The organism is Jannaschia seohaensis, from assembly GCF_900116765.1.
Taxonomy (GTDB): domain Bacteria; phylum Pseudomonadota; class Alphaproteobacteria; order Rhodobacterales; family Rhodobacteraceae; genus Jannaschia; species Jannaschia seohaensis.
On record NZ_UETC01000013.1, the window covers coordinates 1 to 57014 of the forward strand.

Below are 57014 nucleotides of genomic sequence, written 5' to 3' on the forward strand. Positions count from 1 at the left end.
GGTCTTCGCACAGAAGATGATCGAGATCGGAGCCCGACAGCCCTACCCTCGACCCACAGGAAAGTCGCACTTCAGGTAGCGCTCACCGCGCAGCCTCACAGCGCCTTCCCCACAATTCCAAAGGTTTGTTCGGTCACGTTAAGGTAGATACGTCGACATCCGCGAGCGGTTCAGACGCTGGCCGCGTCCTGTAGCGCCGCCCAGAGCGTCCCAGTGAGGGATCGGTCGACATGGAGCCGGATGCGGTCTGCCTGTCCATGCCGATAAAGCGCGACCTCCAAGCCGAAGACGAGCCGCGCCACCGAGCGTGACGGCGTATCGAGCGACAGTTCCGCGCCACGTCCCACGATGTCGAACGCGGCCGGACCCTTGATCTGGAGCACGGCCAGGCCCGAACCCATATCGGTCACGGCGCACCCGGTCGCGGCGTCCCAGCCCTCGGCCATCACGGGGCCGTCGACCAGCAGCACCCGGTCGCGCCGCAGACGCAGAGCCACCGGACCCTCCGGCCCGATCTCGGGCCAGCCGATCTGCGGCGGCCCAGGATGCGACAGGACGCCGGGTCCGGAGACCAACGTCTGCCGCTCGGGTCTGATGCGCGACAGGATCGTGCCGCCGAAAGCGACGGGCTCGGGCACCTCCGTCTCCGGAGGCCAATGTGGACCGCGATCACGCATCGAGCCGCGCCCCCTCCGGATCGAACGCACAGGGCGGCGCCAAGCGCGCCTCCCGCCGGGTTCCATCATGGAAGACCGTCACCGTTTCGCCATGGCGGCGCTGCCCATCGGCGACGAGGCCCAACGCGACGGGCCGTCCGACGGTGGTTTGCCCGTAGCTCGACGTCACATAGCCCGCGGATTTATCCGCCGCGTCAATAACATGCGCCCCGACCGGCAGCGCGGGCGCTCCCTCCGGCACGATCAGGCCGACGAGTTGCTTGCGCCCGTCCGCTCGCGCCACCTTCGTGTCGAGCGACCGGTCGCCGACGAAAGCCGCGCGCTTGGCGGTCATGGGACGCGCCACCCCGAGGTCGTGGGGCATGGTCGCGCCATCGGTGTCGCGGCCGATCATCACGTAGCCCTTTTCCGCACGCAGCACCGAGAGCGCTTCGATCCCGATGGGCCGCCCGCCCTGCCCCGCGACGGCCAAGGCCAGCGCCTCCCAAAGCGGCGCCGCGCGGTCCGAGGGCACGGAAAGCTCCCACCCGGCCTCACCGGTGAAGCTGACCCGCGCCGCCCGCAGCGGTGCCTCCGCATGCACCGTCTCGGCCCAGCCCATATGCGGCAGCTCCAGGATCTCGGCCGACAGCGCGAGTTTGTCGAGCGCCGCGCGCGCCTTCGGGCCGGAGACGGAAAGCGTCGCCCATTGCGCCGTGGCGTCGTGGATGAAGATGCGGTCCGGGTCGTGCCCGTCTTGGCGCCAAGCCTCCAGATGCGCCTCGACCGCCGCGACATGGCCCGAGGAGCAGGAGACGACGAAGCGGTCCGGTCCGATGCGCGTGACGACGCCGTCATCCATCACGATCCCGGCTTCGGTCAGCATCAGCACATAGCGGATGCGCCCGGGCGCGAGGGTCGACACCGTGTTGTAGCAGACGAAATCGAGAAAGGCGGCGGCGTCCGGTCCCATCACCTCAATCTTTCCCAGCGGAGAGCCGTCGAACAGCGCCGCCGCCTCGCGGGCGGCGGCGATCTCTTGGGGCAGCGCGGCGTCCAGATCCGCGCTATACCAAGCCGGTCGCAGCCATCCGCCATATTCACCCCAGCGGGCATCGGCGGCGCGATGCTGCGGCTCCAGGACCAGACGGCGCACGGGATGGCGCAGGGCTTCACCGAGCGGGCCGCGCCAGGCGGCGAGCGGGACCGGCACGGCAGGGGGCCGGAAGGTTGTCGTACCGACCTCGGGGATCGGCCGGTCGCGCAGCGCGGCCATCAGCGCAAGCCCGGCCATGTTGGCGGTCCGACCCTGGTCGAGCGCCATGCCCAGCGTCGTGTAGCGTTTGAGATGCTCGACAGAGCGGTAGCCTTCGCGGAAGGCCAGTTCGACATCCTTGGTGGTCACGTCATGTTGCAGGTCCACCCAGCGGCGGCCGGGCGCGCCGGGCGTGGGCCAGGGGGCGCGCATGGGCACGGGCGCGTGGCTGGGGCGCGCCTGTCCCAGTCCGGCGGCGCGGGCGTCGTCCAGGGCCTGGTCGGTGGTATAGATCCCGGCGCAGGCGCCGACAGCGGCGATCCCCTCCGGCGCGCGTCCCGGGACGAAGGCTTGCCGCGTCTCGCACCAGTCGAGCCCGCCCCCTGCATGGCGCCAGAGCTGCACGGCAGGCGTCGGGCCGCCGGAGACGAGCACCGCAACCGCGTCGCGCCATCCGCCCTCCGCGACGACGCCCCGGACCGGCCCCCGCCCCGGCACAGCGGGGTCTTCAGCGTCGATCCCCAGCACCGAGGCCCCTGCCCCGGTCAGCCGCGCGATGGCGGCCTCGGCCCAGGGATGCTCCGCTGCGACGGCCAGCGCGCGGCCGGCCAGCGCGCCGAAGCGCTCCGCGTAATCGGCGGCGCCCAGAAGCGACATGATGCCGGGCCTGTCGTTGCCCGCGAAGCTCAGCGGGCGGTCGATGGCCCCAGTGGCAAGAACGATCCGCCCCGGCCGTACCCGCCGCAGCCGGGGGGCGTCCCGAAGGCGCCGCTCTCGGCCACGGCCACAATGGGGCCGTCATGGATGGCGAAGGCGGTGGCGCGGCTAAGAACCCTGGCGCCCGCGGCGCGGATCGCGGTCATCTGGTCGTCGATCCAAGTCTTCGCCGGCCGTCCGTCGATCTGCGCCTCGATCCGGCCCAGCCCTCCCGGCCGGGCCCGGTCGTCGACCAGCAGCACCGCCTGCCCGGCCTCCGCCGCGGCGCGCGCCGCCATAAGACCCGCCGGCCCCGCTCCGACGACCAGCAGATCACAGGTCTCGAAGCTCTGATCGGAGCGATAGCCCTCCGGCACGGCCCCGTGCAGCGCCCCCAGCCCGGCCATCCGCCGAATCGACGGCTCGAACAAATGCCAGTCGGGCCGCATGAAGGTCTTGTAGTAGAACCCCGCGGGCAGCCAGCGCTGCATCAGGTCCAGCCCGCCCTTCAGATCGAACCGGGCCGAGGGCCAGGCATTCACCGACCGCACCTCCATCCCCGCCTCCAGCGGCGTGGTCGTGGCCAGACAGTTCGGAATCGCCACCCCGTTCAGCCGGACCGAGACGATGGCGTTCGGCTCCTCGGTCCAGGCGCCCCAGAGGCCACGGGGCCGGTGGTACTTGAAGGAACGGCCGACGACCCGCTCGCCGGCAGCAAGTAGCGCCGAGGCGATGGTGTCGCCCGCCAGCCCCGTCAGCCGCCGCCCGTCGAAGCGGAACGGCAAGACGCTGGCCGCGTCGACCTCCCGCCCGGCGACCCTCATGGCGCACCCCTCAGGGCCGTGCTGCCCTGGACCTCCATGGTCGCGCTGTCGCGCTCCATCACGAACATCTCCCGGCAGGGCCTGTGGACCCAGATCTCGCACACGGCGCCTTTGGCGTTGCGCACCATGTGCAGGTAGGCGGCCCAGTCCGCATCGGAGCAATCGCGCACAGGCCGGGTCTTGCCGGCTTCGGCGGCGAAGTGGAACTCCGTCTCGGGGCGCGGGCCGCAGAAGGGACAGTCGAAACGTTGCATCAGTGCGCGATCCACGCGGCGGCGCCTTCGTCGATCAGACGGCCGGTGACGAAGCGGTCCAGGTCGAAGGGGCGGCTGATCTCGTGATGGGCGCCGGTGGCCATCAGATGCGCCAGCAGCCAGCCGCCCGCCGGGATCGCCTTGAACCCGCCCGTGCCCCAGCCGCAGTTGAGATAGAGTCCGGGCAGGCCCGACGGCCCGATGATCGGAGAGCTGTCCGGCGTAACGTCCACGATCCCGCCCCAGTGCCGCAGCAGCTTCACCTTGGCGAAACTGGGGAACATGTCGCAAAGCCCCGCGATCACCTGCTCCTGCACGGGCATGGTGCCGCGCTGTGCGTAGGAGGGAATGCGGTCCAGCCCGCCGCCAAAGACCAGCCCGCCCTTGTCGGACTGGCTGACATAGGTGCCATGGGCCGGGGCCAGCACGACGCAGTCGAGGCAGGGCTTGAGCGGCTCGGTCACGAAAGCCTGGAGAGCATAGGAGGTGATCGGCAAGGCGTAGCCGCCCAGGCCCGCCAGCACCGAGGAATGCCCCGCGACGGCAGCCCCCACGACGCCCGCGCGGATCGTCCCGCGCGAGGTCTCGACACCGGTGCAGCGCCCACCCTCGATCAAAAAGCCCGTCACTTCGGTCTGTTGCAGGAGATCGACGCCCAGCCGATCCGTCGCCCGCGCATAGCCCCAGGCCACCGCGTCATGCCGCCCGGTCCCTGCCCTGCCCTGCCAGACACCGCCCTCGATCGGATACCGGCCGTCCAGGTTCAGGAGGGGGATCCGCTTCCGCACCTGACGGCGGGAGAGCAGTTCGGAGTCGACGCCGTTGAGACGCATCGCGTTCAACTGCCGCGCGGCCAACTCCATCTCGGCCTCGGAATGGGCGGCGACCAGCATGCCGCGCTGCGAGAACATGACGTTGTAGTTCAGCTCGACGCTCAGCCCCTCGTAGAGCCGGACGGCGAGGTCGTAGAGCGCGGCGCTTTCGGGGTGGAAATAGTTGGAGCGGATCACGGTCGTGTTGCGCCCGGTATTGCCGCCGCCCAGCCAGCCCTTCTCGATCACCGCGACGCGCGTGATCCCATGCAGCTTGGCCAGGTAGTAGGCCGTGGCCAGCCCATGCCCGCCGCCGCCGATGACGATGGCGTCGTATTCGGCCTTCGGGGCAGGCTCCCGCCAGGCGGGGCGCCAGTGCCGGTGGCCGGTCAGGCCGCCCCAGAAGAGCGAGAGGGTCGAGTAGCTCATGGCATATCCGCAACGAAAGCGCGCAGGGCGGCCACGGGCTCCGGGTCCGGCACGCGGCCGGTGAAGCCCAAAAGGTAGTCGTCCAGCCGTCCGACCCGCTCCGCCATCGGCTCCCGCACTTCCAGCGCGTGGTAGCCGAGCTGCATGTAATAGAGGATGCGCGCCCGGGCATCGGCCTCGCCCGGGGCATAGCCGTGGCGCGCGAACATCCCGGTTACGGCAGCCAGGCGCGCGCGGTCGGCCGCGTCGATCCGCTGCCGTACCGCGCCATCCCGCCGCGACCATTCGCGCACGGCGAAGTCGAGGCCGCGGTCGAACAGGTCGGGGTCCAGGAAGCAGCGGAAGAAGTTGCAGACCGCCTCGGTAATGCCGCTCGCGGGGGCCGCGCATTGGACCTCCAGCATACGGGTATTGCGCGCTTCCCACTCGTCGAGCAACTCGTCCAGCAAGTGCCGGCGGTCACGGAAATACCAATAGAAAGAGGAGCGCGAGACCTCCAGCCGCTGGCCGATGGTGAGCACCTTCACCTCGGCCACCCCGTCGCTGACCAGCAGGTCGCGGGCGACGGTCAGCCAATCCTCGCGGGTGGCGCGGATATGCGTGTCGGCCGGGGGGGCGGGGTCGTGGGTCTGTGGCATGGTCAGCTTTCCGGCGCGGCCCCGCCCTCGGCGGCGCGGCGGGCGGCGAAGGCGCGCACGGCTTCCAGCCGGTCGGGCGCCAGGACGGGGGTCGGAGGCGCGTCGAGCACCGCTTCCCAGACGCGGGTCGCGCGGGTGCTGGCGTCACGCGCGCCGCGTTCCGTCCAGGTGCCGAAATTGGCGTAGTCGTGGACGATGGGGGTGTAGAACTCGGTGGAATAGCGCGCCATGGTCTGCGGCGTGTCGAAGAAATGGCCTTGGGGCGCGACCTGCATCAGGGCCTCGGCAAAGCCGATCTCGGCGACGCCCGCTTTCGCGCCGGCGCAGAGCTCGGCGACCATGTTGAGGATTTCGACATCGGTCACGATCTTCTCGTAGCTGACCGACAGCCCGCCCTCCAGCCATCCGGCCGCGTGGATGACGACCGTTGCGCCGGCCAGCAGACAGCCCCAAAGGCCCAGCTGGTTCTCGTTTGCCGCCTGCACGTCGTTGAGATTGCTGGCCGATCCCGCTGCCGAGCGCCAGGGCAGGCCGATCATCCGCGCCATCTGCCCCGCGGCCAGCGAGGCCTGGAAATGCGCGGGCGTGCCAAAGGCCGGGGCGCCGGATTTCATGTCCACATTCGAGGTGAACGTGCCGTAGCAGACCGGCGCGCCGGGGCGCGCGAGCTGTGTCAGGGCGATCGCGGCAAGGCATTCCGCATGGCTGAGCGTGATCGCGCCCGCCACCGTGATCGGCGCCATCGCGCCCATCAGCGTGAAGGGCGTGACGATCGAAAGCTGCCCGGCCCGCGCGAAGTCGATCAGCCCCTGCGCCATGGGAATGTCGAGCGTCCGGGGCGAATTGGTGTTGATGACCGTGTAGCTGTGAACGTCCGCGCGGAAGGCGTCCTCGGACAGGCCGCGCGCGAGGCGCAGCATTTCGAAATTGTCCTCGGTCTGCGGTGTGCCGCGGGCGAAGAGGAAGGGCAGCTTGTCGGTATGCGCTAGCTGCGTGGCGGTTGTGAAGAGATGGCGGGTGGCGGTCGGCTCGTCCTGCGGCTCGACCGAGGGGCTCATCATGTGGAGCACGTCATAGTGATGGGTGAGCCGGGTGTATTCAAGATAGTCGCGCCCGGAGCCGGGCCGGCGGCCGCGCCGCAGATCGGTGGCGTGCGGCGCGCCTGCTCCGGGCTGGAAGGCCAGCGCGCCCAGCTCCAGCACGAGGTCACGGCCGGGCGCGCCCGCATGGCAGTGGATGGATTTCGGCGCGGCGGCCAGCGCCGCCTCGACGATTTCACGACCCAGGAAGACCATGTCGCCATCGACCCGCGCGCCGCCCTCCCGATAGAGATCGCGCGCGGCGGGCAGCAGCACCCGCAGTCCCAGCTCTTCCAGCGTGCGCAGGGCGGTCTCGTGGATGCTGCGTGCTTCGTCTTCGGAGAAGACGGACATGACCGGAAACGGGTTGCGCAGGCGGCGGTAGTCGGCCTGCCGGACGGGGACCGCAGGGGCACCCCTTCGGCGGCGACGCGGCGGGTCGGCGGCCGTCATCGGCACTCCACGTCGCTTGACGCGCGCCCGCCCTGGGCTTGACCCGGGCCCTCCCCTCGCCAGCAGGCGCACCAGGCGGGCGATGCCGTCCCGAGCGACCGGAGAGGCCCCGGGTCAAGCCCGGGGCGCGATGTCCCCATGATCCATGCCATCAGGCGCCCCGCATCGCCCGCCCCTCGGGGTCGTAGGGCGAGGGCGGGATCACGATGGCCTCGCGCGCCTGCCCGACGATATGGGTCTGGAGCGCCGTGCCGATATCGGAATGGTCGGCCTGGACCATGCCCATGGCCAGCGACTTGCCGATCGTGTGCCCGAACCCGCCGGAGGTGACGAAGCCGACCTTCTCTCCGTCGCGCCAGATCGGCTCGAAGCCGCTCGCATCGGCCCCGTCGGCATCGATCTCCATCGTCACGATCCGCCGCGACGGGTTCACCCCCTCCGCCGCGCCCTTCCCGACGAACGCCTTGGTCCAGTCGATCCAGCGATCCATGCCGGTTTCGGCGGGGGTGTAGCCCTGGGTGAACTCCGCCGACCAGATGCCGAAAGACTTCTCCAACCTGAGCGACAGCAGCGCCTGAAACCCGATCTCGCGCAGGCCCAGCCCCTGCCCCGCCTCCAGCAGCGTGCGGCGCAGCGCGACATGCTCCATCGCCGGGACGCTGATCTCGTAGCCCCGTTCGCCCGAGACCGAGAGCCGCCCGACATGGGCGCGGGTGAGCCCGACATCCATCTCGGCGCAGCCCATGAAGGGCAGGTCCAGATCCCGCTCCAACACGCGCTGCACGATCTCCTTGGCGTTTGGCCCCTGCACCGAGAACCCGACCATCTCGTCGGAGATGTCGGCGACATGGACGCCGTCCTGCATTTGGTCGTGGAACCAGCGCATATGCCAGGCGCGCAGGTAGTAGGAGCCGGTGATCCAGAACCGCTCGGGCTCGCCCGGCCAGCAGAAGACCGTCAGATCGCCCTTGAGCTTGCCCTGGGGGCTGAGCATCGGGGCGAGGCGGGCCCGGCCCGGCGCGGGGAGTTTCGACGCCATGATCCGATCCAGCCAGGCGCCGGCGTTCGGACCCGTCACCTCGAAGCGGGAGAAGGCCGAGATGTCGAGCAGACCGGCCGCCTCGCGGGTCGCGCGGCATTCCTCGGCGACGATGTCGAAGGCGTTGGACCGCTTGAGCGTCGGCTTTTCCTCGAACTCCGGGCTGGGCGCGAAATAGAGCGGCACTTCCAGCCCGTAGCTCACGCCCCACCGCGCCCCAGCCGCCGTCATCGCGTCATGGGCGGGCGCCATCTTGAGCGGCCGCCCGGCGGGAAGTTGCTCGTTCGGATAGGTCATGACGAAGCGGCGGGTGTAGAACTGGCCGGTCGTCTCGCGGATGAAGCGCTTGTTCTCGGCGAAGCGGCCGAAGCGGGCCACGTCCATGCCGAACACGTCGGCCTCGGGTTCGCCCTCCACGATCCATTCCGCGAGAGACTTGCCCACGCCGCCCCCTTGCAGGAAGCCCGCCATCACCCCGCAGGCGCACCAATAGCCGGGCAGGCCCTGGATCGGGCCGACCAGGGGGTTGCCGTCGGGGGCGAAGGTGAACGCGCCGTTGACCCAGGTCTTGACCCCGACCTCCTGAAGCGCGGGATAGCGCTCGAAGCCCAGGATCAGCTCCTTCTCGATGCGGTCCGGGTCCTCCTGCTGCAACTCGAAGCCGTAGTCCCAGGGCGCGCCGTCCTCCATCCAGTGCTGGTGGTCGATCTCGTAGATACCCAGCAGGATCCCTTTCTGATCCTGGCGCATATAGGTGAAGCCCTCCAGGTCCACCGTCATCGGCACCTCGAAGTCGATCTCCTCCAGCTCTGGGATTGTGTCCGAGATCAGGTAGTGGTGGTTGAGCGGCGAGACGGGTAGCTCGATCCCCGCCATCCGCCCCACCTGCTTGGCCCAGAGCCCGGCCGCGTTCACCACATGCTCCGCCCGGATCGTGCCGTGATCCTTGGTCACCACGTCCCAGCCCTCGGCTACGCGGCGCAGCGCCTCGACCTTGACGCCCTCATGCACCTCGGCGCCGCGCTTCTTGGCCGCGCCCGCATATGCGTGGACGGTGCCGGTCGTGTCGACATAGCCCTCACGGTCGGCCCACATGCCGCCGAGGATGCCCTCGGTCGACATGATCGGGCAGAGGGCCCCGGCCTCCTCCGGCGTGACGAGGCGCACATCGTCGATGCCGATGGCCTGGAACGTGCGATAGGCCGATTGCAGCCAGTCCCAGCGGTCCGGTGTCCCGGCCAGCGTCAGCCCGCCGGTCATGTGCATGCCCACTGACTGGCCTGATTCCTTCTCGATCTCGGAGAGCAAGTCGATCGTGTACGCCTGAAGCTGGGCGATGTTCGGATCGGCATTGAGCGCGTGGAACCCGCCCGCGGCATGCCAGGAACTGCCCGCGGTCAGAACCTTCCGCTCCAGGAGGGCGACATCGGTCCAGCCCATCTTCGCGAGGTGGTAGAGGACGCTCGTCCCGACCACGCCGCCCCCGATCACGACCACCCGATAATGCGACTTCATCGCGGCCTCCCTCGCTGTGTGGAGGGAGATCAGCAGATGTGGACACTTCTGTCTAGAGACTTGCCGTGGCCGTTGAACCGGCGCGCCCGAGAGCGCGGCGCCGGATCGCCGGGACGCCGAAGGGCGAGCCCTCGAACCCTATCGGTCAGGGGATAAGGCGCACTGGCACCAGCGGACGCCCTCTTGCGGTGGCCCGACTGTCAGACGGACACATCGGCCAGCACGGCCTCGCGGCTGGCCCCTGCCCGCGCCTCGTCGCGGATCACGGTGCCTCGGCGCAGCGCGACGATCCGGTCGGCGAGATCCCAGGCGAAGTCGAACCGCTGCTCGACCAGCACGATGGCCATCTCGCCCGCGTCGCGCAGATCGCGGATGACCCGGCCGATCATGGCGATGATATTCGGCTGGATCCCCTCCGTCGGCTCGTCCAGCAGCAACACCTTCGGCCGCGTCACCAGAGCGCGCGCGATGGCCAGTTGCTGCTGCTGCCCGCCCGAGAGATCGCCCCCACGGCGGGTGCGCATCTCGTCGAGGACGGGGAACAATTCGAACACATGGTCCGGGAGCGTGCGCTCCGATTTCGGCAGGCAGGCGAGGCCTACTTCCAGGTTCTCCTGCACGGTGAGCTGGGGGAAAATCTCCCGCCCCTGCGGCACATAGGCGATCCCGGCCTGGGCGCGGGCCTGGGCACCCTGCCCCGGCTCGACCCCGCTCACGGTGATGCGGCCCGCTGCCGGATGGCGCCCGGCGATGGCCTTGAGCAGCGACGTCTTCCCCGTCCCGTTCAGCCCCATGACGCAGGTTACGGCGCCGGGCGCGGCGTCCAGGTCGATCCCGTGCAGGATGCGGCTGCCGCCATAGTCGAGCGTGATCGCGCGGACCTCAAGCATCTGCCGTCTCCCCCTCGGTCTCGGGCCGTCCGAGATAGACATCGATCACCCGGGGGTCGGCGCAGACATGATCGAGCGAGCCTTCGGCCAGGGCGCGCCCCTCATGCAGGACGGTCACGCGGCAGTTCAGACGGCGGACGAATTCCATGTCGTGCTCGATGACGACGACGGCATGCTCCTTCGCGGCTTCGACCAGCATCTCGGTCGTCCGTTCCCGCTCGGCGCTCGTCATGCCGGCGGCGGGTTCGTCCACCAGCAGCAGCCGCGGCTCCTGCGCGAGCAGCATGCCGATCTCCAGCCATTGCTTCTGCCCGTGGGACAGGACGCCCGCCCGGCGGGCCAGATGGGCGGTCAGGCCCACCCGCTCGGCCACCTCGCCGGCGCGGACCTCCATCGAAGGCCGGCGGGTCAGCACGGTCCAGGGCGAGCGCGGGGAGGCGAGCGCCATCGACAGGTTCTCGAACACGGTCTGGTCCTCGAACACGGTGGGCTTCTGGAACTTCCGCCCGATGCCCGCGCGCGCGATCTGCGCCTCACTCAGCTTGGTGAGGTCGCGCGACAGCTCGCCATAGCGAATGGAGCCGGTGTCGGGCCGGGTCTTACCCGTGACGAGGTCCATGAAGGTCGTCTTGCCGGCCCCGTTCGGTCCGATAATGGCGCGCAACTCCGGCTCGGCCACGGAAAAGGACAGATTGTCGATGGCCTTGAAGCCGTCGAAGGATTTGGAGACGCCGGAGACTTCGAGCAAGGCGCTCATGGCCGGTCCTCCTCGGCGCGCAGACTGCCTTGATCGGGGCCCAGATCATCGACACGGGTGGAGCGCCGGTGGGTCCAGAGATCGACCAGACCGCCGAGCCCCTTGGGCGCGAACAACGTCACCAGCACGAAGGTCAGGCCTAACAGGACCAGCCACCAGTCGGTCCATTTGATCTCGTAGAAGCCCAGATCGATATCCGGCGCCCCGCCGCCCGTGAACCAGCTGGAGAGCAGCGACACGAAGGCCGCGCCGATCACCGCGCCATAAAGCCGTCCGCGCCCGCCGATGGCGACCCAGACCGCGAGATAGATCGATGCGATCGGCGCGATCTCGGCGGGGTTCACGATGCCCGCCTGCGGGTAGTAGAGCGCGCCCGCGATCCCAGTCGCCATGGCCGTGCCGGTGAAGATGGCGAGCTTGTAATGCTCCACCTCGTAGCCCAGGAACCGCACCCGCGCCTCGTCGTCCCGGATGCCACGCAGCACCGAGCCGAAGCGGCCCGAGACGGTCCAGCTGGCGAGCAGATACGCGCCGCCCAGGGCCAGGGCCGAGGCCCAGAGGAACCACAGGCTGATCGTGGATTGCGGCACGTCGTCCAGGCCCGGCAGGTTTTGAAGGCCCGACAACCCGTTATTGCCCCTGAGGCCGCTGTCGTTCTGGAACAGCCAGAGGCTGAGCGCCAGCGTTCCCGCCTGGGTCAGGATCGAAAGATACACGCCCGCCACGCGCGACCGGAAGGCGAGCCAGCCGAAGACCAGCGCGATCAGCCCCGGAACCAGCACCGCTGCCGCCAGTTGGACAGGAAGCGACCCGGCGAAGGCCCAGAGCCAAGGGATCTCCGTCGATCCGACGACGCCGAAGATCTGGGCGCCGATGGCCTCTTCTATCTCCAACGGCGTGGGCGGGAGCGGGTTCTGCGCCAGAGTTTCCAGCACGATCAACTCGGTCCGGTCCCACATGAGCCACATGCCGATGGCATAGCCGCCGATCCCGAAGAAGGCGAAATGGCCCAGCGAGAGGATCCCGGTATAGCCCCAGACGAGATCCATCGCGAGCGCGGCGAGGCAGAGGCAGAGCGTCTTGCCCAAGAGCTTCACCGTGCTGGTCGAGACATACCCCATCTGCGCCAGGACCGTCGCGCAGATCGTCACCAGAGCCAGGATCGCGAGAAAGATCAGGACGTCCGGGCGCTGGATGAGAGGGCGGGAGCGAGGGGCCAGCCCCTCGCGCTCCCCGGAGTATTTCCGGCCAGAAGAAGGAGATACCGACACGTCGGTCATTGGACGAACCTCCCCTTCTGGGCGATGATGCCGCGCGGGCGGAATTGGATGAAGAGAATGATGAACAGGATCATGTAGGTCTGCGCCGCGAGCGTGTTGGAGGGGTTCAGCCACTCGATGCCCTTTTGCAGACCGCCGATCATCCCCGCGCCGATCAGCGTGCCGAGTACCGAGCCGACACCGCCCACGACCACGGTCATGAAGCTCTGGACGATATAGCCGGAGCCCATCTCGGAGGTCACTTGCGCGAACAGCCCGATGGCCACGCCCGCCACGCCCGCGATGCCCGAGCCCAGCGCGAAGGTCGCCATGCCGACCCGGTCCGGATCGATGCCGAGGCTCGCCGCCATGCCGGGGTTCTGGGTCACGGCGCGCACCTCCAGCCCGAGCCGGGTGCGGCGCAGGATGTAGACGAGCAGCCCGAGGAACATCAGCGCCAGGACAAAGATCGCGATGCGGATATAGCTGATCCCGATCACGTCATTGAGCGTCCAGGCCCCCGCCAGCCAGTCGGGGGAGGTCAGCGGTACCGCCTGGGTGCCGAAGATGTTCTTGAAGATCTGCTGGAGCGCGACCGAGATGCCAAAGGTCGCCAGGAGTGTCTCCAGCGGGCGGTGCAGGAGGTGGCGGATCACCAGCCGCTCCAGCGCCACCCCTGCCGCCGCGGCGACAACGAAGGCCAGCGGCAGGGCGATGATCAGGCTAACGGTATAGTCCGGCACGATCTGTTGGACGACATAGCCGGTATAGGCGCCGATCATGATGAACTCGCCATGGGCCATGTTGATGACCCCCATCACGCCGAAGGTGATGGCGAGGCCGATGGCCGCCAGGAAATAGATCGAGGCGAGGCTCAGCGCGTCGAGGCCGAGATCGGCGGCCTGGGCTCGGGCGACGCGCGCGTTCACCTCGTCGAGCGCGGTGGCGGCGGCAGCGGTGATCGCCGGGTCCGGCTCGTCATAGACTTCGTAGATCGGGTTTGCCGCGAGAAGTTCGGACACGGCGTCCGGTCCGGCCCTTTGCGGCGCCACTCCGGACCGGGCGAGGACGTCGTAAGCCTCCCAGCGTCGCGTCTCGCTGGCGAGCGACGCGACGGGAAGGCCGCTCACGGCGCCGTCTTCGATATTCGCGATCAACACGGCGTCGCGGTCGGCGCGGGAGACGTCGGCGACCTCGACCCCCTCCTCGGCCAGCAGGGCCAGGGCCTGGTCTTCCGCGATGTCGGTCCCGATCCTCAATTGGCGGGCAACATTGGTCTCCGCGCCGGGCGCGCCGATCACGATCTCGGTCGTGAGCACGTTGTTCAGCGCGGCCCGCGCCTCCAACGATACCCCGCCGGAAAGATACTCGATCGCCGCGAGGCGCGCGGCCTGGTCTTCGCCGTAGCGCAGCGTGATGAGCCGCTCCAGCGCCTCCTTGCGGGCGCGGATCTGGGCATTCTGTTCGGTCGGGATCGAAGCGCGCAAGGGGTCAAGGAGCTCCGGCGTGGCGTTGCGGGACAGCGCGTCGAGCGCGGCGCGGCGGCGCTCCGGGTCGGGGTCGTTGAGTTGGAATTGGACGAGCGCCGTCGCGATCAGGCGGCGGACGCCGGCATTGGGGCGCAGCTCGCTCGCCTCGCGGCGACCGACCTCTCCGGCCTCGCTGCCATCCTCGACGGAGCGCAGGACATAGACGTCGCCGTCGCGCTCGCCGTAGAAGAACAGCCCGTCTGCGTCGCGCTGCACGACCCGTCGGTCGGCCCAGGCTTCCAGGAAATCAGGCATTTGCGGCAAGCCGCTGGCGGCTAGGTCGTCGATGACGGGCTGGATCGTGCGGCGAGACGGGTTCGCCAGATCCTCGGCATGGGTCTGCAGGAGGGTCTGTATCGCTCCCTGTGCGGCAGCGGGCAGCGGCAGGAGCAGGAGGGCGATGAAGAGGAGGAAGCGCATGGTGGGTGTCCTGGCGCGGGCGGCGGGTTGAAACCCGCCCTACGGGTCCGGTGCAGGGCGGGTTGCCCCCCCTGCCAACCGGTGCCAGGCGGCCCCGCTGCGGGGCCGCCCTTCGATTAGGTCAGTAGTTGGACTGGATCTGCACGCAGGTCTCGGTCTCGGTGTTGTACATGCCGCAGCCCAGGCCCGGCCAGTCGGAGACCAGCTTGGCCGATTCCGGCAGGTGGTCGGTCCAGGCATCGCCCGGCACTTCTTCGGTCTGGCTGATGATGTCGAACTGACCGTCCTCGGTGATTTCGCCGATCAGGACCGGCTTGGTCAGGTGGTGGTTCGGCAGCATCACGGCGGTTCCGCCGGTCAGGTTCGGGAATTCCTGGCCGTACATCGCCTCGCGGACGGCGTCGACATCGGTCGTCCCGGCCTCGGTGACGGCGTTCACCCACATGTTGAAGCCGATGTAGTGGGCCTCCATCGGGTCGTTGGTGACGCGGTCCTCGCCCATGCGGGCCTTCCAGGTGGCGACGAATTCCTCGTTGGCTTCGGTATCGGCGGACTGGAAGTAGTTCCAGGCGGCGAGGTGGCCGACGAGGTCCGTGGTGTCGAGGCCCGACAGTTCCTCTTCGCCGACGGAGAATGCCACGACGGGGATGTCGTCGGCCGAGACCTCGGCGGCGGCGAGTTCCTTGTAGAAGCCGATATTTGCGTCGCCGTTGATCGTGGAGATGACGCCAACCTGGCGGCCGTCTTCGCTCATCTCGACGACATCGCCGACGATTGTGGCCCAGTCGGAGTGACCGAAGGGCGTGTAGTTGACGAAGATATCCTCTTCGGCGATGCCCTTATCCTTCAGATAGGCTTCGAGGATCTGGTTCGTTGTGCGCGGATAGACGTAGTCGGTGCCGAGCAGGGCGAAGCGCTCCACCCCGAGTTCTTCCAGGAAATAGTCGACCGCCGGGATCGCCTGCTGGTTGGGGGCGGCGCCGGTGTAGAAGACGTTCTTGGAGCTCTCCTCGCCCTCGTACTGGACCGGGTAGAACATCAGGCCGTTCAGCTCCTCCAGGACGGGCAGCGCGGATTTGCGGCTGACCGAGGTCCAGGAACCGAAGATCACGTCGACGCCCTCGTCGGAGATCAGCTCCCGCGCCTTTTCGGCGAAGAGCGGCCAGTCGGAGGCGGGGTCGACGACGACCGCCTCGATCTCGCAGCCCAGAAGGCCGCCCTTCTCGTTCTGCTGGTCGACCAGCATCTCGACGGTGTCCTTCAGCGTCGTCTCGGAGATGGCCATCGTGCCCGACAGGGAGTGCAGCACGCCGACCTTCACGGGGCAGGTGACATGGCCGTCGGCGAGCGCGGGGCTGGCCCCGAGGGTCAGCGCGATCGCAATCAGGGAGGTGCGGTTCATAGGTCTCTCGTCCCAACTTGGTTATGGCGCGGCCAACATGTCGAGCGGCGCGGAGAGGGCCAATCGGACGGGGCCCAACAAATAGCGCGAGACCGGGTTCGCCCGAAAAACAGGCACCAACCGGGGGGCGAGACGCAGGACTAAGCGGCGCGCAGGCGTCGGATGGCGCACTGGTCGCCCCCGCGAGACGCAACCCGCGGCCGTTTTGGGCGAGTCTCGGACGCCCCTGCCCTCGAAACGGCCTGCGATGTGACGGCCTTGGCCGCCGAGTCGGGGCACGGGCCGAGGCGAGTCAGAACATTTCGACGTCGTTGCCCTTGTCCGGCGGCGCCGGATCCTCCGGCGTGTGGATATCGGCCATCAGCCCCACGGCGAGCTTGCCGGAGACCGGGTGGAACCGCACTCGGCGCGCCCGCTCCCCCCCGATGGAGACGCCGACGATTTGGAAGCCTTCATTGCTCAGGTAGTTCATGCAGGCCTCTCCGATGGCCATGCCGTGGTTGCGGCCGCGCAACAGGACATGGGCCCCGCCGACGACGCGCGCGGCCATCTCGCTGCGTTTGGCGCCATGGCGCATCAGAGCGTTGACGAGTTTCTCGACCTCGGCCACGACGGCGGCGTCACCCATCGGGCCCGGCGCGACGCTGCGGAAGATGTGGTTCATGCCGCCGCACCCCGCGCTGGGCGACCAGAGGCAGACGGAGATGCACGAGCCCAGCGTGGCCGTCATCTCCACCGCCGGGTCCGCGCTGACCTCCATCTGCCCCTGCCCAATCTCCAGCAGCTTGGTGCCAGGCGCCCCACCATACGCTGCCCGCGCCTGTGCGGTCATTGTCGACTCCGTCCTGCCGATTGGCCCTGGTTGTGACAGGACGGACTGAAGAAACGATTAACCGGGCGCCGTCACGGGGTCGTGACTTCTGGCCGACGCGCAGGATCGTTAGACGCATGTGGCGGAGGTAACGGCATGACGGAACTCACGGATGGGGCGCACCCGTTGCGGCGCCGCTTTCTGCTGGCTCTGGGCGGCGGGTTGGTTTCCCTTGCGGCCGGGACGGCGATGGTCCTCAGGCGCGACCGCTTCGCGGGGGATCAGATCGCGCCACCGGAATTGTTGGAGGCCGTCAGGGCGGGCGACATGATCCTGATCGACATCCGCCGCCCCGATGAATGGGCAGGAACCGGCATCGCGGAAGGCGCGCATCCGCTGGACATGCGCCGGGACGATTTCATTCCCGCCCTGGAGGAGATCACCGGCGGCGCGCGGGACGTGCCGGTGGCGTTGATCTGTGCCCGGGGCGTACGCTCCAACCGGATGAGCGCGCGGCTGGCGGAGGCAGGCTTCACCCGTATCGTCGACGTGCCCGAGGGGATGCTGGGCTCCGCTGCTGGGCCCGGCTGGCTGGCGCGCGATCTGCCCGTGACGCGGCCGTGAGGGCGCTGACGCTCGCCGCGCTGCTGCTGGCCGCGCCCGCTGCCGCGCAGGAGGGATGCGGCGGTGCGGCCGCCTGCGAGATCCAGAGCGGCAGCTATCACATCGCCCTGCCCGAGGCGGACGCCCCCCTGCCCGCGATGGTCTTCCTCCATGGCTTCGGCGGCTCGGGCGCGGGAACGATGCGGCAGCGCGGGATGATCGAGACGGTGCTGTCGCGCGGCTACGCCTTCCTCGCACCGAATGGTCAGCCGCGCGCGGGCAGAGACGGGCTGCGCTGGGACTTCCGGGCTGCACCGGGAGTCGCGTCGCGCGACGAGGACGCGTTTCTCCGGGCCGTCGTTGCCGATGCCGCCCGCCATGGCGTCGATCCGGACCGCGTGATCTTGGCCGGTTTCTCCAACGGCGCGTTCCAGGTCACCTATCTGGCCTGCCGCGATCCAGAGGGGTTCGCCGCCTTCGCGCCGGTCGCGGGCGGGTTCTGGCGCCCGCATCCCGAGAGCTGCGCGGCTCCGGTCCGGCTGTTCCAGACCCATGGCTGGCGGGACTCGACCGTGCCGCTGGAGGGCCGTCCCCTGCGCGGCGGGGCGGCGGTGCAGGGCGATATCTTCGCGGGTCTCGCGCTTTGGCGTCGAGCCAATGGCTGCGCCTGGGACGACCCGGACCGCTATGCCGAGACCGGCCAGTTCCAGCGCCGCATCTGGGACTGCGCGCCGGGCTCCGCGCTGGAAATGGCGCTGTTCCCGGGCAGGCATGGCGTGCCTGAGGGATGGGCCGAGATGGTGCTCGACTGGTTCGAGGCGCTCCCGGCCGAGTGAGGCCCCTACTCTGCCGGGACGCCGCCGGTGAGCGCGTCGCGCAGCTCGGCCCGCCAGCGCAGGGCGCGCGTGGCGACCAGAGGCGCGCGGGTCTCCTGCGGGGTGGCCATCGTCCCGGGCGAGGGCCGGGCCGAGAGACGCGAGAGCGGCACAGCGAAGAGCAGGCTGGCCATCACCGGCAGAAGCCAGGGCGAGACGAAGCCCGTCGCCATCCCGGTCAGCAGCGCCAGGCCCAACCCCGTCTCCACCCCGTGGAAGCGTAGAAGTGTCGCCCAGGGGTGGCGCCCGCCCGTGCGCGATTGCGGCACCCAGTCGAGCGGCCGCCCGGCCAGCGCGGCCAGCACGGCAAGCGTCTGCTGAACCATCAGGATCGGGGCATAGGCGACAGACAGTGCGATCTCCAACAGCATCGACGCGGCGAAGCGCCCGGCGCCGCCCAGCCGGGACAGCGGCATCCCGGAGGCAAGCAGCGCGGCGGAGCCGATCAGCTTGGGCGCCAGCAGCAGCCCGTAGAGGACCAGCATCAGCCAGACATGGTTGATCGGCGACATCTCGGGCCAGTTGGGCAGGGTCGGGTTCTCGGGCGAGAAGTAGTTGATGACGGAGCGTTCCGCATCGACGCCGATCCCGACCCAGAGCAGCAGCAGCAGGAACCAGAGCGGCGAGAGCAGATAGCCGACCGCCCCATGGAACAGGTGAAAGCGGCTGAGCGCGTGGAAGCCGCGCGTGCCGAGCAGGCCGAGATGCTGGAGATTGCCCCGGCACCAGCGTCGGTCCCGTAGGACGTGGTCGATGAGCGAGGGCGGCGTCTCCTCGTAGGAGCCCTGGACCCGCGGCAGGAAGCGGACGGACCAGCCCGCGCGGCGCAGAAGCCCCGCCTCGACGAAATCGTGGCTGAGGATCAGCCGGTCCCCGCCTGGCGCGCTGAGCCGCGGCAGCCCCGCCGAGGACGCGAAGGCGGCGATGCGGATGATCGCGTTATGGCCCCAATAGTTTCCCTCCTGCCCCGTCCAGCGGGCGAGGCCCTCGGCGAGGGCTACGCCATAGATCGCGTTGGCGAATTGCTGGGACCGCGCGAACAGGGTGCGCGCGCCGATCAGTTGCGGGAAGGATTGGATCAGCCCCGCGCCCGGATCGCGTGACAGGGCGTCAGCCAGCGCGACGATCGCCCGGGCCGACATCAGACTGTCGGCGTCGAGCACCAGCATCGCCTCATGCGCCCCGCCCCAGGTCTCGACCCATTGGGCGAGGTTGCCGACCTTGCGGTCGGTGTTCTCCGCGCGGCGGCGATACCAGATCGCCTGCTCCGGCAGGCGGGCGCGGAGGACGTCATAGGCGGCCTCCTCCTGCGCGGCGCGGGTGGGATCGCGGGTGTCTGACAGGATGTAGAGCGAGAAGCGATGGGCCTGGCGGGCGCGGCCCAGCGTCTCCAGCATGGCGGCGGCGTTGCCGAAGACGTCCCAGGGCGCCTCTTCGTAGACCGGGATCAGGAGGGCCACGTCGAGCGGCCGGGGGCGGGCCGTCTCTTCCACGCTCGCGCGTGTCATCGACAGGGCCCCGCCCAGGATCGTGGCGAAGGTCAGCGCGATCCAGAAGAATCCCACCCCGATCAGGGCCGCCAGCACCGCTTCGGCCCAGGAGGTGCCGTCGGTGGCGAACCAGGCGAGACAGGCCCAGAGCAGCACGCCGGTCGCGAGCGCCGCCGGGGTGAAGACGGCGGCCCGCCATGTCAACGCGCGGTAATCCGGCCGCGCGCCCGGGGCCGCCGCGTCCAGAAAGCGGCGGGAGAGGTCCTGGCGCGGATGGGCGAGCGGCGCGGGGGGCGGCACGGTGCTCATGCGGCGGTCCAGCGGTAAAGCCAGACCTCGGTGACCGGCGCGCCCCCGAGCCAGAGCTGCGCCCTGAGTTCCGAGAGCGGCCGAGCGCCCGGGTCGAACTCGAAAGCCAGCCGCGCGCCCCCCGTCTCGGGGTTTCGCTGGAGCACGCCCGGCGACGTGTCGCTGCTGGCGGAGTCGATCGCGCGCGTGATCTCGTCGAGATCGCCCTCAAAGGCCGGGTGGGGCGCGAAGTCGATGGCGGCGAGCCACCGCTCCCCGGTGAAGTTCTTGCCCATATGGGTGTTGAGCACCCGGGCCACGTCGCGCCTGCGGAGCGCGGCCTCGCCCCAGGTCATGCGATAGGTGAACCGCGCCTCCCGCCCGGCAGGCAGCGGGTCGCGCGGGCGCCAATAGGCGACGATGTTGTCGTAGATCTCCCGGTCCGACGGTATCTCGACGAGGCGGACGACGCCGGGGCCCCACTCCTCGCCCGGCTCGATCCAGAGCGAGGGGCGGAGATGGTAATGCGCCTCAAGGTCCGCAAAGTCAGACAGCTTGTCGGCGCGCTGCATCAGGCCGAACCCGCGCGGGCTCTCGTCGACGAAGCTGGAGACCTGGAGCGTCGTGGGATTGGCCAAGGGCCGCCAGAGCATCTCTCCATTGCCGTTCCAGATCAGCAGGCCGTCGCTGTCATGGATCGCCGGGCGGAAGTCGTCGAACCTGGGGCGGTTGGTCTCGTCATAGAGGAACATCGAGGTCAGCGCGGCGATGCCCACATGATCGAGATCGACACGGGGGTAGAGCGTGGCCTCCACATCCATCTCGCAGACCGCGCCGGGCCGGATCACGAAGCGGAAGGCTCCTGCGACAGACGGCCCGTCGAGCAGCGCGTGCAGCGTGATCGTGTCGTCGCCGGGCTGTGGCTCCTCGACCCAGAGGCGGGTGAAGTCGGGGAATTCCTCTCCCTCCGGGTCGCCGGTGCGCAGCGCGATGCCGCGGGCCGACAGCCCATAGGCCTGCGCCGCGCCGATGGCCCGGAAATAGCTGGCGCCCTGGAAGACGCAGAACTCGCGGTGGTTCGTCTCGCCGGGGAAGCGGTGGCGCAGGCGCAGGCCGCTATAGCCCATCGTTTCGTCCAGCGGCAGCTCAGGCGCCTGGTCGGAGGTGGCGAACAAGGCGAAGTCGAAGGCCAGACGGTGCGCGGTGCCGTCCCGGACGACATCGACCTCGACGGCGCGGGGAAAATAGAGACCCGGATGGAAGAGATCCATCTCGAAGGCGAGGTCGTCCTCGGCCCAGACTGCCTTGGAGGTGTCGAACCAGATCTTGCGATACTGGTCATAGGTCAGATCCCGCCAGGCCTGGGGAACCGGGTCGCGCAGCCGGAAGGGCCGAGAGGCCAGATCCTGCGCCATCTCGCGGACCGTGCCCGCGCCGAAGGGCTCGGACGACAGAAATCGCGGCATCGCCGCACGGGCGGGCGCGGTGAGGAACGCGGCGCTGCCCAGCAAAACGGTGCGGCGCTTCATCGCTTGATCCGCCAGGGCTGCGACTTGAACCAGCCCGCGCCGTAGGCACAGCCGATCAAAAGGCCGAAGCCGGTCAGGTTGACCAGCGCCCAGGTCCAGCCGCTCTCGCCGATGACGTCGATCAGCCAGCCATTCACTCGGGCCAGGAACATCGAGAAGACGAAGACCGCGAGGCTCTGTTGCCCCACCTTCATGACGATCCGGACGAAGCCATCCCAGATGGCCGAGGCCAGCCCGCTCCCCGAGGCGATCAGGCGCTTGCCGCCCTCTCCCGCCGCGATCCAGCAGAGATAGCCGAGCGCCAGGAAATGAACGTAGTGGAGCGGGCCGAAATCGGACTTGTCGAACCAGGGCCGATGGGCTTGCCGCCAGTCGAAGACCGGGTTGCAGCGGCCGAAGCCCGTCTCGGCGCAGCCCGTGGCGGCGATGTAGAGATCGCGCACCGGGTCCAGCTGAAACAGACGGAAGCCGGCATTGGACAGAACCGCCGACACGAGCACGATCGCCAGCGCCAGCCCGATCAGCCAGGGCCGGACCGGCGGCGCGGGCAGCCAGCCGCGCATGAAGGCGAAGCCGGTGAAGAACAGAAGCTGCCAGCCGAACGGGTTGAAGAACCAGGTGCGGTCGGACCACGGCTCCGCCGGGAGGGCCAGGTGCAGATGCCCCATGCCGAGCCAGGTCAGAAAGGCGTCCTGCGCGAAGACCCACATGGCCACGACGATCCCGGCCAGCAGCCAGAGCGACACCCGCGCCACCGCGATGTAGAGCGGCATCAAGAGCAGAACGACCATATACATCGGCAGGATGTCGAAATAGTTCGGAACATAGGTCAGCGTGGCGAGCGGGAACAAAAGCGCCGCGCCGTCTTCCCCGAAGAAGCGCCACAGGTTGAGCGTGCCGATATAGATCTTGTCGTGCCAACCGGACGCGTCGAGCGCCGCCAGGAAGGCCGCGATCGCGAAGAACAGGCCGATATGCGCCCAGTAGATCTGCCAGACCCGGTAGCCGACCCGCGCCGTGCCCAACCCCCATCCGGCGGTATCGAAGCTGCGGCCGAAAGCGATGGCCGAGGCCATGCCCGAGCAGAACACGAAGATCTCGGTCGCATCCGAAAAGCCGAAGCGTGCTGGAATCCAGCGGGTCCAGTCGTTCCCGGGAGTGTGGGCCAACAGGATGATGAACATCGCCACGCCGCGAAAGAAGTCGAGACGCGGGTCGCGCGCAGCGACCACCGGAGCCGCGCGGGCGGCAGGGGCAGCGGCATAGGCCGAAGCGGGCGTCGTGGCGGTCATGGGCAAATCCAGATTACCAAACGTAAGTTAGCTGCGCTCCGAAGGGGAGCAAACGGCATTTTCTGCGTCCGCGATAAGTTGCCGCCGCACTGCCGCATAGCGATCTTCATGGCCGCCGCGCCGTCGGGTTCGGTCGGCGAGGATCTCGGCGGCTTCCGCGAGCCGTCCGGCCCGCAGGCCCGCATCGATGGTGATCCGCTCGAACACGTCCCGCTGCGCGTGGCTTCCTCCCGCTTGCTGCATCGCCGGGCGCGCGGCGAGAAGCTGGGAAAAGGCGGCCGAATAGTCGCCGTCGCCGAAGCTCTCCAAGCCCTGCGCGGCCGCGAGACCGGGATTGGCCATGCGGGTCGCGACCTCGTCCCGTGGCCCGGCGGCGTCTTGCGAGAGGCGCGCCAGCAGACGCGCGGCGGCATCGTCGCGGTGGTCCCCCGCCAGGGCGAGCATGTAGTGCAGATCGGCGAAGATCAGACAGCCGTCCTCGGTCCGCCGCTCTGACAGGTCGGCCAGCTCTTCCCAGCGGGCACCGACATCGATCCCCTCCAACTCCAACCGTGACAACAGCGAGGTCGCGTTGGAGATGTCGCGGTAATCGTCCGTCGGCTCGGCCCGGACATGGCTGTCATAGAGCGCCAGCGCCGCCTCGTGGCGCCCGGTTTCCAGCAGCATCAACGCCTTGTGCCACCAGACATGGAAGCGGAAATTGTTGCAATGGGACCAGGCGGCCTCGCGCCCCTCCAGGAAGGCAAGCCCGCCCTCGGCATCTCCGGTCATATCATGGACATGGGCAACGGCATGCAGGCCCCAGGCGTCATCGGGCGCGAGATCGAGCGCCACGCGCCCGGCGCGGCGGGCGGCCTCGTAATCACCCGTCTCCTCAAGCGCAAAGGCGTGACAACCCAGCAGATAGCCGCGCCCGGCATGGTCCGCGCCATGGGCCGGCCGGACCCGCTCGACCGAGCGGCGCATACCCTCCGCATCCCCGATCACAAAACGGAGCGCATGGCTAAGCTTCATCAGGAGGGTGTCGCCCGGCGCATGGGCGAGCACCTCTTCCAGCGCCGCGATCGCCTGGGTGGGCTTGCGGCGCAGCACAGCCTGGAGCGCCGTGGTCAGCGCCCGCTCCCGCCGGTTGCCCTCGGGCAGTGCAATAGCCCGGGACAGAGCCGTCTCGGCCTCGACCATGACCTCGCGGCGGCCTAGCAGCGCGTAGAAGAGGCCCTTGACCGCATGGGCCGCCGCATAGTCCGGCGCGATCTCCAGCAACTTCCCAAGATGGGTCGGGGTCGCGGCGCCATGGGATAGAAAAGCCAGACACATCGCATCCCATTCCGCCACCGCGGCGGGATCCGTCAGCGAGACCGGCTGGTCGAAGACGTCGGTGCGGCTCATCGCGGGCTCCTGCCTGAATCGGTTGTCCCGATCCGGCTTAGCGAGCGCGATGCCACCTCGCTACGGCGCCAGCCCCCGCGTCACGCCCATGTGAGCGGGCGTCAGCGCCGGTGATCGGAAAACAGCCGAAACCCCGAGAAATCGCCGGAGGCGCGCTCAGTCCGCGAAGGGATCGTCCTGTTCCAGCCGGTCCGTGTCGGCGCCGAAGCTGGGCGGTGGACGGCGATAAGTCACCGGCGTCCGCGACAGCTTGAGCGGATTGCCGAGGAGCGGCAGCGTCAGCTCGCCCGTCTTGCCCTGGGCGGTCATATCGAGCGTCATGCCGCGCGCCGCCACCTGATCGGTTTCGAAGACCTGCGGCAGCGTCTTGACCGGGCCGACCGGAACCTTGGCAGCCTCCATCCGCGCGATCACCTCATCGGTGGGAACGGCGCGGAGCGCGGGGATCAGGTGCGCCGCCAAGGCGTCGCGGTTCGCGAGGCGCGCCGGGTTGGTGGCAAAGCGCGAATCCTCCGCCAACTCCGCTAGCCCGAAGAGGGCGACGAAACGGGCGAACTGGCCGTCATTGCCGACCGCGACGATCACATGGCCATCGGCGGTCTCGTAGACGCCATAGGGCACGATGTTGGGGTGGTCGTTGCCGCGCCGGATCGGGGCCTTGCCGCTGAGCCGCGTGTTGACGCCCTCGTTGATGGTCCAGGCGATCTGGCTGTCGACCAGCGCGAGGTCGATATGCTGCCCCTCACCCGTCGCCTCCGCATGTCGCAGCGCGGCCAGGATGCCGACCGTCGCATACATCCCGCACATCACGTCGGCGATCCCCACGCCCACTTTCATCGGCAATCCGTCCGGATCGCCAGTCAGCGACATGATCCCGCCATAGCCCTGCGCCATCAGGTCATAGCCCGGCTTGTCGCGGTTCGGCCCGGTCTGACCGAAGCCGGAGATCGAGCAATAGACCAGCCGCGGATGCGCCGCGAGAAGCGTCGCGTGATCGAGCCCGTATTTCGCCAAGCCGCCCGGCTTGAAGTTCTCGATGACGATATCGGCGAGACCGGCGAGACGGCGGATCTGCTCCTGGCCCTCCGGCGAGGAGAGGTCGATGGCGACCGACAGCTTGTTGCGGTTCGCGGACATAAAATAGGCAGAAAGATCCGTTTCTTCCGCGCCGTCCTTCACGTAAGGCGGACCCCATTGCCTCGTGTCGTCTCCGCCGGAGCGCGGGTTTTCGACCTTCAACACGGTGGCGCCCAGATCGCCCAGCAACTGGGTCGCCGTCGGACCCGCGAGGATGCGGCTCAGGTCGAGGACCTTGACGCCCGCGAGCGGGCCAACGGGATCAGAAGCGTCCGTCATAAGCTTTCCTGTCAAACTCGGCGGCGATCACCGTGAACGTATCGGAGGAGAGCGCCGCTTCAACTTCGGCGCGCAACGTATTGGCATCATGGACGGTTACGCCGTTTCCACCGAAACCTCTGGCGATCGCGGCAAAGTCGACCCCATCGAAATCGACCCCCGCATTCGGGAGTTGCCTCTGCCGCTGCTTCAACTCGATCAGCGACAGGGAGCGGTCGACGAAGACCACGAACACGACAGGCAGGCCAAGCTTCGAGGCCGAGGCCAACTCCCCGGTGACCATCAGAAAGCCCGCATCGCCCATGAACGCGATTACCGGCGTCTCGGGCGCGGCGCGCTTCGCCCCGATGGCGAGCGGCAAGGCGCAGCCCATGGTGCAGAGACCCGTCGATTGCAGCAACTGATGCGGGCCGTCGCATTCCCATATCTGGCTCAGCAGGATGCGATGCGCGCCGCTATCGACCGTGGCGACGGTGCCGGGCGGGCAGGCCTCCCGGCAGGCGGCGACGATGGCGTCGGGCCCCCAATCCTTGACCGCGAATGCGGCACGCAACGCGGCTCGCGCTTCGGATACGTCCCAGACCGGCCGTGGCGCGACCCCGTCACGGATCGCGTCGAGCGTGGTCCCGACAGGCGCGATCACTTCGAGCGTCGCCCCATGCATGCCATGCAGGTTCGAGGCATGGCAGATGTCGATGACGTTCTGCTCCGACGGATCCCAGACCGTTCGCCATCCGGGACGCATCTCGATCGGATCGTAGCCCGCCAGCAGGATCAGGTCCGCCTCTCGGAAGAACGGCAGAAGATGCGTGTCGGCCAGAGGGGAAAGGCCCGCACCACCCAGGCTTAGGCGATGATCTTCAGGCAGAAGCCCCTTGCCCTTGTAGCTCGTGACCAGCGGCACGTCATGCGTTTCGCAGAAGGCCCGGATCGCGTCGGCGGCCCCGTCCCGGACCGCGTCGAGGCCGGCGAGCATGATCGGCCGTTCAGCCTTGGCAAGCCAGGCGCGGGCCGTGGCCAAGGCCTCGGCTCCGATGGCCCCGGCTGCCGCATGCGGGCGCATGATCTCGCTATCGGGCACGATCGCGTCGGCCACCGAAATGGGCACGTCGATATGGACGGGACCAGCCCGCCCCCCTGCCCCGCCGGTGGCGATCCGCACCGCCTTGTCGACCTGAACCGCCGCCGCGCCGGGCGTCAACGTGAACGTGGCCTTGGTGATCGGCGCAAAAACGCCCCGCTGGTCGAGCAGCTGGTGATTGTATGTCTCCGCGTCGTCGGGATCGATGCAGCCGGTCAGAACGATGACGGGCACGCGGTCCTGCTCGGCATTGGCGACGAAGTTCACCGCGTTCATAGCGCCGGGCCCGACAGTTGCCACCAGGATCGCGGGGGCGCCGTCCATGTGATGCCCGCCCTCAGCCATGAAGCCTGCGGCGGTCTCATGATGACCGAGAACGAATTCGATCCCCGCCGCCTCAAGCGCATGGACCAGGGTCAGCACCTCGCCGCCCGGCATCCCATAAGCACGGCGGCAGCCCGCGGCATAGAGCCTGCGGGCGAGAACATCGGCAGCACGCAACTTTGTCATTCCGCCGCCATATCAGCCCCTTTCGGGGCGTCAACGACCTGCCGCCGCTGCGGCAGCTTTCTTCCGAGAACATGCGCGGCGATCTGGTTGCGCAAGACCTGCGCCGTGCCGCCGCCGATGGTGAACATGCGCACGTCGCGATACATGCGCTCCAACGGCTCCTCTCCGCCATATCCGCGGGCGCCGAACATCTGAAGCGCCCGGTCCACGACCCGCACGGCCGTCTCGGAGGCCATCAACTTGGCCCGCGCGGCCTTAGTCCGGTCCGGGAACGGGTCCGCCGAAGCCGCCGCGTCGTGCAGCAAAAGCCGTGCCGCCATGAGCTCGGTGTCCATGTCGGCAAGCATCCATTGCAGCCCCTGGAACTCGGAGAGCGGCCGGTCGAACTGTTCGCGCCGGTCGAGATAGTCCCGCGCCCGGTCGGCGGCCTCGGCGGCCACGCCGAGCGCGATGGTGCCGGCGCCGACGCGCTGCGTGTTATAGGCGTCGATCAGCGCACCGAAGGAGGCGTTCGGGATCATCATCTCGTCCGGCACGAAATGGTTCTCGAAGCGCAGCTCCGCCTCGGGCATCCCGCAGAGGCCCATCGTCCGCTCCAGCCGCGCGACCTTGAGGCCCTCTCCCGGGAGGGTCAGAAACCCGCGGATCCCATCCTTGGTCTGCGCGAAGACGAGATGGAGCTTGGACACGCCGCCGCCGGTGATCCAGTGCTTGATCCCGTCCAGCCGCCAGCCGCCCGGGACCGGCGTGGCCCGTGTCGTCATCGCCGTCGCATCCGAGCCAGCGCCCGGCTCGGTGATGCAGATGGCCGGCTTGTCCCCCGCCAGAACAAGCTCGGCGGCCAGGGCCTTCTGCGCCTCGGTCCCGTAGGTCATGACGGCGCTGAGCGCGCCCATATTTCCCTCCACGACGATCCGCCCGGTCAGGGTGCAAGCCCCTGCAATCGCCTCGACGACCGGCACGATCTCCTTGAGCGAAAGACCCGGCCCGCCATAGGCCGCCGGAATCGACATGCCCATCAGCCCCGCCTCGGCCAGGTCGGCGACGTTCTCGTGGCAATACCGGCGATCCCGATCCCAGGTCGCGGCACGCTCACGGAACCGTGGCACGAGATCGCGGGCACGGGTCAGGTGGTCGGTCATAAAAGCCTCCTCGGTCTTGCGCGAAATGTGACGGAAGGGTTAGTCAACAGCAACCGAATTAGAATTGACTATAAATTCAATCGAACTGAACATGCAGAACCGCGACCTCCGCACCCTCCGTGAGATTGCCCGGCTCGGCTCTTTCCGGGAGGCGGCCGAGCGCCTCAACATGACGCTCTCGGCCGTGTCGATGCAGATGAAGGCGCTCGAAGCCCAGCTCGACGGCGCATTGTTCGATCGCTCCACCCGGCCTCCGCGCCTGACACCCTTGGGGCGCCGCGTGGCCGAGGCCGCCGATGAGGTTCTTGCCGCCGAGGATCGCCTGCGGGCTCTGGCGGGCCCCGAAGCGCCCCTGGCCGGCCGCTTCCGGCTTGGTCTGGTGGCGAGCGCGAGCGCGCGGCTTCTGCCGGACTTCCTTCAGTCCGTGGCGCGGGATCTGCCGCATACCCGCTTCGATCTCCGCACCGGGCTCTCGGAACAGCTGGAGGGGCTGGTGGCAGAGGGCGCGCTCGACGCGGCCGTGGTGACGGCGACGGGTGTCGCGCTCGGAGGCGGGCGCCATACGCTGCTCGCACGGGATCGGCTTATCCTTGCCGTACCGCCCGGGGAAGCCCCCCTGCCCTTTCTCCACTTCGCGCCGACGACAGGAATCGGCCGCGTCATCGCCGCGGAACTCGCCCATCGCCCCGATTTGCGCGACGCGCCCCGGATCGTTCTGGATCATGTCGAGACCATCGTCGCCTGTCTCGACGCGGGTGTGGGGCGAACGGTCCTGCCCGAGATCGATCTGGCGCGCGCGCGGCAGCCCTTCGACGCGACAGCCCTGGACGCGATGCGGTCCCTGGTCCTCGTGACCCGGATCGGGACGCCCCTGGACGCCTATGCCGAGCGGCTTGCCGCGCTGCTCGGTGTGCGCAGCGCCATCTCCGCGACATAGGGGGTAGGCGCAGCGATGGCGGGACGGCAGATAGTGGTGCGGTCCCGTCCGCAGTCTTGAACAGATGGAGGCACATCGCCGCTTCGATCCTCCCCGTCGTCGCGTGCGGAAAGATGCGTAAGGCGATATTGGCGCTAGCGAGACCGAGGCCCCGGCAGCCACGCATTTTGATGGCCCGCTCCACGGCTCCCGCCATCGTCACGGCCGCCAGCCCCCTGCCTCCGGCCTCGAGCCGCATATCCGTTCCGAGCCTGTCGACGCTCTTCTCGCCCGGCCGCGCCCCATCGTCCCTTGGCGCAAGACCCGAGACCTCCTGCGCGTTCGCGAGGGCCAGGGCGAAAGGCAGGAAAAAGACACACCTTCTGAGCCTGAGCGCAGTCTATTCCCTATCTACTCGGGCCCAATATCTCCCCGCCCGGACTGCATCCACCCGCCGGCGCGCACATTCCCGCCATCTGCCCCCTTGCGCCCCACCCGGCCAATCGCATAGACCCGCCCGCGGACAGGTGGCCGAGTGGTCGAAGGCGCGCGCCTGGAAAGTGCGTAGGCGGGAGACCGTCTCGAGGGTTCGAATCCCTTCCTGTCCGCCACCATCATCTCTTAAGTATCCGGATATACAGGGAGAAATTGTATCTTTATCAGATTCCTCCCCCGGCACATCCCCCACCTTGACGGTGCAAGGACCGACGGGCCTTCGTGCGCTCGGGGTAACCCCACGAGCGCTGTGCGGCCGGGACCTTCACCGGACATATTTTTGGGCCGGTGACGAGAGCTAGATTGAAGCCAAGGCTCCCCTGCACCGGGGACGCGCAGTCGGCAGCCCAGATGATCAGCGTCGCCGGCGACCGGGTGGGGGCACTGGGAGTCGACCTTAGGGTCGTATCCGATAGAAGGAGGGGAAAGCCGGGCGCATCGCACAGCCGAAGGGGTACGCAAGGACTACACGAGTAGCAACTTGCCACGATCCAGTGCTCGGTGTTCTCTGACGTGTGGTTGGCGACAGCCAACGTGCCCGACAGAACAGACTCAGAAGGAAAAAAACTTGTTCCGAAGTATGAGGTTGCGGCAAGCGCCCGACTCACGAAGATCTGGGGCATATTTTCGCCCTCTGCGCGACCTCAAAGGTCTGAGACTATACTGAAAGCAATGTAGCTTTAGATCATCCGACCGGGACGCATGGGAGGCGGCCCATTGGAGAAATCAGACAGACCCTGCGCCCTTCTGCTCTCGAGTAGTTCGAACGCCGCCGGCAAGACAAGTAATTGATGTGGAGCCATGACCAGACTGGAAGACATCAGGAATGGGGCCTCAGTCGCGGGGCTCGTTCCGAACCAAACGGTCGAAGCGATCTCTGTGGAATGGATTGGAGATCAGGCGATCAATGTCGTGTACCGGGCATCGAACGGCTCTGTCGCGGAAACGACGCTCTACCGCGACGACGAGCACCGGCTCGGTATTGAAAGCCGTGGACGGAAATGGTCGTTCGACGCTGATGGTGCTCTGCTCCGCTTGGTGACCGAGGCAAACCGCATCAAGCTCGCTCATTTCTTCGACCCCTATTTGGCAATTCACACCAGCCTCGTGGATCCATTGCCGCACCAAATATCGGCAGTGTACGGCGAAATGATCCCGCGTCAGCCTCTCAGGTTCCTGCTCGCGGACGATCCCGGCGCGGGAAAAACGATCATGGCAGGCCTTTTGATCAAGGAATTGATCGCCCGCAGTGATCTCGAGCGCTGTCTCGTGGTGGCACCGGGCAGTCTTGTTGAGCAATGGCAAGATGAACTTGGCGAGAAGTTCGGACTGGAGTTCGACATCCTGACCCGGGACATGATCGAGAGCTCGAGATCAGGGAACCCGTTCAACGACAACAACCGCCTTATCGCACGCCTCGACGTGCTGTCGCGTAACGATGAGCTGCAGGAGAAGCTGACGGCGTCTACCGAGTGGGATCTGATAATCGCCGACGAGGCCCACCGCATGTCGGCGACCTATTTCGGCAACGAGGTCAAGTATACCAAGCGCTACCAGCTCGGTCAGCTGCTGAGCCGAGCTTGCCGGCACTTCCTGCTGATGTCGGCAACGCCGCACAACGGCAAAGAAAAAGACTTCCAACTGTTCATGGCCCTCCTGGACGGAGACCGCTTCGAGGGTCGCTTCCGTGACGGCGTGCATGTCGCTGACGTCGAGGACATGATGCGGCGCCTGACGAAGGAGGAGCTTCTCCGCTTCGACGGCCGGCCGCTATTTCCCGAGCGGCGCGCCTATACCGTTAAGTACGAACTATCCCCTCAGGAGGCCGAACTCTACACGGCTGTCACCGAATATGTGCGGAACGAAATGAACCGCGTGCAGCGCTTCGCCGAGGACGATGGCAAGAAACGGAACAATGTGGGCTTTGCGCTGCAGATCTTGCAGCGCCGTCTCGCATCCAGCCCGGCAGCCATCTACCAGTCCCTGAAGCGGCGTCGCGAGCGGCTGGAGAATGAGCTCTCCGAGGCGAAGCTCGCCACAAGAAGCACCCCATCGTCCTTGAGCAAAACGTCTATCAGCGACGAGATGCTCAGAAACCTCGATGAGTACGGCCAGGATGAAATCGATGATCTTGAGGAACTGATCTCCACCGGGGCCACCACGGCAGAAACCGTGGAGCAACTGGAACTGGAAGTTCAGACACTCAGGGGACTTGAGAGCAAGGCGCTTGAAGTCCTTCGCTCAGGCAAGGACACGAAATGGCAGCAGCTCGATCGGATTCTCGATGACGATTTGATGCTCGATCCGGACGGCTATCGACGCAAGCTGATCATCTTCACGGAGCCCAAAGACACTCTCGAATACCTACGTGAAAAGGTCGTTGCACGGCTCGGAAGGCCCGATGCAGTGGACGTCATCCACGGTGGCGTATCCCGTGAAGAGAGGCGGAAGGTCGTAGAGCGGTTTATGCAGGATCGCGATCTCCTGGTGTTGATCGCAAACGATGCGGCCGGCGAAGGCGTGAACCTTCAGCGCGGCCATCTCATGGTCAACTATGATCTGCCGTGGAATCCCAACAAGATCGAACAACGGTTTGGACGCATCCACCGGATCGGACAGACAGAAGTCTGCCATCTGTGGAATCTGGTGGCGAAGGAAACTCGCGAAGGGGAAGTCTACGCGCGGCTTTTGGAAAAGCTAGAGGCCGCCCGCGAAGCTCTCGGCGGGCGCGTGTATGATGTTCTCGGGGAACTCTTCGAAGAGCGGGCGCTAAGGGACCTTCTCTTCGAGGCAATTCAGTATGGCGAGCAGGACGAGGTGAAGGCGCGCCTCTTCCAGACAGTGGATGGCGCGGTCGACCAAAGCCACCTCCTCCACCTTTTGCAGAAGCGGCAGCTCACCAGCGACACCATGCCGGAGGCGCGGGTTCAGGAGTTGCGGCTCGAGATGGAGCGAGCCGAAGCTCAGCGCCTGCAGCCCCATCACATCCAGAGCTTCTTCGTCGAGGCATTCAAGCGGCTCGGCGGCCAGATCAAGCGCCGGGAAGAAGGACGGTGGGAAATCACCCATGTTCCGCTCAGCGTGCGGGAGCGTGACCGCCAAATCGGCTCCGGTGCGCCACTTCAGAAGAAGTACGAGCGCATCTGCTTCGAAAAGGGCAAGATCAACCAGCAGCCTGTCGCGGCCTTCGTCTACCCCGGGCACCCACTGCTCGAGGCTGTCATTAGCCTTGTGCGCGAGCAGAACGACCACCTGATGAAACAAGGGGCTGTCCTGGTCGATGACACCGACGACGGCACCGACGTTTCCGCCCTGTTCCTGCTCGAACACAGCGTGCAAGACGGCCGCCCGACCAGCTCCGGCAACGCCAACGTGATTTCGCAGAAGCTGCAGTTCGCCGCGATCGACGAGGCAGGCAACGTGACCAACGCCGGGATCGCGCCCCACCTCAACCTTCGTCCGGCAACACCGGAGGAAATCGGCGGTGTCGAGGATCTACTGAACGCCGACTGGCTGCGGGGCGACCTCGAGAAGAAGGTCGTTCAGTTCGCCACTGTCGAACTCGCCCAAGGTCACGTTGCGGAAGTGCGCGGGCGCCGACTGCCCGAGATCGACAAGGTCGAGCAGGAGGTGAAGGCCCGCCTCAAGAAAGAGATCAACTACTGGGACTCGCGCGCGTTCGAACTGAAGGAACAAGAAAAGGCCGGCAAGAAGACCCGCCTCAACTGGCAGAACGCGCAGCGTCGCGCGGAAGATCTGGCGGAGCGCCTCAAGCGTCGCCTGGAGCTGATCGACCAGGAGCGGTTCATCTCGGCCCAGCCTCCCCGCGTGCGCGGCGGGATGGTCGTAGTGCCTCGCGGCCTCCTGCGCGAGCGCATGCCGGCCGAGATGGCCGATGCCGGGTCGGGTTTCTCGGAGGATCCGGTCGCCCGCCGCGAGATCGAGCTGAAGGCGATGGAGGCAGTCATGGCCGTCGAGCGCGAACTCGGGAACCGGCCGGAGGACGTGTCGGCCCAGAAGGTCGGCTACGACATCGCGTCCTACGATCCGAACGTCGACCACATGCGCTTCATCGAGGTGAAGGGCCGGATCGACGGCGCGGACACAGTGATGATCACCCGACAGGAGGTCATCACCTCGCTCCACGAGCCCGAAAAGTTCATCCTCGCCTTCGTCCAGGTCGGCGCAGGCTATGTGCACGCGCCCCGCTATCTCCGCGGCGCGCTAGACACTCGGGAGCCGCCGTTCGAGCAGAACGCCATTCAATTCAACATCAATCGCCTTTTGGAGCGAGCTGGAGCGCCCAATTGAACAAGAAAGATATCAAAAAGGCTGCGCAGGACTTTGTGAAGAATGTTGACGAAATAGTAGCGTTTGTTGGGCGTTGCAAAGCAGCAAGCGAGCTTTCAGATCAAGACGAGTCGTGGGCGTACGACCTTGCAATCATTCGTGTGTACAGAGAATTCGAAGATCTGATGCTGAGCTGTCTGATAACGCTAATAAACCGAGACTCATCTACGTTTTCTGCTCACAAAGACCGCGATTTTCCAAAGCACATGAGCGTTGCAGTATGCGAGTATCTGATCTGTGGCGATGGTTACTTTGATTTTTCTGGGCGGTCAGGCTTGATCAGAACCATCAAGAAGGTCGTTCCCGACGGAAACTGGTTCTTGAACATTGTTCGCGATGCCACCTACACCGACGCTCTCGATAAGCTGAGCGCGCTTAGAAACTTCGCCGCGCATGACAGTGCCGTCTCCAAGAAACGGGCGCTCGAATCCATCGACCAGGAGCGCATGTCGTCCAGTGGCGCATGGCTCAAGAAACAGAACCGCCTCGATACGATCTGCGCCAGTTTGAAGACTATGGCTCAGCAGATCGAAGCGGCGGCGCCCTACTGAAAGAATTTCCATGACCACCACCTACAAGAAGAAACTCATCGAAGTCGCTATTCCGCTGGAAGCCATCAACACGGCATCCATGAAGGAGAAGACTAACCCATTTTTAAAGGGACACCCACGAGCGCTACATCAGTGGTGGGCAAGGCGACCATTGCCGGCATGCCGCGCCATCTTGTTTGCGCAGCTTGTCGATGATCCGTCCAACTTCCCGGATGCTTTTCCAACTGAAAGCGAAGTTCTTCGGGAAAGGCAGCGGCTCTTTGCTATAATCGAAGACCTGATCGAATGGAACAACTCTTCAAATGCATCCGTTCTAAAACGAGCGGCGGATGAGATAGAGAAGTCGACAAACGGGGAATTGCCCACAGTATTAGATCCATTTTCCGGTGGTGGTGCTATTCCGTTTGAGGCTCAACGCCTCGGGCTCAAAACGGTCGCTAGCGACCTTAATCCTGTTGCCGCACTAATCTCAACAGCAATGATTGATTTTCCAGCTCGGTTCTCTGGAAGGCCACCTGTACATGGCGGTGCTCGCGAGAAGCACAGCTACGAGCAAGCCGAGGGACTTTCTGAGGATATTAGATACTACGGAAAAGTCTTGAGGGACTTGGCCGAAGAAAAAATTGGAAAATGCTATCCGACTATTTCAATTAAGGGGAGTGGCGAGATGAGGGTGGCGGCGTGGCTTTGGAGCCGCACTGTCCCCTCGCCCGACCCAGCATTTGGGGGAGCTCCCGTTCCTATCGCGGCAACCTTTGTTCTCTCCAAAAAGAAAGGGGCGGAGGCATTCATTGAGCCCGTGGTGGATAAGTCATCGGGTAAAGTGGATTTTTTGGTGCGCTACTCCGGTGATAAGGACCTCCTTAACACGGCGGCGCAAGGAACCAAGAAAGGGAGGGGAGCCAACTTTGTCTGCCTACTTTCAAATTCACCGATTACTCCGGACTATGTGAAGAAGTGTGGGCAGCGAGGTGAAATTGGCACTAAATTAATGTGCATAGTTGCCGAAGGTAATAGAAAAAGAATATACGCATCACCAACGCTTGAGCACGAGCACATTGCAACGCACTTGGCGCACCCCGATATAAATGAAATCACACTTCCTCAGCACTCACAGTATATAGGTGTACTGGGGTATGGCATGAGTACATTCTCTGACCTATTTTCTCCGCGCCAGGCGATGTGCCTGAAAGAACTTATAGATTTACTTCCTCAGGTAAGAGGCATAGTCGAGAAAGATATTAATATTTCCAGCCAGAGCGCGGAAGAGTCCTTCAGTGATGACGAAAAGAGAGAATATATTCGAGCCATCAACCTTTACTTGGGTTTTGCCATAGATAAGCTTGCAGATTTTATGAATGCGCATTGTGGGTGGAATGCTGCGAATGAAAACATATCACATATGTTCGGACGTCACGTCATACCAATGGTTTGGGATTATGTGGAGGGAAATCCCTTCGGCGGTATGATTGGAATTGACAGCATCTGCCGAAGCGTTTCTGGCGGCCTTGCCAATGCTGGGCTGGGCTTGGTCGGAGACGTCCAGCAGACTTCCGCTCAGACTGTATCCGTTGAAGAAAAGTGTGTCGTAGTGTCTACTGACCCACCGTACTATGATAATATTCCATACGCGGATATTTCTGATTTTTTTTATGGCCTGCTTAGGAAATCGCAAAAATTTGTATTTCCAGAGATCATCTCGACACTTAGTGCACCCAAGTCTGAAGAGCTTGTAGCGGATAGAGTAAGATATGGAGGAGCGGAGGCGGCAGAGTCGTTTTTCTTGGACGGCATGACCCAAGCCATGGTGAACTTACAGAGACAAGCGTCAGATGGTTTCCCAATCACAATTTATTACGCATTTAAGCAGAGCGAAATTGAGACAGAAGGCGTGGCATCGACTGGCTGGGCTACGTTCCTTCAGGCAGTCTTTGATGCGGACTTATCAGTGGTTGGGACGTGGCCAATCCGCACCGAAAACTCAGTGCGCCGTCGCGCGTCTAAGAGTAACGCATTGGCAAATTCCGTTGTCTTGGTCTGTCGAAGAAAAGTCCTTTCCGCAGACAAGATCACACGCGCCGAGTTTATCCGCGCCCTGAAACGCGAACTCCCCCCGGCCATCGCCGAGCTTCAGGCCGCCAACGTCTCCCCAGCGGACATGCCGCAATCGGCCATCGGCCCCGGCATGGGTGTCTTCTCACGCTACAGGGCGGTGCTGGAGGCCGACGACAGCCCGATGACGGTCAAGACGGCGCTGCAGCTGATCAATGCCGAGCTGGACGAGTTCCTGAACGACCTGCATGGCGAGTTCGACGCCGACACCCGCTTTGCCGCAACCTGGTTCGAGCAGCACGGCACCGACAAGGGCGACTACGGCGCGGCCGACAACCTCGCCCGCGCGCGCGGCATCTCGGTCGAGAGCGTGAAGCATGCCGGGATCGTCGACAGTTCCGCCGGCAAGGTCCGCATCCTCAAGCGCGCCGAGCTGGACCCGGACTGGGACCCGGCCGATGACGATCACCTGACGATCTGGGAATGCTGCCAGCACCTGATCCGCGTGCTGGAGAACGACGGCGAATACGCCGCGGCCCTGCTGCTCAAGAAGCTGGGCCCGGACCGCGCCGAGATGGTCAAGGACCTCGCCTACTACCTCTACGACGTCTGCTCGAACAAGCGGCAGGACGCGAAGGAGGCGACCTCCTACAACGGGCTGATCGCGGTGTGGACGGACCTGACGCGCCTCGCCGCGACGATCCGGATCGAAGATGTGAACCGCCAGACGGCGATGGATATTTGAGGGCAGTTTTTAGATGGCAAAGAGTGCACGCCAGACCGTTTTCGAGGGCATGGAGCTGCTGCCCAAGGGCCTGCAACCGTTCGTGATGCAGCGGCTGGAGGTCGCCTTGGGCAAGGGCTGGCCGCAGGACGTGATCTCGCGCTTTCCCGAGTGGCGGCCGGAGCAGAACGGGAAGTTCAGCCTCGACACGCAGAAGCTGCTGAAGATCATGGAGCGGCTGTGGAACGACGCGTTCCGCGACGTGCTGGACCGCACGCATCGCTCGATCGTCAACGAGCTGGTCGATGTGCGCAACAAGCTCGCCCATGACGGCAAGTTCTCCTACGACGACGCCGAGCGCGCACTGGACTCGATGCGGCGCCTGCTGGAGGCGGTGAGCGCCGGCCAGAGCGCCGAGGAAATCGGCAAGATGCGCGACACGATCCTGCGCACGAAGTATCGAGAGTTGGCCCGCTCGGAGGAGCGCAAGAGCAACGTCTCAACGATCTCGACCGAGACGGTTTCGGGCCTTCTGCCCTGGCGGGACGTGGTGGAGCCGCACCAGGACGTCGCGACCGGCGAGTTCCAGCAGGCCGAGTTCGCCGCCGACCTCGCCAAGGTCCACAACGGCAGCGCGCCCTACGAGTACAGTGATCCGCGGGAGTTCTTCAGCCGGACCTATCTGACGGATGGTCTGAGCCGGTTGTTGGAGGGCGCGGCGAAACGGCTATCCGGCCAGTCCGGCGATCCGGTCGTCGAGCTGCAGACCAACTTCGGCGGCGGCAAGACGCACTCGATGCTGGCGCTCTACCACATGGTCGGCAAGACGCCGGTGCACGACCTGCCGGGCCTGGACCAGCTGCTCTCCGAGAAGGGTCTGAGCGTTCCGGACACGATCAGCCGAGCCGTTCTGGTGGGCACGTCGCGCGGCCCGCAGGATGTCATCCGGCTGGATGGTGGTCAGGAAATCCGGACGACCTGGGGCGAGCTTGCGTGGCAGCTGGGCGGACAAGACGCGTTCGACATGATCGCCGAGAACGATGCGCGCGGGATTGCGCCTGGGTCAAACCTGCTCGAGGCGATCTTCAAGAAATGCGCGCCGAGCCTGATCCTGATCGACGAGTGGGTCGCCTATCTGCGCCAGATCTACAAGGTCGAAGGGCTGCCCTCTGGCTCCTTCGATGCGAACCTTTCATTCGTTCAAGCACTGACAGAAGCCGTGAAGGCCTCGCCGCAGACGCTGCTTGTTGCCTCTCTTCCTGCGTCCCAGATCGAGGTTGGTGGCGAAGGCGGACAGGAAGCATTGGCGCGGCTCAAGCAGACCTTCAGCCGTGTGGAGAGCTCATGGCGCCCGGCCTCGCAGGAAGAGAGCTACGAGATCGTGCGGCGCCGACTCTTCAAGGAGATCCCCGGCGACAAGTACATGCATCGGGACAACACCCTGAAGCAGTTCGCCAAGCTGTACCGTGAAAGCCCGAACGATTTCCCCCAGGGCTGCGCTGACGAAGATTACCGCCGCAAACTCGAAAAGGCGTATCCGATCCATCCGGACCTGTTCGACCATCTCTACACGGCGTGGGGATCGCTCGACAAATTCCAGCGGACGCGCGGTGTGCTGCGCCTGATGGCACAAGTCATCCACGAACTGTGGATGTCGGGCGATCCGTCTGTGATGATCATGCCCGGAAGCGTGGCGATAAGCTCCGCTCGTGTCGAGCCTGAGCTGCTCCACTATTTGCCAAATGCCTGGCAGGGGATCATCGCGGGCGACGTAGATGGAATGAACTCCACCCCATACAAAATCGACCAATCCGCTCCCAACCTGAACCGCTACTCGGCGACCCGTCGTGTCGCGCGGGCGGTATTCGTCGCGACAGCGCCTACCGAGGGCCAGCAGAACCGCGGGATCGACGACAAGCGGATCAATCTCGGTGTCGTGCAGCCTGGCGAAAAAGTAGCAATTTTCGGTGACGCGCTCCGCCGGCTGACGAACCAGGCGAAATTCATGCACAGCGACCTCGGTCGCTACTGGTATTCGATGTCGGCGAGCTTGAATCGCGTCGCCTCGGACCGGGCTGGACAGCTGGAAGAGGCCTTGGTTCTGGTCGAGATCGACAAGGCTCTGACAGGCTACATCAACGGCCTAGCAGATCGAGGTCATTTCGACGCCGTTCAGGTTGCCCCCGATAGCTCCTCAGAAGTGCCCGACGAAGCCGGCGGGATTAGGGCTGTCGTTCTGGGCGTTGCGCATCCGCATACAGGTCGCGACGGCTCCGATGCGATGGTCGAAGTCAAGGACATCTTACTGCAGCGCGGAGCGACACCCCGCGTCTATCGAAACACGCTCGTGTTCCTTTCAGCAGACAGTCGCCAGCTGGAGAACCTGAAGGAGGCCATGCGGTCGTCGCTTGCATGGGATGGGATTGTCAGAGACGCCGATACTGGACGTTTGGACCTGAAGACGAGCGACATCGCGCTGGCGAAGGATAAGGCGAAGGAGTCCCGAGAAACAGTTCATACTCGGCTTAAGGAGACTTGGTGCTACCTGATCTATCCTTATCAAGACACCGCACAATCGGACGTCGAACTAACGTCAGCACGCATTCCCGCCCAAGACGGCGTTCTCGGCCGTGCAAGTAAGAAGCTCGTGAGCGATGAGGCACTGTTGCCAGAAATTGGACCCGAGCGCCTCAATCGCGAGCTGGAAAAGTACATTTGGAGTGGGAAGAAACACCTGCATCTCAAGGATCTCTGGGAGTACCTGAATCGTTACACCTACCTCCCTCGCCTGAAGAACCGGGATGCACTGACGAAATCCGTCCAATCAGCTGTGTCGGGAATGCTTCCCGGCCCATTCGCCTATGCCGAACGGTGGGACGAAGCATCCCAATCCTACGCCGGCTTGGCGATCGAGAAATCATCGAACGCACTCGTATCGATTGACAGCGATTCTGTCATTGTGCGGCCGGATATCGCAGAAGCATATCGGCCAAAACCTGCAGCAGCTCCGGAGCAGAGTGGGCTCGGCTCCGGATCAGATACTGCGACGGCTAGTTCTGACGAAGGCAGCAGTGCGCCAGCTGGTGCGGCAGCAGGTCATCCCGGCAGTGGATCCGAGCCAGAGGCAGAGACAAAACCGAAGCGATTTGTCGGTACCGTCATGCTATCGTCAGACCGACCGGCACGCGATATGCATCAGATTGTCGAAGCAATCGTTGAACAGCTCACGACGCTTCCCGGAGCGGAGGTTTCGCTGCGGCTGGAGATCGATGCCGAGGTCACGTCCGGACTTGATCGCGCGAAGGTACGAACGCTCTTGGAGAACGCGAGCACTCTGGGTTTCATCGATAAGGTGGTGAACTGATGTACTACAAATCCGCAGGCCGCACGCCGCTGAATGCTCCTCACTACGATCAGCCTGCCCGTGCGAGTGAAGTTTTGGCTATTTGAGGCGCGAGTTAAGCCTAACGAAGGATGTCTCGTCACGACTGTACCGAGAGCGGCCACACCAAAACCCTCAGGCACAATGTCAATTTCACTAACCAATTTCCCAGATCGTCTTCTCAATGGAGAACGGAACACGAGAGGAAGTGTGATGAAGCTGAGGCCTGGCGGGGCCAATATCGGGGTTGAGTGGGGCTATGACATCCATGAGATTACGCTCACGCCGCAAAGTTGGTCGCGGGTGCGGTCGGGCAGAGCTCTCCGGATCAGAACGAGAAGCGTCCATGAAGGAGTCGGCCAATGGGAGTACTGGAATTTCTCGGGCGGACTCGATGGCGACCTCGTCGTCGAATATGGTGAAGACTGCGTTGTTGGTTTCGAGGGAAAGCTAATCGACGCTATCATTCAAGAGCATTACGATGAAGGTATCTGAATATTTCAGTTCTCTCGGCCCAGCTAACCACTATCTGCTGTCCATCTCCCTGATAAGCTCCTGCATCAAACGGAGAAGCCCTGCGATTTCTCGCCGCTCCGCGACAGCGTCGGCCGTGTAGCGACCGTGCTTGCGGGCGTTGTTGTTCCCGATCGGCGCGCCCGGGGATTTGCCACCGTGCATCCGGCAGCGGCCGTTTGGCATCGCGGGCGACCGGCACGGGCCGCCGTTCCGCGTCCGCGCACCGCAGCGCGGAGTCAGGTGCATCGGCAGACTACTTTGCAAGGGGTTGTTCCTCAGATCCGTTCACGCCCCCACCCCCGGGTCGCTCGATGTTGCCGACCACGGCCTGACCACCTGCATGGACATGAACGTGTTCGACGGTCACCTTCTGCTGGCCCTTCCCGCGATGCTTGTTAAGTGCATCCAGCAGCGTCGCCCAGGTTCGGGATAGCTTGTTCGCCTGGTTAAGATTCTCGCGGCGGCCCTCGAAGGTCTGCTCTCCGATCATGGCGCGCCTGTAGCACTCCATCGCGGCGTTGTGGGAGGCGATCAACTGCGCCGCCATCATCCCCTCCAACTCGTCCGTCGGCGCGATCCCATTCAGAGCGGCGACCGTTGCTGCCAGGCGGCGCCTGCGCTCGTCATCTCCTAAGTTCTTCAGCCATAGGCCGTCGGTCGCCTGCATCGCGAGGACGGTATTCCAGTCGTCCGATTGAGACCCGCCAAGGGCCTTCAGAGCACCCTTGTGATCGCCCGGAGCGTTCGCGACTGCGGTCTTTGCTGCCTTCTCACCCTTTGTCTTATGCGTTGTCATGTCGTGCTGCTCCTGATTGTGATCCCCATCGTCGCGAGGGCATCTGTCGCCTCGGTTTTCCTGCGGGCGTGCCAATCCTCCCAACATCGGTGATGCAGCCAGGCATGGCCCTCCGCCTCAGTCCCACAGGGCAAGAGCGGCTCATGGTAGTAATCCGCTTGGCCGCACAAGAGGCACTTTTCCGGCGATGCGCGCACCGAATGGCGATTGAGCCATTCCGCCACGCAGCAGGCACGTGCGAGAGCTTCGGCGGCCTGCCGGGACAAGCCGCCGTCGAACTCGGCGATGGCAGCGCGTTCGTCGAAGAGGACGCGCCATTCATCCGCGGGCCAGTCTTCAACCTCAGTTCGAAGGATCGCGACCACTCCGGCCTTGTTTCGAACGAGGAGATCAAGAACGGTCGGTGAGTGCGGCACCGACGCCTTCAGCACCAAGCCCTGCCCATCGACGCGCAGCTCCAAACGCGCGGAACGTGCCACTTCTAGCGCTTCAGCCGCGCTCATAGCCTTCCCTCCAACCCGGCTGCGTTTCCTTTTTCTGGACCAGATTGAGGAGCGCAGTCTGCGTCCGCAGCGTCCGCAGCGACCTCTCCTCTTGGTTTCAAGTGTTTAGCGCGGGCGGTATGCTCAGCTCCGATATGCAGATCGTCCGCATCACCCGCCACCGTCCGCGCGGCGCCATGGCCGAACCCATTTTCACTGCACGGCTTTTCTCCGGCTACGGACGAAGCGGACGCTGCGGACGGTCGCGTCCCCCCATTTTTCTGGCTTGGCTGGTTTGTGGCCGCCGTAATCCGGATCATTCGGGTGCGTGCGCGGCCTTCCCTGTAGTAGTCGATCTCGATGCCGACCTTTCTTAGAAAGGTGGCGGCGCGGCGGAGCCACCCGGACAACGTGCGTGGGCTGTCGGGCCAAGTCTTGGACTTGGCGACGCGCTCCCCGACCGCCTCCGTGAGAGCGCTCAGAAGTTCAGTGGCAGTTCCCGTCCACTCCGTCCGCTCCCGCATGGTGGCACGCAACGCGGTAGCGACCGGATCGGCATCTATCACCCCCTCGACAGCCTCGTCCCGATTGCCGCTATAGGCAGACCAGAAGGTGCCGGTGGGCCAGAGGGCCGACTCGCAGGCAGAGGCCCAGAGCGCGAAGTCCGCCATGCGCGGATGCTTCGGAAGCTGGGTTTCCGGCAGGCGCCGTAAGCCTTCCGCAACAGCGTCCAGCAGCACACCGAGGATGCGGGGCCGTTCCGCCTCGAACGCAGCCCAGAGTTCCGCCTCGGGTCTTCGGTACTCCTCTGGGATCGCCTCGAGCGTCAGGAAGACCGCGCGATCCGCAAGGTCGGGCCTGGTCACGATGTCCTCGATCCCGTTCAAAATCATCGGTCGCGCGGCCTGGAAAAGCACCTCGTCCTGGTCGGTGTAGAGCTGGCGCACCGCGAACCCACCGCCCGTTGCCAAGCGGCAGAGCGTGTCCGAGATCCAGCCCGGCAGGGCTGAGACATTGTCGAACGCCAGAACGTGACCGTTGCTGGCAGCGATGAACAGATCGCGGTCTTCGCGCGGCAGGGCGCGGAGCGGCGCTCCGTTCGGGTCGAGCAGCGCTCGGAGGATCGCCGAGAATGTGGACTTGGCAGATCCCTGCTCTCCCGAGAGCACAAGCGCGGGATAGGGCCCGCACTCGCGAAGCACCGCCATCGCCCAGGCGACGACCAGAACGAAATCCTCGTTGGACTTGACGTTCAGGAAGCGACGCAACGTTTCGATCGAGCCGCCGCGCGTCGGAACGGGCAGCGGCCTCATGCCGGAGGCCCGGCGGAACCGGACCGGTGGGCTTTCGACAACCTGCCACCCAGATGCGTCGATCTCGACCGCGCGCCAGGCATCATCGCCGAGATCGAGATAGAGGCGGTCTCCGTAACGACCGACGCGATTGAAGACCGGCCGCTCCGGCCCGTCGTAATGTGCCTTTGCCTCGATAACGTTCAACGCGGACACCTGCGCCTCTGAACTCGGCGCTCCACCGGTCTGTTCGAAGTACTGCTGGGTCAGCCAGCGGCGAAACCCCTTGCTCCGCACAGGCCAGGTCTCCCTGTGGTCCTCGATCCTCAGGTCCGCAAAGGCAGTGCCGTCAGGGGTGTGGAACAACTCCGCGGCTGCCGTGAACTCAATCAGGATCTCGGCCTGCGTCGGGCCGCGACCGCCGCCGCACTCCCTGGCCATGGCCTCGTCCAAGGCCGTAACCCGGCATCCCGCTTTCTTGAGCCGGAAGCGAAGGTCCTCGAACCCGGCACGGTTCTCTGTCTTCAGCGCGATGAGGCACTTCAGAACATCCGGCGCGAACGGCGCACCGGGGTCTTCCGCCGCCCGGTCAACCAGCCCGTCCAGCAGGTTCAGGGTTTCGTCGGCTCCCACGGTCGCATCGCCGTGCGGGTCAAAATCGTCTGGCTGCAGCTGCCCGGTCATTTCACAGTTCCCTCGATCATGGACAGCCGCAGGAGCAGCAGGTCATCGAAGTCCGTCCCGCGCGGCGGCCTAGCGATCGGCAATCGTCGGCCTTGCGAACTCCAGCGGCGAGGAAAATCACCCGCTGCGGCTCCAAAGGCGTCGTCGCAATCGGCCGCTAAGATCGAGGTCAGGTCGCGAGCGTCAGTCATCGGCTCCTCCCCAGATGAGCGCGGCCACCAGTTCGGCCTGCTTCAAGGTCAGCCCATGGCGTTGTCGCAGTCGGGCTATTCGAAAGGACGTGCCTCGGCAGTCCTTACATGCTATGAAATAGGCGCTTTCAGCTTTGGCGTTGATGAGCATCCCAGCCCCGGCCGCGCCCGCCACAGGCGCGCCGGGGCTCTCTTTGCGGGCCACTCGTCAGGCCGCCCGCGTTTCGCGGCTCTCGAGCCATTCGTTGATGTCGTTTTCGCGCCACGCGACCATGCGCGCTCCCAGCTTCACGGGTTGCGGGAACTCGCCCCGCTTCATCCAGTCGTAAAGCGTTGAGCGAGAGAGCCCCGTGCGCGCTTCGACTTCGGAGCGACGAATGAGCCTGTTGGACATACCGTGTTCCTTTCGGGTCCGTTTGTGGATGCCCGGAAGTTGGTCCAACGCGTTTGGCCAAGCTTAGCCGGTTTGGCCAACTTTGTTCATGCCGCTCTCCCGATCAGCCGACGGCACAGGATTCATCGGCATCAACAGCCTTCTGAGGAAGCCGCGCGACTTGTGGGTAACTGCAAGCCGATCGGGACCGCCTGCCTGAACTTGGCCTGACCCCTTAGGAGACGTGCGTAAGGACGTCGTTAGGGACGTCGCTTGCGCTGGGGTGCGGATGCGGGGCGAGGTTCTGGACGGGGTGGAGCGCCGCCTGCGGTGGTCGGACGAGAAGAAGCTCCGGATCCTGATGGAGGTTGGGCTCCGGAGCGCGACACTGACGGATGTGGCTCGGCGTCATTCAGTGTCGCGGTCGCAGCTCGACAAGTGGCGCCGGGAGAACTGAAGCGGCACGGGGCGCTGCGGCCGCCGGAGGGCTGGCCAGTCTTCGTGCCTGTCGCGCCGCCATTGCTGGCTGCGCCGGCGGTCGAGCCGGTCCCGCAGCGCGCCCCCGCCTCCAGTCATCCGGTCCAGGGCGGAGCGGTTCGCCGCGGCGAGCTCCTCCCAGAGCGAGCGGTCGGGGATGTGCGCGGTCTGGGTCTGCTGGGCGGCAGCGGCGCGGCCGGCAGGGGAGCGGGACAGCGCGGGGCGCTGGAACCGAACCGAGGACTCGTTCAGTCCTTGATCTGGAACGGCTCCGGCAACTCCGCCTCGTGCTCCGCCGTCCACTCGGATGGCAGATTGTCCGGGTACGCCAGTGCCAGGTAGGTCTCGCGCGTAAGAGGCATCTGATACTCCAGCATCACCTCCACTATCGGGTCCGTACCAGCTAGGGTCTGCAATTCCTCCCGCGAGATCATTGATCTTTCTCCTTGCGTCCTCGACAGAGATAGTCCCTTCGCGGAACTCGTTCCAGATCGCATCGGCCGCCGCAACGTTTTTCGCGCGCTTCCATTTCGCGGGGAATAGGCCGCGCACGGCCTCCCAGGTGATCGACTGCATCTCCCGGGCGAGGATGCCTCGCTGCGCCGCCGCCTCGCGGTAGGCGTCCGCATATACACCGTAGGTGCCCTCAGCGCCCGAGACACCGCTCTTCTTGGACGCGATCCAGCCCTTCGGCTGCTTCTTCTTCTCGGGAGACGAGCCGAAGTTGTGATGAACCTCCGCCGATGCACCCGAGAGCGGCCGCAGCAGACCAGCCGCGACGGCATGGGTGTCGATGGTGACATCTCCATGCGGGCTGTTGGGCGCCAGGATGTTGTTGAAGAAGTTGCGGACCTTGTGCCTCTCGCCCATGCTCCGAGAGACGTTCTCGTAGCTCGGGTCGCGAATGACCGCGATGGCCTTGCCGATCTCGGTGTTAGACCCCCACGCCACCTTGCCGCTGGGCTCGCCGATGAACTCGCCCTCGGCGCTCACCACGCGGTATGCGCGGTCGTGGTACGTCTCATCGTAGACGCGGACCCACGTCGCTTGAATGGCTGCTCGCTCGTCTTTGATGTCGGTCAAAGACTTGCCTCTCACCGCATCGACGAGCGGCTTGTGGTCGGGCTTGCGGTAGATGCGTCGCGCCGTTTCCGCCATGGCGTCGGTCCACGGCTCGCCGGACTTGAACGCCATGATGTCGAGGACGCGCTCCGCCAAGGAGACGTTCTGGTACCAGTCTTTTTGCGGCGACAGCGCGGCGAGAGCGCCGGCGATCGAGTGATCCGGTACGCCATAGCGCTCCGACCATGCGTCCGTGATCCGGCGCGCGCCATCATACCAGCGCTTCGACTGGCTGCGGATCTCGGCCGGCACCTGATCGTGCAGCCACAGAAGGTTGCCGACGACGTGCTGCTTGAACTCGTCGAACACCTTGTCCGGGTTGCGGACGCGGCTCTCCTTCGGCCAGTTGGGGTAGGAGCGGACGACGGTGGAATTGTGTAGCCATGCCGCAGGTGTCGCGCGCATGGCGTCCGCCGAGATCACCAGCCGCTCGGCGATCGGATCTTCGGTCGATCGCTTCTGCGTCGGGAACCGCGTGGAGATGCGCCTGGGGTGATCGCCGGGGAGCAGCGCGGGGCCCTGGAAGAGGACGCGCGGGCCCATGCCGCGGATCGCAGCTGCACGCGCGCCGTCTTCGCCCCGGTCATAGGTGACGATCTCGAGCCCCGCCTCGCGCAGCGTTGCCACGCCATCGCCCCCGGCGCGCGGACCACGCTCGTCTCCGCCCCGCGCGCCGCAATCCGGCCCGCCACGATCCGCCCGAAGATGTCCTCCGGCGTGTTGTATCCCGCGCCGGTCAGCGCCCCGCGGATGGCGTCCAGCACGCGCCGGATCTTCTGCAGCGCCAGGCCGACCATGCCGCGCGGCTTCTCCTGGGCCGACGCCCACGCGCCGAACTCCTCGGCGATGGCCTCCTCGATCTGCTCGAACGGGGCGAGGTCGGGATAGCGCGCGCGGATGTCGTGCTTCTCCATCCACTCGTCGGCGGCCGCCTTATGCAGCGCGGTCCACTCCGCGTCGGTGAAGGCCTTCATGGCCCGCAGCGCGTGAATGACCTCGTGGTGCAGCGTGGCCGTCGGGTCCAGGGACGCACCGATGACGATCTCGCCAGCGCTGATCCCGTCGTTGATGAAGGCGCCCTGCCAGCCTTCGGCGCGCGCATCGACGCGCAGGTTAACGCGCTTCAGACCGGCCTTGTCGAGGGCGGCGCGCATGGCGGGGAGCGCGCGGGCGAGGGCGTCGGGGTCGGGCGATCCGTCACCTTCCTGCATGCTGATCCGCGGATCGCCCGCGTCAAACGTGTCCCGGTTGAACGTGCTCTTGACCTGCTCCGGCTCGAACGCGACGAACACGTCGGTGAGGACGTCGCCGCCCGGCCCGAAGCCCTCATCGCGCGCGTTGCGGATCACCAGCCCGTCATGGCCGCCCTCCTTCGCCTTCGCGACGATCTCGGCATAGGTGTCAGCGCGGTATTCAGCGCCCTCGACATCGACCTCGAGCGGGTTCTGGATGGAGAGGTAGACCGGCATCACGGTGCCGTCTGGCTCCACCGCGCTCATGCCCACCGTGCGCAGCATACCCTCACTCGCGCGCCGGTAGAGGCCGCCAGTCAGCGCGTTGATCGCGGCCAGGAAGCGGTTGTCTCGGTAGGCGTCGAACCCGGCGGCATAGGTGGATGCCACCTCGGGCGAGGCGGAAAAGAAAAACCCCTCACGCGCATCGGCTGCGCCGGTCGCGCTGCCGCTCCGGGCCGGGTCGAACGCCTCAAAGTCGCCCGCCGTCGTGCCGTGGTAGACGACGCGCGGGTTGCCATCGGCGTCGGTGACGGCGCTGTCGCCGAACCACTGGCGGAAGGCGTCGGTGCCGAACGGCTCGGCTTCCTCGAAGAGAGAACCCTGGCGCGGGTCTACGGGGCGGGGGCGGCCTCGGCGTCGGGGCTGCCGCTCTGCATCCGGGCGATCTGCTTGCGGGCGCTGTCCATCTCCATCCGAACGATCTCGCGCGCGCTCGGCTCCTTGGTCTCGGCCATAAGGGCTTCCATCTCGCGAAGGAAATCCTTCCATGTCTCCAAGTCGGCGAACGGGCTCGGCGGGTCGATCAGCATTGGCGAATCCTAGTCTCTGCAACTCCCGACGCACCTCGCGCCGGGCTTGGTCATGAGCGGCGTCGAGCCCAGCGATCTGCTCGAGATCGTTCCTGCCCTGCCTCTCGGATATAATCACTCCCTCGTCGTGGAGAACCCGCATCGCGGCATCGCTCTCGATGACAGCGAGGGCATTCGACACCTCTGTCGGGTCCGCCCCCTCATTGACCCGGCGCGTGAACTCCGCCTGCAGGATCTGATGGGCCGGACCTGCCGCAAAACCGCGAAGATCGCGAATGGTCGAAAAGGCGTAGGCCTGTGCCTTGCCAACGGTGAGCGTGTTGTTGACGCCCTGCATCAGCAACGCGCGCCCATTCGGAGTCATTTCCGCACGGTAGGTCGATCCATCGGTCCCGTGAGCGTAGACAACTGCGATGCCACCATGCGCCAGGGCGGAGATGTCGGACGACGAGAACGAAGTCCCACGCGGGTGCGTGTGGTGGAAGACGATCCCGGCTTCCGGGTCAGTGACCGCGGCCACGGCAGGCCCGAACCCGATTGAGCTTCGCCCACCGGACCCGATCGCGATCACGTCGCCGTCGCCGTTGACCGCCAGGGCGTACTCGCGCGCCCGCAGGTTGGTGGCGCCACGGCCTCGGAGCCACTTCGCCGCATCATCTCCGGCCTGGTCCTTGCGGATGTCTGGCATGGTGTGGTGCATGGTGTCGAGGCCGTTGACAGACGCGGTGGCCCCAACAAAGCGTGCAAGACGCGGGTCGCGCTGCCCCTGCCTTTCCGGCTCCGCCTGCGCCAGAAGATCGCCCTGGGCGCCCCTTCCGAACAGCGTATCCTCGTCATTCTCGACCCGCTGCTGGTCGCCGCGGCGCATCCGGCTCTGCCGCTGCCACGCGTCGATCTCCGCCCGGTCGCGCGCGTTGTCCCGCCCGCCGGCCGGGGCGCCGCCGAACAGGTCATCCTGCTCCGCCAGCGCCGCAGTGACGTCGCGCTCCAGCCGGGCCGGGAAGACCCAGCCCTGAGCGCCCTGGTTCCAGATCGGGCGAACCCCGACGTCGGAGAAGACCTCCGCCGCCTCGCGCGGCACGCCCCGAACGATGACCGAGCGGTCGCCGTAGGGCTCGACGAACGTCGCCTCGGCGTCGAAGAGGCCGGGGCCCTGGTCTACGTCTTCATCTGGCCCCACGGCTTGGTCGGCATCGTCCGGCCCTGCTTGGCGTAGGTCTCGCCCACCTGCTTCAACAGGCGATCCTGCTTCACGTCCTGCGCCGCCCGGTCGGCCGCCGCCTGAAAGATCTCCGGCGGCATTTCGGACAGCGTCGACAAATCGGCCTGATACGGCCCGGAGGGAATCGCCGCCCGCGAGGGCTTGGGCTGCTTCGGTGAGGGCATCGCTGATCGGTCCTTTCACGTTCGCCTGCGAGGTCAGGAACTGCATCGCCGCCTCGTCCCCGCTGAGACGCGCCGCGTTGGCGTCCTGGTCCAGCTGGTTCCCAGCAGAGGTGATGGCTTCGCCGCGCTCGGTCAAGGTGCGGAACGTCGCCCGAGCCTGTTTGGTCCGCTTCAACTCGATACTGAATCTAATCCAAGCTCTCAGCCCTGATAGCGGGAAGGTCGCGTCGGATTGAACGCTCGCTGATATCGATGCCGTACTCGTCCTTCAATCTCCGGATGAGGTACTCTGATAGTGCCTTGCCGGTCAATTTAGTCTGTGGAAGCATGGTCCGAATGGCATCGCGCCGCTCAGCCGCTGATGCTCGACTCGACGTAATGGCTTTTGAACGATGCTGATCGAGAACCCGACGCTGCTTTCGGCCGGTCGTTATAGCCGGAAGATGCAAACCATGAAAACGAGCCTCAGTTCGGAGTTCCCCGAGACGGGCGGCATCCCATAGCGCCGCCTGCTCTGTCTCGGCATCGAGTATCGTGCGAATGACGTTCGCCTCTGCAGCAAGCCAGTACGCCTGTGTCCCGCGCCTCGTCCTCTTACAGGTGAAGTTTAGGCCGAGTTCGGCCTTTAAACCGCGGCCCCACCATTCAGGCTCAGGGACGTCGCACTCTACGCGGAGTTCCGGCCAAATTTCCCATGTACGCGCCTCGTCCTCCTCGGAAAGGGCGAACCAAACGCTGTCGTCTTCCTGGCTGACTTCGACCCGGTTCATGAGTGGCGGCCAGCCGTCGTCCTGAAGGATAATTCCTATTTTTGTAAACCGGAGCGCAAGTGCGTGGCGAAATTCGATCTCCGGACTAGTGTTGGCGCCCTGTACTCGCTCGACGACGCGATGGTAGGTAAACATTTCGTCGCTACCGAGCGTGTGAGCGGAACGCCCAGAGCCCGTGTCATCTTTCTTGTCGCTCACTATGACACTCCATTCATCCGAACAATCCGGACAGGATCTTCGCCGCCTTCCAGCACGCGCGCCCAAGCCGCCATCATATCCCGCCTCCGGTCGAGCATGTCGCTGCGCTGATAGGCGCGCTCCACCTCCGACCCGATGAAGTGTGCAAGCGCGATTTCGGCCATGTCGCGGGGATAGCCGCGCTCCGCCGCCCATTGCCGGAAGGTCGAGCGGAGCCCGTGCGGCACCGCAGGCCGCTTGTTGACCGGGTCGAGATACCCGGCCTCGCCCGTCTTCTCCTTCGCCGCCTGCATCCGCCGCATCACGGCGCTGATGGACATGTCCGACAGCATCCCGCCCTTGGGCGCGAAAAATACGTAGGGCGAGCCGTCCAGGCGCGGCAGGGCCTCCAACAGCGCCACCGCCTCCGCAGTCAGCGGCACACGGTGCGGGCGCCCGTTCTTCATCCGCGATGCCGGAATGGTCCAGACGCCCCCCCGTGTCGCGGAAGTCGCGGGAGTCGCGGCGTCCCCAAGGTCGAGTTCGTCCCACGTCATGCCCCGCACCTCGCCCGAGCGGGCGGCGGTCATCGTCAGGAAGCGGAGCGCCTGAGCCGCCATCCCCTCGCGCTCCGACAGATCGGCCCACCATGCCGAGACGTCCCCCAGCGCCAGAGCGGGCTGATTGCCCGACTTCGCGACCTTCGCGGGCTTGGGCAGGGTCTCGGACAGGTTGCCCCTCCACCTTGCCGGGTTATCGCCCGTTCGGTGTCCGGCGACGGTCGCCCATGACAAGACGTTCTCGATACGGCCCCGGAGGCGCGATGCGGTCTCCGTCTTGTCCTGCCAGATCGGTTCCAGCACGCGCAGCACGTCCTGCACCGAGATTTCGGAGACCAGCTTCGGCCCCAGCTTCGGCACGGCATAGTTATCGAGGGTCGAGCGCCATTGCTTACGGTGCTTCTCGTTCCGAAACTCCGACAGCTTGGCCGCAAGGTATCGGTCCACCGCGTCCGCAAAGGTCATGCCCTCCCGCACCTTCCGCTTCTCGGCCAGAGGGTCGCCGCCCAGCATCGCCTGGCCGCGATTTTCGAGCGCCACCTTGCGCGCCATCGCCAAGGTTACGGCAGGCGGGCTGCCCAGCCCGAGTTCGCAACGCTTGCCGCGAATGGTGATGCGCTGGACCCATTGCCGTGAGCCGTTCTTTGCCACGCGCAGGAACAGTCCTTGGCCGTCGAAATACTTGCCGGGCTCCGCTACGGTCTCAACGAAGCGCGCCGACAGCGCCTTGTCCGGCTTCCTGCTGTTCGACTGCACTATTCCATCCCCCGGCATATCCCCCACCTAAACGTGGATTGCCTCGGACTATGGCGGAACGTCCCGCACAAGGGAAGGTACGTATGGCCCTTAGATCATGGACATATTCGGACTACACCGGATGGTGCCGGATTTACCTATGGCGGCCTTCCTGTCCGCCACTTGCCCTCGCGAAAGCGTTCTCCCGAACCTGCTGTGGTCGGATTTTCTTTTTGTTTTCGAGGGTTCTGCGGTAGGGGCTGAGCACCGGCCCCGGGGCCTGGAGGCTCGGAGGCGGTCTCTCAGGGCCGATATTCTCCGGGGCTGTGAACCGCTTCGCATCCGGCGCACAGCACCAAAACACTGAAACGCATACATTTTTTCATGCTGCACCCGCATGATAGTTGTATTTTCCTTTCGCCTTGCGAGCGCACCTGAAATTCAAATGCCTAGCGACCTCCTCAGCGGTTCACTCAACAGGATCTGCCTTCTGGGCCCGGCGGAAGATTTCACTGGCGAGGTGCTCGTGCGCCGCGGCGCGGAACTGCTTGTCCGTCATCACACGAGAGAAAATTTCCTCGTTGCCCTCCATGCGGTCGATGAACAACTCGTCTAGCATCCGCTCAAGATACGACGAGAAATTTGCCAAGTTGTTCGCACGCGCAGCTTCCACGATCTTCTCGTCCTGTTCAGCGCTCATTGTAGTACACGTCAGTGTAGTTGCAGAGCTGAACTGGCTCCTCATGGTCAGCAATTGTCTTGTCGACATTGCTGTTCCGGACTCCGGCGTAGAACTTTAGCTTCTCCAAGCGCCATCCAGCGGGAAGCGACCCGTAGGCCTGCTGAACCTTTTGGGGCACGGTCGTCATTTCACGAGCCCTTCAAGCAGCCCGGCGATTTCGCCCTCCAGCCCGGTAATGTCGGCCTCGATCTCGTCCAGCGGGCGTGGCGGCTTGTAGACATAGAAATGCCGGTTGATCGGGATCTCGTAACCGACCTTGGTCTTGTCGAAATCCACCCAGGCATCCGGCACATGCGGCAGCACCTCGCGCGCCATGTAGTCCTCGATTGTGCCACGGAATGCCGCCACCAGCCGGTCGTTGGGCTTGGCCGTGTGTGTCTCGCGATGGAACTCGATGCTCGCTACGTCGATGTTGCCATCCGGCGTTGGCAGGGATTCACCGGCGAGGAGGCGCTTCTCGAAGACGATGGGCGGACATTCTCGGGGATCGAGGCCGCGCGACTGGAGGAGGGGGGTGGGGGGTGAATCTTTGGGACCTTTTCATTCGGGACCGGCGGTGGGAGTTGTTTTTTCTCGGTCGCGATATTCAGGATGGGGGTGTCAGTCGCAGTGGAGGTGGACGTACGGCTTGTCGGCGCGATAGGTGCAGACTTCTGAATTCACCTTTATGGAACTGAATGGCGGAAATGACGGTTTAGGAGTGAAGCGATGCGAGGTTGAAAGCCAAAACCGACGGCCCTGAAGATTGTTGAGGGCAACCCCGGGAGGAGGCCCCTAAACGAGCTCGAGCCCGTACCGCCGTCGATGCTTCCAGAGTGTCCCGACCATCTATCCGACGAGGGGAAGAAGGAATGGGATCGCCTCGCACAGATCCTGAACGATATGGGCGTCCTGACCGAAGTGGATCGTGCCGCCATGTCCGCCTATTGTCAGGCCTATGGCCGGTGGGTCGAGGCCGAAACCAAACTTCGGGAAACTCCGCTGTTGCTTAAGACGCCGGCCGGCTACGTGCAGCAATCACCGTGGCTTTCGATCTCCAACAAGCAGATCGAAATCATGACCAAGCTCATGCCCGAATTAGGGCTGACGCCGTCGTCTCGGTCCCGACTTGTTGCGCACGCCCACACTGGGAGCGCGCGCTCGAATAGAGATGTTGCGAGCAAATTCTTTACCTGACGGGTTCAACGAGAAGCCAAGGCGTCACCTGTTGCGACGAACGCCGTGCACGACTGTGCAGTGTTACCTACGCCGACTGGAGACTAAGCGCGCCAAAGCAGGTGTCAAAGCAGCACTATTCAGCCTGCTGTCCGAGGATCCAACCTTCCCATCTTTCGATTGCTGGATCTCTCGGGTTGCCCGGCTCCAACCGCCCCTCAACGACATCCAGCATGCCAAGAAGGCCAACGAGTGCATCGAATGGATCCTCACCAGTAGGCCCGGGGCCAAACCCATCCTCAATGAGACTGCCGAGCCCGGGCTCGAAATCGACGTCTCTCGCCTTGAGCCAGTCGGTCAGCGATCCGGCGACAGATGCGCGACCTTCCCGTCTGCGCTTGCTCCAAGGCGGCCTCCTTGGGATGCCGATCTGGCCGTACACGTCTCCGGGATAGGTTTCAGCCACAACGATGTCGTTCGTCGCGAGAAGCCGATCAAGTTCACCGTCAAACGGCCAGAGGCCAATGCCATCGATGTTCGGGGCGATCACCTCTTGCCATCCGGTGATCGCGCCTTTTCCGACCTGGTTTCCACCTAAGGTCCAGAACAACATGCAAGCAGCTGGACGCGTGGCTGTACCGTGTTCACACCGACGCAAGAGCGCATCTGGTGTAGGGGCTCCCAGTCCGGTCAGCAAATGGTGTCGTTTTCGGCCGCCAGGGCGCATCGGATAGAATGGCCGAGCGACCGATATTTCGGCGGCGTCTTCACAGACAGAGTACCAATCCGACCAGCGGCCAGTCCCAAAGGATCTAAGTGCTGTCCGAAAGTCTCCGAGCCCCGTTGCCTCGCCGTAGAACGCTGGAACACCAATCGGGAAGTCAAACCCCAGAAGCAATGCGCCGTCATGAAGGGCGCGGTTCTTGAGGGTATCGAAAAGTCTATCCGTTCTGCCTACTGCCTCGGGCAGAGCGATTTCCCACTTGCCGTCCGATCGTCTTGCCACTGCCATGCTGCGCTTTTTCGGATCCTTGCTCCAGTCGCAGTGGGCCACGATGCTCGGCCTTGAGTTATTCTTCATTGCGTCATGCCGTATGCTTTGGAGTTATGTCGCCACAATTGTTTTTCCTAGTATTGCCTGATCTGAAGCCCGCTTCCAAAATTTCTTACGGACAACTTCTCGATTGGCTTGCCCCAATGTAGTGATGCGGTTTTAGTCTTAGTGCATGATGGGTTTGTGAGCTACCGTCGGTTTTGTTGGCGAAGCGGCTCCGGATCATCGTGCGCCCGCCTTTGGACCGTCGTCCTGAGTCGACTACGAGATGAGGCCTCGGTCGATGTACAGACCTGCGCAACGAACGTTGCGCAGGTCTGTACATGGTCATCCCCCCTGCCCCACCGCTCCGCCTCGTGGCCTACGAGCGCGTCTCCACCGCCCGGCAGGGCCGCTCCGGGCTGGGCCTGGAGGCGCAGCGGGCCGCGATCGATGCCTTCGCCGACGCACGCGCTGCCACGGTCCTCGCCCGCTTCACCGAGGTCGAAAGCGGCGGGAAGAACGACCGCCCCGAACTCGACAAGGCGCTCACCCTCGCCCGCCTCACCGGCGCGACGCTGGTCATCGCCAAGCTCGACCGCCTCTCCCGCAACGCCGCCTTCCTGCTCACCCTGCAGGCGAGCGGCGTGTCTTTTCTCGCCTGCGACATCCCCGAGGCCAATGACCTCACCGTCGACATCATGGCCCTGGTGGCCCAGGCCGAGCGCGAGGCCATCTCGCGCCGCACAAGGGAGGCGCTGGCGGCGGCGAAAGCCCGCGGTGTGAAGCTCGGCACCCCCAACGGGGCAGCCGCCCTCAGGCGGGCCGGCAAGGGCGGCAGCGCGCTTCAACAGACCGTCCGGTAGAATGCGGATGTCTTCGCCGAGAACCTCGCCCCCGTCATCACGGAGGTCCGCGCCGCCGGCCACACCACCCTCCGCGCCATCGCCTCCGAACTCAACCTTCGCGGCATCCGAACGCGCCGCGGCGGACAATGGCACGTCTCCACTGTCAGGAACCTGCTGAGGCGCTTCGAGCGCTGAATTGCGGATAAACCTCAGGCACCACCAAGGAAAACTGTGCGCTCTGGTCCCTGAAGCAGGGCTTCGACGGGCCCTCCACCGCCTGCGAATGGCGCACGAATTCCGGCACCGGCCGCGTCAATGTCGATCTGCTGAACTGGGAAGCGCTGCATCCCGGTCCCCAGATCATCCGCATGCGCTGCAAGGTCGAGACCTATCCCGTCCCGAAGGTCTGGCTCCTGGTCAACACGGTCTTCGCGGACCCGATGTGGGAGCTCTTCGTCGACGTCACGCCGGACGGCACCGCGCCCGCCGATCGCATCGGGGCCCACAGCCGAGAATGGTCGGACGTCTGGGTCGAGGAGCACCCCTCGCACCCCGGCTGGATGTTCCTCAAGGCACGGCTCGATCTGACCGACGCGGCGGATGTGGACGGGTCCTTCACCGTGCACATGACCGACGCAGATCAGAGCGACGCGCTGTTCCCGCTGGATGATTTCACGATGGTCAGGGTGCAGGATCTGACGGTTGAGACATAATAACACCCAGCCGCGCTCGAAATGGCTCGAGCGATATCCGCGGCGCCCTCGGCGGCATCTCCGCCCCCATTGTTTCAATCGTAACCGCCATCTGGCGGCGAACCATCTCGACGATGACAGCCGTGCCAATCGTCCATCCGCCATGCGCGGAGGACGATCAAAGTCGGCGGTTTCC

General features: G+C 65.4%; 48 protein-coding genes, 1 tRNA gene and 1 pseudogene. 15 read left to right on the forward strand and 35 right to left on the reverse strand.

The annotated features are described in order from the left end of the window. Positions 1-170: 170 nt before the first annotated feature. From DTQ71_RS18695 to DTQ71_RS18755, 14 genes are all read right to left on the reverse strand, one after another. Positions 171-638 (reverse strand): aminomethyltransferase family protein, encoded by a 468-nt coding sequence (locus DTQ71_RS18695; RefSeq protein WP_109565835.1) that lies wholly within the window; start codon positions 636-638, stop codon positions 171-173. 31 nt (positions 639-669) lie between these two features. After that, positions 670-2568 (reverse strand): glycine cleavage T C-terminal barrel domain-containing protein, encoded by a 1899-nt coding sequence (locus tag DTQ71_RS18700; RefSeq protein WP_211317156.1) that lies wholly within the window; start codon positions 2566-2568, stop codon positions 670-672. A gap of 29 nt (positions 2569-2597) precedes the next feature. Then, a complete protein-coding gene (locus tag DTQ71_RS24675) occupies positions 2598-3431 on the reverse strand; it encodes a 2Fe-2S iron-sulfur cluster-binding protein (RefSeq protein ID WP_211317157.1) in 834 nt (277 codons plus the stop codon). Then, the gene (locus tag DTQ71_RS18705) at positions 3428-3685 is read right to left on the reverse strand and encodes a sarcosine oxidase subunit delta (protein WP_109565836.1); all 258 of its coding nucleotides are present in this window, start codon (positions 3683-3685) and stop codon (positions 3428-3430) included. Before DTQ71_RS18705 ends, DTQ71_RS24675 begins: the two co-directional genes overlap by 4 nt. Beyond that, on the reverse strand, positions 3685-4926 hold the full coding sequence (locus tag DTQ71_RS18710) for a sarcosine oxidase subunit beta family protein (RefSeq protein WP_109565837.1): 1242 nt from the start codon (positions 4924-4926) through the stop codon (positions 3685-3687). Before DTQ71_RS18710 ends, DTQ71_RS18705 begins: the two co-directional genes overlap by 1 nt. After that, positions 4923-5564 carry a TetR/AcrR family transcriptional regulator gene (locus tag DTQ71_RS18715; RefSeq protein WP_109565838.1) on the reverse strand — a complete coding sequence of 214 codons (642 nt, stop codon included), beginning with the start codon at positions 5562-5564 and terminating at the stop codon, positions 4923-4925. The genes DTQ71_RS18710 and DTQ71_RS18715 overlap by 4 nt, the downstream gene beginning before the upstream one ends. 2 nt (positions 5565-5566) lie before the next feature. Beyond that, positions 5567-7096 (reverse strand): trimethylamine methyltransferase family protein, encoded by a 1530-nt coding sequence (locus DTQ71_RS18720; RefSeq protein ID WP_109565839.1) that lies wholly within the window; start codon positions 7094-7096, stop codon positions 5567-5569. Between the two features lie 151 nt (positions 7097-7247). Beyond that, positions 7248-9650 (reverse strand): GcvT family protein, encoded by a 2403-nt coding sequence (locus tag DTQ71_RS18725; RefSeq protein WP_109565840.1) that lies wholly within the window; start codon positions 9648-9650, stop codon positions 7248-7250. Between the two features lie 200 nt (positions 9651-9850). Further along, positions 9851-10540, reverse strand: coding sequence for an urea ABC transporter ATP-binding subunit UrtE (gene urtE, locus DTQ71_RS18730; RefSeq protein WP_109565841.1), 690 nt, complete (start codon positions 10538-10540; stop codon positions 9851-9853). Then, positions 10533-11297, reverse strand: coding sequence for an urea ABC transporter ATP-binding protein UrtD (gene urtD / locus DTQ71_RS18735; RefSeq protein WP_109565842.1), 765 nt, complete (start codon positions 11295-11297; stop codon positions 10533-10535). Before urtD ends, urtE begins: the two co-directional genes overlap by 8 nt. Further along, positions 11294-12577: an urea ABC transporter permease subunit UrtC gene (gene urtC / locus DTQ71_RS18740; RefSeq protein WP_109565843.1), complete on the reverse strand. Its 1284-nt coding sequence runs from the start codon at positions 12575-12577 to the stop codon at positions 11294-11296. The genes urtD and urtC overlap by 4 nt, the downstream gene beginning before the upstream one ends. Continuing rightward, on the reverse strand, positions 12574-14505 hold the full coding sequence (urtB, locus tag DTQ71_RS18745) for an urea ABC transporter permease subunit UrtB (RefSeq protein ID WP_109565844.1): 1932 nt from the start codon (positions 14503-14505) through the stop codon (positions 12574-12576). Before urtB ends, urtC begins: the two co-directional genes overlap by 4 nt. Positions 14506-14626: 121 nt before the next feature. Next, complete coding sequence (gene urtA, locus DTQ71_RS18750; protein WP_109565845.1) at positions 14627-15907, reverse strand: urea ABC transporter substrate-binding protein; 1281 nt, start codon at positions 15905-15907, stop codon at positions 14627-14629. 292 nt (positions 15908-16199) lie between these two features. Then, a complete protein-coding gene (locus tag DTQ71_RS18755; RefSeq protein WP_109565846.1) occupies positions 16200-16739 on the reverse strand; it encodes a chemotaxis protein CheD in 540 nt (179 codons plus the stop codon). Positions 16740-16874: 135 nt separating this feature from the next. Here DTQ71_RS18755 and DTQ71_RS24390 point away from each other — a divergent pair, with 135 nt between their 5' ends. Together DTQ71_RS24390 and DTQ71_RS18760 are read left to right on the forward strand one after the other, a co-directional pair. Beyond that, on the forward strand, positions 16875-17342 hold the full coding sequence (locus DTQ71_RS24390) for a rhodanese-like domain-containing protein (RefSeq protein WP_245947650.1): 468 nt from the start codon (positions 16875-16877) through the stop codon (positions 17340-17342). Further along, positions 17339-18157: a CE1 family esterase gene (locus DTQ71_RS18760; RefSeq protein WP_245947651.1), complete on the forward strand. Its 819-nt coding sequence runs from the start codon at positions 17339-17341 to the stop codon at positions 18155-18157. Before DTQ71_RS24390 ends, DTQ71_RS18760 begins: the two co-directional genes overlap by 4 nt. A 5-nt stretch (positions 18158-18162) precedes the next feature. Here the strand turns inward: DTQ71_RS18760 and mdoH are convergent, their stop codons facing one another. From mdoH to DTQ71_RS18795, 7 genes are all read right to left on the reverse strand, one after another. Next, positions 18163-19995 carry a glucans biosynthesis glucosyltransferase MdoH gene (gene mdoH, locus DTQ71_RS18765; protein WP_109565848.1) on the reverse strand — a complete coding sequence of 611 codons (1833 nt, stop codon included), beginning with the start codon at positions 19993-19995 and terminating at the stop codon, positions 18163-18165. Further along, entirely contained in the window at positions 19992-21503 is a 1512-nt protein-coding gene (locus DTQ71_RS18770; protein WP_172500071.1) for an OpgD/OpgG family glucan biosynthesis protein, read from the reverse strand. The genes mdoH and DTQ71_RS18770 overlap by 4 nt, the downstream gene beginning before the upstream one ends. Then, entirely contained in the window at positions 21500-22795 is a 1296-nt protein-coding gene (locus DTQ71_RS18775) for an OpgC family protein (RefSeq protein WP_109565849.1), read from the reverse strand. Before DTQ71_RS18775 ends, DTQ71_RS18770 begins: the two co-directional genes overlap by 4 nt. A 27-nt stretch (positions 22796-22822) precedes the next feature. After that, complete coding sequence (locus DTQ71_RS18780; protein ID WP_109565850.1) at positions 22823-24184, reverse strand: tetratricopeptide repeat protein; 1362 nt, start codon at positions 24182-24184, stop codon at positions 22823-22825. Between the two features lie 156 nt (positions 24185-24340). After that, on the reverse strand, positions 24341-25540 hold the full coding sequence (locus DTQ71_RS18785; protein ID WP_109565851.1) for a CaiB/BaiF CoA transferase family protein: 1200 nt from the start codon (positions 25538-25540) through the stop codon (positions 24341-24343). Next, positions 25524-27131: a thiamine pyrophosphate-binding protein gene (locus tag DTQ71_RS18790; RefSeq protein ID WP_109565852.1), complete on the reverse strand. Its 1608-nt coding sequence runs from the start codon at positions 27129-27131 to the stop codon at positions 25524-25526. Before DTQ71_RS18790 ends, DTQ71_RS18785 begins: the two co-directional genes overlap by 17 nt. Next, a complete protein-coding gene (locus tag DTQ71_RS18795; RefSeq protein WP_109565853.1) occupies positions 27128-28273 on the reverse strand; it encodes an acyl-CoA dehydrogenase family protein in 1146 nt (381 codons plus the stop codon). The genes DTQ71_RS18790 and DTQ71_RS18795 overlap by 4 nt, the downstream gene beginning before the upstream one ends. 91 nt (positions 28274-28364) lie before the next feature. Here DTQ71_RS18795 and DTQ71_RS18800 point away from each other — a divergent pair, with 91 nt between their 5' ends. The 7 genes from DTQ71_RS18800 (at position 28365) to DTQ71_RS18830 (ending at position 41238) form a co-directional block, all read left to right on the forward strand. Next, positions 28365-29210 carry a LysR family transcriptional regulator gene (locus DTQ71_RS18800; RefSeq protein ID WP_109565854.1) on the forward strand — a complete coding sequence of 282 codons (846 nt, stop codon included), beginning with the start codon at positions 28365-28367 and terminating at the stop codon, positions 29208-29210. A 500-nt stretch (positions 29211-29710) separates the two neighbouring features. Further along, positions 29711-29800: transfer RNA gene (locus tag DTQ71_RS18805), tRNA-Ser, on the forward strand. A gap of 685 nt (positions 29801-30485) precedes the next feature. Next, the gene (locus DTQ71_RS18810) at positions 30486-33995 is read left to right on the forward strand and encodes a helicase-related protein (protein WP_109565855.1); all 3510 of its coding nucleotides are present in this window, start codon (positions 30486-30488) and stop codon (positions 33993-33995) included. Further along, a complete protein-coding gene (locus DTQ71_RS23235; protein ID WP_146204899.1) occupies positions 33992-34585 on the forward strand; it encodes a hypothetical protein in 594 nt (197 codons plus the stop codon). The genes DTQ71_RS18810 and DTQ71_RS23235 overlap by 4 nt, the downstream gene beginning before the upstream one ends. 10 nt (positions 34586-34595) lie before the next feature. Continuing rightward, entirely contained in the window at positions 34596-37382 is a 2787-nt protein-coding gene (locus DTQ71_RS18820) for a DUF1156 domain-containing protein (RefSeq protein WP_109565857.1), read from the forward strand. A gap of 49 nt (positions 37383-37431) precedes the next feature. Then, positions 37432-40725 carry a DUF499 domain-containing protein gene (locus DTQ71_RS18825; protein ID WP_245947652.1) on the forward strand — a complete coding sequence of 1098 codons (3294 nt, stop codon included), beginning with the start codon at positions 37432-37434 and terminating at the stop codon, positions 40723-40725. A 231-nt stretch (positions 40726-40956) separates the two neighbouring features. After that, positions 40957-41238 (forward strand): hypothetical protein, encoded by a 282-nt coding sequence (locus tag DTQ71_RS18830; protein ID WP_109565859.1) that lies wholly within the window; start codon positions 40957-40959, stop codon positions 41236-41238. A 30-nt stretch (positions 41239-41268) separates the two neighbouring features. On the opposite strand, the gene DTQ71_RS24680 is transcribed toward DTQ71_RS18830, so the two are convergent. From DTQ71_RS24680 to DTQ71_RS18860, 6 genes are all read right to left on the reverse strand, one after another. Beyond that, positions 41269-41505, reverse strand: a complete 237-nt coding sequence (locus DTQ71_RS24680) for an HGGxSTG domain-containing protein (RefSeq protein WP_109565860.1) — start codon at positions 41503-41505, stop codon at positions 41269-41271. A gap of 7 nt (positions 41506-41512) precedes the next feature. Next, the gene (locus DTQ71_RS18840) at positions 41513-42055 is read right to left on the reverse strand and encodes a hypothetical protein (protein WP_174900364.1); all 543 of its coding nucleotides are present in this window, start codon (positions 42053-42055) and stop codon (positions 41513-41515) included. Further along, positions 42052-42558: a hypothetical protein gene (locus tag DTQ71_RS18845; protein WP_109565861.1), complete on the reverse strand. Its 507-nt coding sequence runs from the start codon at positions 42556-42558 to the stop codon at positions 42052-42054. Before DTQ71_RS18845 ends, DTQ71_RS18840 begins: the two co-directional genes overlap by 4 nt. Further along, positions 42555-44513 carry a hypothetical protein gene (locus DTQ71_RS18850; protein ID WP_109565862.1) on the reverse strand — a complete coding sequence of 653 codons (1959 nt, stop codon included), beginning with the start codon at positions 44511-44513 and terminating at the stop codon, positions 42555-42557. The genes DTQ71_RS18845 and DTQ71_RS18850 overlap by 4 nt, the downstream gene beginning before the upstream one ends. Further along, positions 44510-44704 (reverse strand): hypothetical protein, encoded by a 195-nt coding sequence (locus tag DTQ71_RS18855; RefSeq protein ID WP_109565863.1) that lies wholly within the window; start codon positions 44702-44704, stop codon positions 44510-44512. The genes DTQ71_RS18850 and DTQ71_RS18855 overlap by 4 nt, the downstream gene beginning before the upstream one ends. A 208-nt stretch (positions 44705-44912) precedes the next feature. Then, the gene (locus tag DTQ71_RS18860) at positions 44913-45098 is read right to left on the reverse strand and encodes a helix-turn-helix transcriptional regulator (protein ID WP_109565864.1); all 186 of its coding nucleotides are present in this window, start codon (positions 45096-45098) and stop codon (positions 44913-44915) included. Positions 45099-45366: 268 nt separating this feature from the next. On the opposite strand from DTQ71_RS18860, the gene DTQ71_RS24965 reads away from it, so the two are divergent. Continuing rightward, on the forward strand, positions 45367-45534 hold the full coding sequence (locus DTQ71_RS24965; RefSeq protein ID WP_109565930.1) for a transposase: 168 nt from the start codon (positions 45367-45369) through the stop codon (positions 45532-45534). Here DTQ71_RS24965 and DTQ71_RS24970 read toward each other — a convergent pair. The 7 genes from DTQ71_RS24970 to DTQ71_RS18900 form a co-directional block, all read right to left on the reverse strand. Continuing rightward, complete coding sequence (locus DTQ71_RS24970) at positions 45486-47081, reverse strand: DUF7178 family protein (RefSeq protein ID WP_425452109.1); 1596 nt, start codon at positions 47079-47081, stop codon at positions 45486-45488. The genes DTQ71_RS24965 and DTQ71_RS24970 overlap by 49 nt on opposite strands. Positions 47082-47095: 14 nt before the next feature. Then, entirely contained in the window at positions 47096-49900 is a 2805-nt protein-coding gene (locus tag DTQ71_RS18870; protein ID WP_109565865.1) for an ADP-ribosyltransferase-containing protein, read from the reverse strand. Continuing rightward, the gene (locus DTQ71_RS23635) at positions 49879-50106 is read right to left on the reverse strand and encodes a hypothetical protein (RefSeq protein WP_109565866.1); all 228 of its coding nucleotides are present in this window, start codon (positions 50104-50106) and stop codon (positions 49879-49881) included. Before DTQ71_RS23635 ends, DTQ71_RS18870 begins: the two co-directional genes overlap by 22 nt. Before the next feature lie 188 nt (positions 50107-50294). Continuing rightward, positions 50295-51074, reverse strand: coding sequence for a hypothetical protein (locus DTQ71_RS18880; RefSeq protein WP_109565867.1), 780 nt, complete (start codon positions 51072-51074; stop codon positions 50295-50297). Beyond that, positions 51074-52387 carry a tyrosine-type recombinase/integrase gene (locus DTQ71_RS18885; RefSeq protein ID WP_109565868.1) on the reverse strand — a complete coding sequence of 438 codons (1314 nt, stop codon included), beginning with the start codon at positions 52385-52387 and terminating at the stop codon, positions 51074-51076. Before DTQ71_RS18885 ends, DTQ71_RS18880 begins: the two co-directional genes overlap by 1 nt. 430 nt (positions 52388-52817) lie before the next feature. Beyond that, positions 52818-53048, reverse strand: a complete 231-nt coding sequence (locus tag DTQ71_RS18890) for a hypothetical protein (RefSeq protein ID WP_211317158.1) — start codon at positions 53046-53048, stop codon at positions 52818-52820. Between the two features lie 165 nt (positions 53049-53213). After that, the gene (locus DTQ71_RS18900; protein WP_211317159.1) at positions 53214-53438 is read right to left on the reverse strand and encodes a hypothetical protein; all 225 of its coding nucleotides are present in this window, start codon (positions 53436-53438) and stop codon (positions 53214-53216) included. A 36-nt stretch (positions 53439-53474) separates the two neighbouring features. On the opposite strand from DTQ71_RS18900, the gene DTQ71_RS23640 reads away from it, so the two are divergent. Continuing rightward, positions 53475-53615: a hypothetical protein gene (locus DTQ71_RS23640; protein ID WP_170125498.1), complete on the forward strand. Its 141-nt coding sequence runs from the start codon at positions 53475-53477 to the stop codon at positions 53613-53615. Positions 53616-53894: 279 nt separating this feature from the next. Further along, positions 53895-54266, forward strand: a complete 372-nt coding sequence (locus DTQ71_RS18905; RefSeq protein WP_211317160.1) for a phage terminase small subunit P27 family — start codon at positions 53895-53897, stop codon at positions 54264-54266. 115 nt (positions 54267-54381) lie between these two features. Here DTQ71_RS18905 and DTQ71_RS18910 read toward each other — a convergent pair whose 3' ends face one another. Next, the gene (locus DTQ71_RS18910) at positions 54382-55299 is read right to left on the reverse strand and encodes a DUF429 domain-containing protein (protein ID WP_245947653.1); all 918 of its coding nucleotides are present in this window, start codon (positions 55297-55299) and stop codon (positions 54382-54384) included. A gap of 323 nt (positions 55300-55622) precedes the next feature. Between DTQ71_RS18910 and DTQ71_RS18915 the strand changes: the two genes are divergently transcribed. The 3 genes and pseudogenes from DTQ71_RS18915 to DTQ71_RS18920 all read left to right on the forward strand — a co-directional run bounded on the left by DTQ71_RS18915 (position 55623) and on the right by DTQ71_RS18920 (position 56839). Then, positions 55623-56144, forward strand: coding sequence for a recombinase family protein (locus tag DTQ71_RS18915; protein ID WP_245947654.1), 522 nt, complete (start codon positions 55623-55625; stop codon positions 56142-56144). A gap of 21 nt (positions 56145-56165) precedes the next feature. Next, positions 56166-56321 (forward strand): annotated as a pseudogene (locus DTQ71_RS24685) (recombinase family protein); the annotation flags it as partial. A 173-nt stretch (positions 56322-56494) separates the two neighbouring features. Continuing rightward, a complete protein-coding gene (locus DTQ71_RS18920) occupies positions 56495-56839 on the forward strand; it encodes a hypothetical protein (protein WP_109565871.1) in 345 nt (114 codons plus the stop codon). Positions 56840-57014 lie beyond the last annotated feature (175 nt).

Bases quoted from the DNA above. Each gene is read 5' to 3' on its own strand.
- DTQ71_RS18700 (WP_211317156.1), bottom strand. From the start codon at position 2,568: ATGTCGCTTCTGGGCGCCGCCGATTACGCGGAGCGCTTCGGCGCGCTG.
- DTQ71_RS24675 (WP_211317157.1), bottom strand. From the start codon at position 3,431: ATGAGGGTCGCCGGGCGGGAGGTCGACGCGGCCAGCGTCTTGCCGTTC.
- DTQ71_RS18705 (WP_109565836.1), bottom strand. From the start codon at position 3,685: ATGCAACGTTTCGACTGTCCCTTCTGCGGCCCGCGCCCCGAGACGGAG.
- DTQ71_RS18710 (WP_109565837.1), bottom strand. From the start codon at position 4,926: ATGAGCTACTCGACCCTCTCGCTCTTCTGGGGCGGCCTGACCGGCCAC.
- DTQ71_RS18715 (WP_109565838.1), bottom strand. From the start codon at position 5,564: ATGCCACAGACCCACGACCCCGCCCCCCCGGCCGACACGCATATCCGC.
- DTQ71_RS18720 (WP_109565839.1), bottom strand. From the start codon at position 7,096: ATGACGGCCGCCGACCCGCCGCGTCGCCGCCGAAGGGGTGCCCCTGCG.
- DTQ71_RS18725 (WP_109565840.1), bottom strand. From the start codon at position 9,650: ATGAAGTCGCATTATCGGGTGGTCGTGATCGGGGGCGGCGTGGTCGGG.
- urtE (WP_109565841.1), bottom strand. From the start codon at position 10,540: ATGCTTGAGGTCCGCGCGATCACGCTCGACTATGGCGGCAGCCGCATC.
- urtD (WP_109565842.1), bottom strand. From the start codon at position 11,297: ATGAGCGCCTTGCTCGAAGTCTCCGGCGTCTCCAAATCCTTCGACGGC.
- urtC (WP_109565843.1), bottom strand. From the start codon at position 12,577: ATGACCGACGTGTCGGTATCTCCTTCTTCTGGCCGGAAATACTCCGGG.
- urtB (WP_109565844.1), bottom strand. From the start codon at position 14,505: ATGCGCTTCCTCCTCTTCATCGCCCTCCTGCTCCTGCCGCTGCCCGCT.
- urtA (WP_109565845.1), bottom strand. From the start codon at position 15,907: ATGAACCGCACCTCCCTGATTGCGATCGCGCTGACCCTCGGGGCCAGC.
- DTQ71_RS18755 (WP_109565846.1), bottom strand. From the start codon at position 16,739: ATGACCGCACAGGCGCGGGCAGCGTATGGTGGGGCGCCTGGCACCAAG.
- DTQ71_RS24390 (WP_245947650.1), top strand. From the start codon at position 16,875: ATGACGGAACTCACGGATGGGGCGCACCCGTTGCGGCGCCGCTTTCTG.
- mdoH (WP_109565848.1), bottom strand. From the start codon at position 19,995: ATGAGCACCGTGCCGCCCCCCGCGCCGCTCGCCCATCCGCGCCAGGAC.
- DTQ71_RS18770 (WP_172500071.1), bottom strand. From the start codon at position 21,503: ATGAAGCGCCGCACCGTTTTGCTGGGCAGCGCCGCGTTCCTCACCGCG.
- DTQ71_RS18775 (WP_109565849.1), bottom strand. From the start codon at position 22,795: ATGACCGCCACGACGCCCGCTTCGGCCTATGCCGCTGCCCCTGCCGCC.
- DTQ71_RS18780 (WP_109565850.1), bottom strand. From the start codon at position 24,184: ATGAGCCGCACCGACGTCTTCGACCAGCCGGTCTCGCTGACGGATCCC.
- DTQ71_RS18785 (WP_109565851.1), bottom strand. From the start codon at position 25,540: ATGACGGACGCTTCTGATCCCGTTGGCCCGCTCGCGGGCGTCAAGGTC.
- DTQ71_RS18790 (WP_109565852.1), bottom strand. From the start codon at position 27,131: ATGACAAAGTTGCGTGCTGCCGATGTTCTCGCCCGCAGGCTCTATGCC.
- DTQ71_RS18795 (WP_109565853.1), bottom strand. From the start codon at position 28,273: ATGACCGACCACCTGACCCGTGCCCGCGATCTCGTGCCACGGTTCCGT.
- DTQ71_RS18800 (WP_109565854.1), top strand. From the start codon at position 28,365: ATGCAGAACCGCGACCTCCGCACCCTCCGTGAGATTGCCCGGCTCGGC.
- DTQ71_RS18810 (WP_109565855.1), top strand. From the start codon at position 30,486: ATGACCAGACTGGAAGACATCAGGAATGGGGCCTCAGTCGCGGGGCTC.
- DTQ71_RS18820 (WP_109565857.1), top strand. From the start codon at position 34,596: ATGACCACCACCTACAAGAAGAAACTCATCGAAGTCGCTATTCCGCTG.
- DTQ71_RS18825 (WP_245947652.1), top strand. From the start codon at position 37,432: ATGGAGCTGCTGCCCAAGGGCCTGCAACCGTTCGTGATGCAGCGGCTG.
- DTQ71_RS18830 (WP_109565859.1), top strand. From the start codon at position 40,957: ATGAAGCTGAGGCCTGGCGGGGCCAATATCGGGGTTGAGTGGGGCTAT.
- DTQ71_RS24680 (WP_109565860.1), bottom strand. From the start codon at position 41,505: ATGCACCTGACTCCGCGCTGCGGTGCGCGGACGCGGAACGGCGGCCCG.
- DTQ71_RS18840 (WP_174900364.1), bottom strand. From the start codon at position 42,055: ATGACAACGCATAAGACAAAGGGTGAGAAGGCAGCAAAGACCGCAGTC.
- DTQ71_RS18845 (WP_109565861.1), bottom strand. From the start codon at position 42,558: ATGAGCGCGGCTGAAGCGCTAGAAGTGGCACGTTCCGCGCGTTTGGAG.
- DTQ71_RS18850 (WP_109565862.1), bottom strand. From the start codon at position 44,513: ATGACCGGGCAGCTGCAGCCAGACGATTTTGACCCGCACGGCGATGCG.
- DTQ71_RS18855 (WP_109565863.1), bottom strand. From the start codon at position 44,704: ATGACTGACGCTCGCGACCTGACCTCGATCTTAGCGGCCGATTGCGAC.
- DTQ71_RS18860 (WP_109565864.1), bottom strand. From the start codon at position 45,098: ATGTCCAACAGGCTCATTCGTCGCTCCGAAGTCGAAGCGCGCACGGGG.
- DTQ71_RS24965 (WP_109565930.1), top strand. From the start codon at position 45,367: ATGCGGGGCGAGGTTCTGGACGGGGTGGAGCGCCGCCTGCGGTGGTCG.
- DTQ71_RS24970 (WP_425452109.1), bottom strand. From the start codon at position 47,081: ATGCGCGCGACACCTGCGGCATGGCTACACAATTCCACCGTCGTCCGC.
- DTQ71_RS23635 (WP_109565866.1), bottom strand. From the start codon at position 50,106: ATGCCCTCACCGAAGCAGCCCAAGCCCTCGCGGGCGGCGATTCCCTCC.
- DTQ71_RS18885 (WP_109565868.1), bottom strand. From the start codon at position 52,387: ATGCCGGGGGATGGAATAGTGCAGTCGAACAGCAGGAAGCCGGACAAG.
- DTQ71_RS18890 (WP_211317158.1), bottom strand. From the start codon at position 53,048: ATGAGCGCTGAACAGGACGAGAAGATCGTGGAAGCTGCGCGTGCGAAC.
- DTQ71_RS23640 (WP_170125498.1), top strand. From the start codon at position 53,475: ATGGAACTCGATGCTCGCTACGTCGATGTTGCCATCCGGCGTTGGCAG.
- DTQ71_RS18905 (WP_211317160.1), top strand. From the start codon at position 53,895: ATGCTTCCAGAGTGTCCCGACCATCTATCCGACGAGGGGAAGAAGGAA.
- DTQ71_RS18915 (WP_245947654.1), top strand. From the start codon at position 55,623: ATGGTCATCCCCCCTGCCCCACCGCTCCGCCTCGTGGCCTACGAGCGC.
- DTQ71_RS18920 (WP_109565871.1), top strand. From the start codon at position 56,495: ATGCGCTGCAAGGTCGAGACCTATCCCGTCCCGAAGGTCTGGCTCCTG.